The organism is Streptomyces rishiriensis, assembly GCF_030815485.1.
Classification (GTDB): Bacteria; Actinomycetota; Actinomycetes; order Streptomycetales; family Streptomycetaceae; genus Streptomyces; species Streptomyces rishiriensis_A.
This window is the reverse complement of sequence record NZ_JAUSWV010000002.1, coordinates 8,321,717-8,378,875: the sequence shown is the minus strand read 5'-3', so window position 1 is coordinate 8,378,875 and position 57,159 is coordinate 8,321,717. Positions and strand designations below refer to the sequence as shown.

The 57,159-nt window shown below is 69.9% G+C and carries 52 protein-coding genes and 4 pseudogenes (1 of these 56 running past the window's edge); 25 read left to right on the top strand and 31 right to left on the bottom strand.

What is annotated here, in order from left to right; all coding sequences use genetic code 11:
- From QF030_RS39470 to QF030_RS39420, 10 genes and pseudogenes are all read right to left on the bottom strand, one after another.
- A protein-coding gene (locus QF030_RS39470) for an SDR family NAD(P)-dependent oxidoreductase (RefSeq protein WP_307167373.1) crosses the window boundary here: on the bottom strand, positions 1-3,193 show its 5' portion. 2,720 nt of this gene lie to the left of the window's left edge; only the first 3,193 of its 5,913 coding nucleotides appear in the window; the start codon lies at positions 3,191-3,193; its stop codon lies beyond the left edge, outside the window.
- 77 nt (positions 3,194-3,270) lie between these two features.
- Positions 3,271-4,854 carry a PfaD family polyunsaturated fatty acid/polyketide biosynthesis protein gene (locus tag QF030_RS39465; protein ID WP_307167372.1) on the bottom strand — a complete coding sequence of 528 codons (1,584 nt, stop codon included), beginning with the start codon at positions 4,852-4,854 and terminating at the stop codon, positions 3,271-3,273.
- 86 nt (positions 4,855-4,940) lie between these two features.
- Positions 4,941-6,074 (bottom strand): SDR family oxidoreductase, encoded by a 1,134-nt coding sequence (locus QF030_RS39460; protein WP_307167371.1) that lies wholly within the window; start codon positions 6,072-6,074, stop codon positions 4,941-4,943.
- Between the two features lie 336 nt (positions 6,075-6,410).
- Positions 6,411-6,947 carry a YcxB family protein gene (locus tag QF030_RS39455; protein WP_307167370.1) on the bottom strand — a complete coding sequence of 179 codons (537 nt, stop codon included), beginning with the start codon at positions 6,945-6,947 and terminating at the stop codon, positions 6,411-6,413.
- A 289-nt stretch (positions 6,948-7,236) separates the two neighbouring features.
- Positions 7,237-8,412, bottom strand: a complete 1,176-nt coding sequence (locus QF030_RS39445; RefSeq protein ID WP_307167369.1) for a zinc-dependent alcohol dehydrogenase — start codon at positions 8,410-8,412, stop codon at positions 7,237-7,239.
- Complete coding sequence (locus QF030_RS39440) at positions 8,409-8,876, bottom strand: hypothetical protein (RefSeq protein WP_307167368.1); 468 nt, start codon at positions 8,874-8,876, stop codon at positions 8,409-8,411. The genes QF030_RS39445 and QF030_RS39440 overlap by 4 nt, the downstream gene beginning before the upstream one ends.
- A 222-nt stretch (positions 8,877-9,098) precedes the next feature.
- Complete coding sequence (locus QF030_RS39435; RefSeq protein WP_307167866.1) at positions 9,099-9,626, bottom strand: hypothetical protein; 528 nt, start codon at positions 9,624-9,626, stop codon at positions 9,099-9,101.
- A gap of 66 nt (positions 9,627-9,692) precedes the next feature.
- Positions 9,693-9,752, bottom strand: a pseudogene (locus tag QF030_RS39430) (hypothetical protein); the annotation flags it as partial.
- Complete coding sequence (locus QF030_RS39425) at positions 9,749-10,114, bottom strand: phage holin family protein (RefSeq protein WP_307167367.1); 366 nt, start codon at positions 10,112-10,114, stop codon at positions 9,749-9,751. The pseudogene QF030_RS39430 and the gene QF030_RS39425, both read right to left, overlap by 4 nt.
- Positions 10,115-10,168: 54 nt before the next feature.
- Positions 10,169-10,858, bottom strand: coding sequence for a hypothetical protein (locus QF030_RS39420; RefSeq protein WP_307167366.1), 690 nt, complete (start codon positions 10,856-10,858; stop codon positions 10,169-10,171).
- A 604-nt stretch (positions 10,859-11,462) separates the two neighbouring features.
- Between QF030_RS39420 and QF030_RS39415 the strand changes: the two genes are divergently transcribed.
- From QF030_RS39415 to QF030_RS39385, 7 genes are all read left to right on the top strand, one after another.
- Positions 11,463-11,810, top strand: coding sequence for a VOC family protein (locus tag QF030_RS39415; RefSeq protein WP_307167365.1), 348 nt, complete (start codon positions 11,463-11,465; stop codon positions 11,808-11,810).
- 488 nt (positions 11,811-12,298) lie between these two features.
- Positions 12,299-13,204, top strand: coding sequence for an NADP-dependent oxidoreductase (locus tag QF030_RS39410; RefSeq protein WP_307167364.1), 906 nt, complete (start codon positions 12,299-12,301; stop codon positions 13,202-13,204).
- Between the two features lie 83 nt (positions 13,205-13,287).
- Positions 13,288-14,349: an alkene reductase gene (locus QF030_RS39405; RefSeq protein WP_307167363.1), complete on the top strand. Its 1,062-nt coding sequence runs from the start codon at positions 13,288-13,290 to the stop codon at positions 14,347-14,349.
- Positions 14,350-14,359: 10 nt separating this feature from the next.
- Positions 14,360-14,839, top strand: coding sequence for a MarR family winged helix-turn-helix transcriptional regulator (locus QF030_RS39400; RefSeq protein WP_307167362.1), 480 nt, complete (start codon positions 14,360-14,362; stop codon positions 14,837-14,839).
- 256 nt (positions 14,840-15,095) lie between these two features.
- On the top strand, positions 15,096-16,016 hold the full coding sequence (locus QF030_RS39395; protein WP_307167361.1) for an SDR family oxidoreductase: 921 nt from the start codon (positions 15,096-15,098) through the stop codon (positions 16,014-16,016).
- Between the two features lie 468 nt (positions 16,017-16,484).
- The gene (locus QF030_RS39390) at positions 16,485-16,664 is read left to right on the top strand and encodes a hypothetical protein (RefSeq protein ID WP_307167360.1); all 180 of its coding nucleotides are present in this window, start codon (positions 16,485-16,487) and stop codon (positions 16,662-16,664) included.
- Positions 16,665-16,729: 65 nt separating this feature from the next.
- Positions 16,730-17,161: a YybH family protein gene (locus QF030_RS39385; protein ID WP_307167359.1), complete on the top strand. Its 432-nt coding sequence runs from the start codon at positions 16,730-16,732 to the stop codon at positions 17,159-17,161.
- A gap of 144 nt (positions 17,162-17,305) precedes the next feature.
- Here QF030_RS39385 and QF030_RS39380 read toward each other — a convergent pair whose 3' ends face one another.
- Positions 17,306-18,136: a helix-turn-helix domain-containing protein gene (locus QF030_RS39380; RefSeq protein ID WP_307167358.1), complete on the bottom strand. Its 831-nt coding sequence runs from the start codon at positions 18,134-18,136 to the stop codon at positions 17,306-17,308.
- Positions 18,137-18,347: 211 nt separating this feature from the next.
- Between QF030_RS39380 and QF030_RS39375 the strand changes: the two genes are divergently transcribed.
- Positions 18,348-18,743, top strand: a complete 396-nt coding sequence (locus tag QF030_RS39375) for an MmcQ/YjbR family DNA-binding protein (RefSeq protein WP_307167357.1) — start codon at positions 18,348-18,350, stop codon at positions 18,741-18,743.
- Positions 18,740-19,132, top strand: coding sequence for an MmcQ/YjbR family DNA-binding protein (locus QF030_RS39370; RefSeq protein WP_307167356.1), 393 nt, complete (start codon positions 18,740-18,742; stop codon positions 19,130-19,132). The genes QF030_RS39375 and QF030_RS39370 overlap by 4 nt, the downstream gene beginning before the upstream one ends.
- A gap of 355 nt (positions 19,133-19,487) precedes the next feature.
- Here QF030_RS39370 and QF030_RS39365 read toward each other — a convergent pair whose 3' ends face one another.
- Both QF030_RS39365 and QF030_RS39360 read right to left on the bottom strand, forming a co-directional pair.
- Positions 19,488-20,138, bottom strand: coding sequence for a hypothetical protein (locus QF030_RS39365; RefSeq protein ID WP_307167355.1), 651 nt, complete (start codon positions 20,136-20,138; stop codon positions 19,488-19,490).
- 325 nt (positions 20,139-20,463) lie between these two features.
- The gene (locus QF030_RS39360) at positions 20,464-21,447 is read right to left on the bottom strand and encodes a helix-turn-helix domain-containing protein (RefSeq protein ID WP_307167354.1); all 984 of its coding nucleotides are present in this window, start codon (positions 21,445-21,447) and stop codon (positions 20,464-20,466) included.
- Between the two features lie 222 nt (positions 21,448-21,669).
- Between QF030_RS39360 and QF030_RS39355 the strand changes: the two genes are divergently transcribed.
- The 3 genes from QF030_RS39355 (at position 21,670) to QF030_RS39345 (ending at position 24,914) form a co-directional block, all read left to right on the top strand.
- Complete coding sequence (locus QF030_RS39355) at positions 21,670-22,614, top strand: NADP-dependent oxidoreductase (protein ID WP_307167353.1); 945 nt, start codon at positions 21,670-21,672, stop codon at positions 22,612-22,614.
- 36 nt (positions 22,615-22,650) lie between these two features.
- Complete coding sequence (locus tag QF030_RS39350) at positions 22,651-23,151, top strand: cupin domain-containing protein (RefSeq protein WP_307167352.1); 501 nt, start codon at positions 22,651-22,653, stop codon at positions 23,149-23,151.
- Between the two features lie 989 nt (positions 23,152-24,140).
- Complete coding sequence (locus QF030_RS39345; RefSeq protein ID WP_307167351.1) at positions 24,141-24,914, top strand: maleylpyruvate isomerase family mycothiol-dependent enzyme; 774 nt, start codon at positions 24,141-24,143, stop codon at positions 24,912-24,914.
- Between the two features lie 533 nt (positions 24,915-25,447).
- Here QF030_RS39345 and QF030_RS39340 read toward each other — a convergent pair.
- On the bottom strand, positions 25,448-25,639 hold the full coding sequence (locus QF030_RS39340) for a hypothetical protein (RefSeq protein WP_307167350.1): 192 nt from the start codon (positions 25,637-25,639) through the stop codon (positions 25,448-25,450).
- Between the two features lie 1,380 nt (positions 25,640-27,019).
- On the opposite strand from QF030_RS39340, the gene QF030_RS39335 reads away from it, so the two are divergent.
- From QF030_RS39335 to QF030_RS39315, 5 genes and pseudogenes are all read left to right on the top strand, one after another.
- On the top strand, positions 27,020-27,580 hold the full coding sequence (locus QF030_RS39335; RefSeq protein WP_307167349.1) for a TetR/AcrR family transcriptional regulator: 561 nt from the start codon (positions 27,020-27,022) through the stop codon (positions 27,578-27,580).
- Entirely contained in the window at positions 27,577-27,927 is a 351-nt protein-coding gene (locus tag QF030_RS39330; RefSeq protein ID WP_307167348.1) for a nuclear transport factor 2 family protein, read from the top strand. Before QF030_RS39335 ends, QF030_RS39330 begins: the two co-directional genes overlap by 4 nt.
- 103 nt (positions 27,928-28,030) lie before the next feature.
- A pseudogene (locus QF030_RS39325) lies at positions 28,031-28,193 on the top strand (IS5/IS1182 family transposase); the annotation flags it as partial.
- A 38-nt stretch (positions 28,194-28,231) separates the two neighbouring features.
- Positions 28,232-28,417 carry a hypothetical protein gene (locus tag QF030_RS39320; RefSeq protein ID WP_307167347.1) on the top strand — a complete coding sequence of 62 codons (186 nt, stop codon included), beginning with the start codon at positions 28,232-28,234 and terminating at the stop codon, positions 28,415-28,417.
- Positions 28,414-28,725 (top strand): hypothetical protein, encoded by a 312-nt coding sequence (locus QF030_RS39315; RefSeq protein WP_307167346.1) that lies wholly within the window; start codon positions 28,414-28,416, stop codon positions 28,723-28,725. Before QF030_RS39320 ends, QF030_RS39315 begins: the two co-directional genes overlap by 4 nt.
- Positions 28,726-28,788: 63 nt before the next feature.
- Here the strand turns inward: QF030_RS39315 and QF030_RS39310 are convergent, their stop codons facing one another.
- From QF030_RS39310 to QF030_RS39285, 6 genes are all read right to left on the bottom strand, one after another.
- Entirely contained in the window at positions 28,789-28,926 is a 138-nt protein-coding gene (locus QF030_RS39310) for a hypothetical protein (protein ID WP_307167345.1), read from the bottom strand.
- Positions 28,919-29,791: a universal stress protein gene (locus QF030_RS39305; protein WP_307167846.1), complete on the bottom strand. Its 873-nt coding sequence runs from the start codon at positions 29,789-29,791 to the stop codon at positions 28,919-28,921. The genes QF030_RS39310 and QF030_RS39305 overlap by 8 nt, the downstream gene beginning before the upstream one ends.
- A 1,043-nt stretch (positions 29,792-30,834) precedes the next feature.
- A complete protein-coding gene (locus QF030_RS39300) occupies positions 30,835-32,091 on the bottom strand; it encodes an MFS transporter (protein WP_307167344.1) in 1,257 nt (418 codons plus the stop codon).
- 159 nt (positions 32,092-32,250) lie between these two features.
- Positions 32,251-32,610, bottom strand: a complete 360-nt coding sequence (locus QF030_RS39295) for a cyclophilin-like fold protein (RefSeq protein ID WP_307167343.1) — start codon at positions 32,608-32,610, stop codon at positions 32,251-32,253.
- A gap of 201 nt (positions 32,611-32,811) precedes the next feature.
- On the bottom strand, positions 32,812-33,477 hold the full coding sequence (locus QF030_RS39290; protein WP_307167342.1) for an SDR family NAD(P)-dependent oxidoreductase: 666 nt from the start codon (positions 33,475-33,477) through the stop codon (positions 32,812-32,814).
- A gap of 74 nt (positions 33,478-33,551) precedes the next feature.
- The gene (locus QF030_RS39285; protein WP_307167341.1) at positions 33,552-34,568 is read right to left on the bottom strand and encodes a zinc-dependent alcohol dehydrogenase family protein; all 1,017 of its coding nucleotides are present in this window, start codon (positions 34,566-34,568) and stop codon (positions 33,552-33,554) included.
- Positions 34,569-34,738: 170 nt separating this feature from the next.
- On the opposite strand from QF030_RS39285, the gene QF030_RS39280 reads away from it, so the two are divergent.
- On the top strand, positions 34,739-35,626 hold the full coding sequence (locus tag QF030_RS39280) for a helix-turn-helix domain-containing protein (protein WP_307167340.1): 888 nt from the start codon (positions 34,739-34,741) through the stop codon (positions 35,624-35,626).
- Positions 35,623-36,492: a helix-turn-helix domain-containing protein gene (locus QF030_RS39275; RefSeq protein WP_307167339.1), complete on the top strand. Its 870-nt coding sequence runs from the start codon at positions 35,623-35,625 to the stop codon at positions 36,490-36,492. Before QF030_RS39280 ends, QF030_RS39275 begins: the two co-directional genes overlap by 4 nt.
- A 60-nt stretch (positions 36,493-36,552) precedes the next feature.
- Here QF030_RS39275 and QF030_RS40805 read toward each other — a convergent pair.
- Positions 36,553-36,822: pseudogene (locus tag QF030_RS40805) on the bottom strand (XdhC family protein); the annotation flags it as partial.
- A gap of 108 nt (positions 36,823-36,930) precedes the next feature.
- A pseudogene (locus QF030_RS40800) lies at positions 36,931-37,041 on the bottom strand (XdhC family protein); the annotation flags it as partial.
- A gap of 105 nt (positions 37,042-37,146) precedes the next feature.
- Here QF030_RS40800 and QF030_RS39265 point away from each other — a divergent pair.
- Entirely contained in the window at positions 37,147-39,762 is a 2,616-nt protein-coding gene (locus tag QF030_RS39265; protein ID WP_307167338.1) for an NB-ARC domain-containing protein, read from the top strand.
- A 31-nt stretch (positions 39,763-39,793) separates the two neighbouring features.
- On the opposite strand, the gene QF030_RS39260 is transcribed toward QF030_RS39265, so the two are convergent.
- From QF030_RS39260 to QF030_RS39235, 6 genes are all read right to left on the bottom strand, one after another.
- Complete coding sequence (locus tag QF030_RS39260) at positions 39,794-40,513, bottom strand: hypothetical protein (protein WP_307167337.1); 720 nt, start codon at positions 40,511-40,513, stop codon at positions 39,794-39,796.
- Positions 40,510-41,049: a tetratricopeptide repeat protein gene (locus tag QF030_RS39255; RefSeq protein WP_307167336.1), complete on the bottom strand. Its 540-nt coding sequence runs from the start codon at positions 41,047-41,049 to the stop codon at positions 40,510-40,512. Before QF030_RS39255 ends, QF030_RS39260 begins: the two co-directional genes overlap by 4 nt.
- Before the next feature lie 7 nt (positions 41,050-41,056).
- Positions 41,057-44,863, bottom strand: coding sequence for a protein kinase domain-containing protein (locus QF030_RS39250; protein ID WP_307167335.1), 3,807 nt, complete (start codon positions 44,861-44,863; stop codon positions 41,057-41,059).
- A 4-nt stretch (positions 44,864-44,867) separates the two neighbouring features.
- Positions 44,868-45,530, bottom strand: a complete 663-nt coding sequence (locus QF030_RS39245) for a DUF7019 family protein (protein ID WP_307167334.1) — start codon at positions 45,528-45,530, stop codon at positions 44,868-44,870.
- A gap of 383 nt (positions 45,531-45,913) precedes the next feature.
- Positions 45,914-46,723 carry a class I SAM-dependent methyltransferase gene (locus tag QF030_RS39240; protein ID WP_307167333.1) on the bottom strand — a complete coding sequence of 270 codons (810 nt, stop codon included), beginning with the start codon at positions 46,721-46,723 and terminating at the stop codon, positions 45,914-45,916.
- A 56-nt stretch (positions 46,724-46,779) separates the two neighbouring features.
- On the bottom strand, positions 46,780-47,838 hold the full coding sequence (locus QF030_RS39235) for a cytochrome P450 (RefSeq protein ID WP_307167332.1): 1,059 nt from the start codon (positions 47,836-47,838) through the stop codon (positions 46,780-46,782).
- A 470-nt stretch (positions 47,839-48,308) separates the two neighbouring features.
- On the opposite strand from QF030_RS39235, the gene QF030_RS39230 reads away from it, so the two are divergent.
- Entirely contained in the window at positions 48,309-48,884 is a 576-nt protein-coding gene (locus QF030_RS39230; RefSeq protein WP_307167331.1) for a dTDP-4-dehydrorhamnose 3,5-epimerase family protein, read from the top strand.
- Between the two features lie 193 nt (positions 48,885-49,077).
- On the top strand, positions 49,078-49,932 hold the full coding sequence (locus QF030_RS39225; RefSeq protein WP_444875805.1) for an NAD-dependent epimerase/dehydratase family protein: 855 nt from the start codon (positions 49,078-49,080) through the stop codon (positions 49,930-49,932).
- A 53-nt stretch (positions 49,933-49,985) separates the two neighbouring features.
- Here QF030_RS39225 and QF030_RS39220 read toward each other — a convergent pair whose 3' ends face one another.
- A complete protein-coding gene (locus tag QF030_RS39220) occupies positions 49,986-51,128 on the bottom strand; it encodes a nucleotide disphospho-sugar-binding domain-containing protein (RefSeq protein ID WP_373428873.1) in 1,143 nt (380 codons plus the stop codon).
- Positions 51,129-51,583: 455 nt separating this feature from the next.
- Between QF030_RS39220 and QF030_RS39215 the strand changes: the two genes are divergently transcribed.
- Positions 51,584-52,582 (top strand): alpha/beta fold hydrolase, encoded by a 999-nt coding sequence (locus QF030_RS39215; RefSeq protein WP_307167328.1) that lies wholly within the window; start codon positions 51,584-51,586, stop codon positions 52,580-52,582.
- 154 nt (positions 52,583-52,736) lie between these two features.
- On the opposite strand, the gene QF030_RS39210 is transcribed toward QF030_RS39215, so the two are convergent.
- On the bottom strand, positions 52,737-53,711 hold the full coding sequence (locus tag QF030_RS39210; RefSeq protein ID WP_307167845.1) for a Gfo/Idh/MocA family protein: 975 nt from the start codon (positions 53,709-53,711) through the stop codon (positions 52,737-52,739).
- A 299-nt stretch (positions 53,712-54,010) separates the two neighbouring features.
- Here QF030_RS39210 and QF030_RS39205 point away from each other — a divergent pair, with 299 nt between their 5' ends.
- On the top strand, positions 54,011-55,099 hold the full coding sequence (locus QF030_RS39205) for a cytochrome P450 (protein ID WP_307167327.1): 1,089 nt from the start codon (positions 54,011-54,013) through the stop codon (positions 55,097-55,099).
- A 30-nt stretch (positions 55,100-55,129) separates the two neighbouring features.
- Positions 55,130-56,584, top strand: a complete 1,455-nt coding sequence (locus tag QF030_RS39200) for a serine hydrolase domain-containing protein (RefSeq protein WP_307167326.1) — start codon at positions 55,130-55,132, stop codon at positions 56,582-56,584.
- A gap of 65 nt (positions 56,585-56,649) precedes the next feature.
- Here QF030_RS39200 and QF030_RS39195 read toward each other — a convergent pair whose 3' ends face one another.
- A complete protein-coding gene (locus tag QF030_RS39195; RefSeq protein ID WP_307167325.1) occupies positions 56,650-57,048 on the bottom strand; it encodes a hypothetical protein in 399 nt (132 codons plus the stop codon).
- Between the last annotated feature and the right edge of the window lie 111 nt (positions 57,049-57,159).

Below are 57,159 nucleotides of genomic sequence, written 5' to 3'. Positions count from 1 at the left end.
CGGCGCCCGTGCCGGGCGACGCGAACAGCGCCTGTGCATGCCCCCGTTCGCCGCCCGCTGCTCCCAGCATCGCGGTCAGGGTCGTCTCGGTCATCTGCAGGAAGGCCAGGTGACTGTCCATCAGCATGCGCTGGCAGGCTTGATGGACCTCCGCCGTGTGACGCTGCACGTTGTCGAGCACGGCGAACCAGTTGGCATCCGCGTCGGCCGCGGCGGGTACAGCAGAAACGGCAGACAGGGCAGGCACAACAGGCGGCCCAACGGGCGGCTCGACGACGGCGGGAGCGGCAGCCGCCGGGGCCGCAGGCCGCGCGGCGGGTGAGGGTACGTCGAGTCGTCGAGGCGGGTTGGGCGCGGGCAGCGCGGTCGCTCCGCCGACAGGCGGGTAGAGCCGACCGTGGTTCTTGCCGTCGATCTTTACGGTCATCCTGGGCTTGTGCTCCTCGCCTGCTGCTACGGGGGGCGCGTACGGCGCCCACAAGTCGTCGTGGTCGAGTGGGACGCCCCATACGGCGAGCCGGCCGAGCGCGTCCTGCAGCGAGGTGACGCCGCTGCGTCCCCGGCGGTCCAGGCCGACCGCCAGGTGCTCACGGTCCCCGAGGATCTGCCGGACGAGGCCCGTGAGCGTGTCACCGGCGCCCACCTCGACGAACGTCCGCACTCCGGCGGCGTACATCGACTCGATCTCGTCGTTGAACAGCACCGGTGAGGCGAGGTGATCGGCGATCCTGCGCCGGATCTCCTCCGGTGCGGACGGATACACCGCGGCGTCGGCGTTGCCGTAGACCTCGAGCCGGGGCTCGCTGACCGAGAGCGCCCGGAGGTGGTCCAGCAGTGGTCCGCTCGCCTGGGCGACGATCGGGCTGTGGAAAGCCGTCGCGGCGTGAAGCCGGCGTGCGGTGATGCCCTCGGCGGCGAGTTTCCGCTCGATCAGTTCGATCGCTCCGGTCGTGCCGGAGACCACGACCTGGGCCGGAGCGTTGTGGTTGGCCAGCCAGACGTCCGTGGCGCCACTGCCGACGAGGATGTCCTCGACCTGCGCCCGGCCGGCCGCCACGGCCAGCATCGCGCCCGGCGCGGCGGCAGCCTGTCGCATCAGCTCACCGCGCCTGCGAGCGAGGCTCACCAGCGACTCGGCCTTCAGTGCGCCCGCGGCGTGCAGCGCCGCCAGTTCGCCGAAGCTGTGCCCTGCCACGCAGTCCGGTCGCAACCCGAGACCGCTCAGTACCTGGAGCAGGGCGAGACTGTGCACCGCCAGCGCGGGCTGCGCCCATTCCGTCTCGGTCAGCAGAGCCTGCTGAGTGGCCCGCTCCTCGTCGCTGAAGGCCGGCGGCGGGAACACCACGCGGTGCAGCGGGCGACGACCGAACTCCATGGCCCCCAGCCGGTCCCAGACCGCCTGAGCGGCCGGGGACAGCATGGCCACGTCCGCGCCCATGCCGACGTACTGAGCGCCCTGCCCCGGAAAGAGGAACCCGATGCGTCCGACGGCCGCCGCGCCGGTGGCGTAGTGGATTCCGGTCGGTGTGGAGAACGGTGCGTTGGGCTGTCGGCCGATCAGCGCGAGAGCCTGCTCGAGCTTCGCAGACAGGTCGTCGCCGTCTGCCGCGACGATCGCGAGGCGGAACGGGTCACTCACGCGGAAGTCCCGCTGACTCTCCCGTGCCACATCGGCCGGCGGGCGGGAGCTGTCGATCTTCCGTTCCCGCAGGGCCGGCGCGGACGGAGCGCTGAACAGCACCAGTTCGGTGGGAGCGGTGCGGGCGCGCCATGCCGCACGGCCACCGGACTCGGCGGAGGGCTCGTACTCCTCCAGCGCGACGTGGAAGTTACTGCCGCCGAACCCGAAGCTGGACACAGCCGCCCGGCGCGGATGGCCGGCGGGGCGCACCCACGGACGCGACCGGGTGTTCAGGTAGAAGGGGCTGTCGTCGATACTCATCGCGGGATCCGGCCGATCAACCTTGATCATCGGCGGGAGGACCCTGTGGTGCAGGGCCAGAACGCTCTTGAGGAGTCCCACGGCACCGGCGGCACACTTGGTGTGGCCGACCTGCGACTTGACCGAGCCGAGCGCACACCACTGCCGGTCGTCGCGGCCGGACTCCTCGTACACCTGGCGCAGCGCGGCGAACTCCGCGGCGTCTCCCGCACGGGTCCCGGTGCCGTGCGCCTCCACCAGCTCGACGGTCTCCGGCCCGAAGCCGGCCTCCTCGTAGGTGCGCCGCAGGGCCCGGGCCTGTCCCTCGGGCACCGGTGCGTAGATCGCTCCGCTTCTGCCGTCCGACGAGGTGCCGATGCCACGGACGACGGCGTAGATCCGGTCGCCCGCGCGCTCCGCGTCGGACAGCCGCTTCAGCGCGTACATGGCGATGCCCTCACCGAGCATCGTGCCGTCGGCCTGATCGGAGAACGGCCGGCAGTCGCCACTGGGCGACAGGGCGGGTGTCTTGGAGAAGCACATGAACGTGCCTGCGTCGTTCGAGGCGTCGACACCACCGCTGATCACGAGATCGGACCGGCCCAGGGAGAGCTCGCTCATCGCCACCGACAGTGCCGCGAAGGAACTCGCGCACGCGGCGTCGGTGGTGTGATTGGTGCCGTGCAGGTCGAACCGGTTGGCGATCCTGCCCGCGATGACGTTGGCCAGCAGCCCCGGAAAGGTCGACTCGTGCCACGGTGCGTAGTGATCGGTCACGCTGTCGCAGACGGCTTGGGCCTCCTCCTCCGGAATCCCGTTCTCCCGCAGGGCCTTGAGCCACACCGGCCGCTGGATCCGCGCGGTCATGTGCGTCAGCAGTTCCGTCGCGCCCGCGCCAAGGACGACGGACACGCGGTCCCGGTCCATTCCCGGAAGCCCGCCGACATCGGTGAGGACCTGCTCGGCGACCGTGAGCGCGAGCAACTGCACGGTGTCGGTCGTCGCGAGGGTGTTGGGCGGGATACCGAAGGCCATCGGGTCGAACGCGACCTCGGACAGGAAGGCTCCCCTGCGGGCGTACGTCTTGTCCGGTGCCGCGGGATCGGGGTCGTAATAGTCCTCGACGAGCCAGCGCGCGGCAGGGACGTCGGTGATCAGATCGCGGCCGGCTACGACCGTCTGCCAGAACCCGTCGGCGCCGTGCGGGCCGGGCAGCAGAGCGCCGATCCCGACCACGGCGATCGGAACCTGTCGGGGGCGAGGGTCGGGCATACTCTCAACTTCCTTGTGGGTCGGCGCAGTCGGCCGTCGGGCAGTCGGCGCGGAAACCCGCGCCCGGGAAACCGCGGTCAGGCGAAGAGACACGGTGTGAAGACGAACGCCGCCGGAGGCACCGGCACGCCGTACGTGCGGAGCTGGTGCGCGCGGGTGCTCACGGCCGCCCCTTCGAGCAGGTTGAGGGCGATCTGCACTACCGATCGGTTGCCCCGTTCCGCCAGGACACTTCCGGCGGTCCACTGGTTGAACGCCCCCATCGCCGGGCCGCACCAGACCTGGTAGTCGCCGCGCCGGGCTGTCTCCCCGGTGATCGCCCAACGGCTGGAGTTGCCTAGGTACCAGCGGAAGACCAGTGCCATACGGTGCTTGGGATCCCGTTCCGCGCGAGCGATCTCCGCCGGGCCGCGTTGCTCCCAGAATCGCCGCGTCAGGTCCCAGACTTCCTCGATCGGCGCTCGGAGCACTTCCCGTTCGATCTTCGCGCGCACCCCCAGCGGCAGCTCCTCCAGCGACGAGTGAGCCCGGTACGCCTCGTAGAGCTGACCGGCCCTCTGGGCGAACATGCTGCCCCGGCGCAGGACTTGCAGCTTGACGCCCAGTTCGAACATGTCGGCGGCGGGGGCCATGACCACATCGGCGATGTCGGCTTCGGCCAGCATCGCCTTCGCGTCGTCCGAGATGCCGGCTTCCACGGCGACCTGGTTGACGGACCCCGTCACCACATAGGCCGCTCCGAGTGCGAACGCGGCAGCGACCCCGTCCGGTGTGCCCAGTCCGCCGGCTGCGCCGACCCTGACCGCCCGCGTGTACCCGAAACGCCGGACGAGTTCCTCCCGCAGGTTCAGGATTCGTGGCAGCAGGACACCGAGTGGCCGGTTGTCGGTGTGTCCACCGCTGTCGGACTCCACGGTGATGTCCTCCGCCACAGGAACCCGCGCCGCGAGGGCGGCTTCCTCCGCGCTGAGTTCCCCCCGCTCCACGAGTTGTCGCAACAGGTCTGGAGGAGCCGGTGAGAGGAAGCGTTCGGCGACCTCCGGGCGCGACACCTTGGCGAAGAGGCGCGTACGCCGCACGATCTGCCCGTCCGGGCCCCGGCGCAGCCCTGCGGCCGAGCACAGCACCACGGCCGGGGTGAGCGCCATGTACGCCGACGCCGAGACGCAGGGAACACCGTGCCGCAGAAGCAGCTTGGCGACCCGGTACTCCCCTTCGGGTTCGTTCGGGGAATGGATCAGGTTCACGCCCCAGTTCGGCATACCGGCCAGTTCTCCGGCCAGCTCCCGCACTGCTCGCTCGACTTCAGGCAGGCCGAGACCGCCTGCTCCGAAGAAGCCGAGCATCTCGGCGCGGGCCATCGCCATCACCATCCGCGTCGTGGCGATGCCGTTCGCCATCTCCCCCGCCACGTAGGGGAAGCGGACTCCGTGCGCCTCGCAGAAGGTTCGCCCGCCCAGCCACTCCGGATAGAGCGGCGGCAGTGTGCCGACGATGTCGCCCCCGGGCCGGGGCCCCATCACCAGACCCAGCTCCCGACCTGTGGGGCCGGCGACGATGTGCGCGTGTTCCCGAACCCGGCGAACACAGGCCGCGATCTGCTCCGGATCAAACACCGGCGAGGCAGTGACGGCTTCGTCAGAACATGCCAGTACGGACAAGAGTCAACTTCCCATGAGAGCGGGGCATTCGAAGAGCGTGTCGTGATCGGGACCCGGCTCCGCAACAGCGGGAGCAACGGATGCCGTCAACGCACTCCGGCGGCGGACGTGGACTGCGTGGACTGCTTGGTGCTCAGACCGGTGGTCAGGTAGTCCAGATCGACGCGGATCCCGGACGAGACCGGGCCCAGCCGGGTCCGAACCCGGGTGTCGTCGAAACGACGGCGATGGCTGAGGTACGGCGTGAATCCCGGGTACAGATCCGCGGTGGCCTCCAGTGAGGTCGGATCGTCCGGCTTCTTCTCGACGAGCCGCACTCTCACCGGCACCAGCCGCTCCAACAGCGCGACGAGCACTGTCGTGGCGACCTCGTGATCGTGGACGACCTGATAGGTGTCGACCCGCCCGGAGGGCGCCCCGCTCGCCAACCGGACCATGACGGCGGCCGCGTGTTCCACCGGCATCAGGTTCAGGTGCCCGTCGTGGCGTCCTGTCATCCGTACGACCGGCCGGTCCTCCTCGGCAACGCCCCTCCCGGCGAGAGCGAGACCGTCACCGCGCGCAGAAGCCTGCACGATCCGGGAGATGAACTGGAGCGGATGCTGGGGAAGTTCGGCGTCCGGTGAGAGGTCCGTGACCAGGATGCCGGGCCGCATGATCCCAACCGGCCGCCCGTGGGCCCGCGACCATTCGTGCACCAGCACTTCGGCTTCGTACTTGGACCGCTCGTAGCCGTTCTCGAAGCCGTGCGCGCCGTCCAACTCGTCTTCGTAGATGACGCCTTCAGGCCGTGCACCGGCGACAAAGGCGGTGCTCACGTGGAAGACCATCGGCTTTCGCACGCCTACGGCAGCCAGCTCCAGCACGTTACGGGTTCCATCGACGTTGACCCGGCGAAGAGCCTCGAGATCGTCGTCCAGATTGATGTTGCCCGCACTGTGCCAGATCACATCGAGTTCGTCCGCCAGTTGCCGGAAGAGCGCGGTCGACAGTCCCAGCCGCGGCTGTGCCAGATCGGTCTCCACGACACGAAGCCGGTTGGGCAGCTCCGCGATCACCTCGCCGGGCGTGTTCGTCAGTTCCATGAATCGCGTGATCCGCCTGAGCGCGCTTCTCGACCCGGCATGCGTGAGAACCGTCAGCGAGTCGTAGCGCTCGAGCAACTCTCGAACAAGGCGCAGTCCGAGGAACCCGGTAGCGCCGGTAAGAGCGACTCGCACTTTCAGTGACTCCAAAGTCTCGGAGGATGAGGAACCCGCCGCCTTGGGACAGGCCGGTCTTCCGCCCTGGACAACCAACTGGCCGTGGGCATGGAAACGGCAGGGCTGGCGCGAACCCGGAACTTCACTCGAATGGACCCAAGTGGGTGGTTGAGAACGACAGCAGACCATCCGTCGCTGCCTGCAGGGCGGTTCGCGTACTTCCTCGGCCAGGGTGGCGATGCGTACGTATCCGGCGAAGTCCGAGGACGGCGCGGATCTCAGCAACCCGGCTCTGACCCTGGCCCCGGCTCTGGCCCTGGCCCTGGCCCTGGCCCTGGCCCTGGCGAGGAGACGCTAACGGCCTTGTGTTCGTCGGCCGTTGGAGCGGCGGAACGGGGCCTCCCGCAGGACGCCCATCAGCTCGGTCTCGCCGGTCCTGGTGAGCAGCCGCTTGGGCACGATGAACAGGTTGGCCTTCCAGCCGAGGCGGCCGGTCACGACGTAGACCCGCTCCGTCTCGTAGGAGCGGTGCATGGTGCGCCACGGCATCCGCAGAAGTTCCTCGGAGCCACGGGAGACGACGAAGCCGGCCTCGTCGACGACTGCCTGCTTCTCCCCTGTCGCCTGGTCGGCACGGAACATGCGGCCGGCGAGCAGCGGGGGCAGCGACACGCCGAGCGCGCCGTAGACCAGTGCGAGCATCAGCAGACCGACGTTGATCGGACCGCCGTGAACGGAGGGCGTCAGGCTCAGTGCCGCCAGCAGCACCGCGGCCACGACGATGAGCCACCGCAGGCGCCGGAACAACCCGGTCGCTGTCAGGGCTTCGTCGAACTCCTCCCGCGTCAGGAGTCCGCTGAAGCTGATGGTCGTCCGCCGTATGTCGTCCACGGGCGCGGAGCCTACAGGTGCCGGTGTACGGACGCTTCACGCCGGCTGGACCCGCTCGCCCTTCTTCAGGAAGCCGATGTCGTCCACGTTGAGTAGGGCGTCACGGCGTCTGGGTCCCGAGGTGCTCGACGACGTGGTCACGCACGTCGTCGAGCACCTCAACGGCGTCCCGTTCGATCCGGTTCCGCAGCCGATGGACACCGCGGCAGCGGTCGGTCTGTTGCGTGTTGCCGGCGCCGACTCGCGCGGCTCGTTAAGCGATCCACGAACCGCTGTGGGCCGCTCCGGTTCAGCCGTTCGGGCGGATCACGGCGCGCACACAGCCGTCGTCCTTCTTCTTGAACATCTCGTAGGCCCGCGGCGCCTCGTCCAGCGGCACACTGTGGGTCGCCAGATGGGAGGTGCTCAGGTCCCCGGACGCCATCCGGTCGAGCAGCATGGGGATGTAGCGCTGGCCGTGCTGCTGGGCGCCGCGCACGGTCAGGCCTTTGTTGATCACCGCTCCGAGGGGGAACTTGTCGACGGCGCCCGCGAAGACGCCGAGGACGAAGACCGTGCCGCCCTTGCGGCAGGCATGGATGGCCTCCCGCACTGCGGTGGGGCGGTCCGTCTGGAGCCGCAGCTGCTGCTTCACCTGGTCGTAGGCGTGCACCAGGGTGTCGCTGTGCGCCTCCATGCCGACCGCCTCGATACAGACGTCCGGGCCGCGGCCGCCGGTACGCTCGCGCAGCTCCGCCCCGACGTCGGTGGCCGAGTAGTCGATGACCTCGCTGCCGATGTACCGCTCGGTCATCTCCAGCCTCTCGGGGATCCGGTCGATGGAGATCACCCGCTCCGCGCCCAGCAGCATGGCGGCGCGGGCCGCCATCTGACCGACGGCCCCGCAGCCCCACACGGCGACCACGTCACCGGCCTTCACGCCCGCCAGGTCGGCGCCCATCCAACCCGTGGGTACCGAGTCCGACACGAACAGGGCGCTCGTGTCGTCGATGCCCTCGGGGACGGGGAAGGCGCCGTAGTCCGCGAAGGGCACGCGCACGTACTCGGCGTGGCTGCCGCGCAGGCCTCCCATGGCGTGGGAATAGCCGAAGATCCCGCCGGTGTCGGCCCCGAAGAGCGCCTGTCCGATGCCGGGATTGGTGTTGGTGTTGTCGCACAGCGACCACAGGTCGTTGGCGCAGTACCAGCAGCGGCCGCAGCCGACGAAGGAGCAGACCACCACCCGGTCGCCCACCGCGTGCCGGCGCACACCGGCGCCCACCTCCACGACTTCGCCGAGGAACTCGTGTCCGATCACGTCCCCGGAGCGCATGAACGGGATGTAGCCGCCGATGAGATGAAGATCCGAGCCGCAGGTGGTACCCGCGATCAGCCGTACGATCACGTCCTGGTCGTTGTGCAGGACGGGGTCCGGCACGTCCTCGACAGCGAGCTTGTTGACGCCTTCCCAGCACAAAGCCTTCACAGCACGCCCTCCCCACCCGCGCGCCGACTCAGCAGTCCGACGAGCTTCCCGCCGGGGGTGTCATGTGTGGTGGGCGGTGTGTCGGGGCGCATGACTTCTCCCGTCTCGAGCAGTGCCTTCGCCTCACGCAGGGCGCGGCGCAGATCCTGGCGCGGGTCCTGGCCGGCGAGCCGGGCGGGCAGCGAGTGCGCAACGCCCGGCTGCGGTTCCTTCAGGCGTACGCTCAGTTCCGTGCCCCGGTCACCGGGCGCGGGGCGGATGTTCGTGTCGATCCGATCGCCGTACTCCTGGAGCGGGGACGGCAGCTTCTCGGGATGGATGTCGCCCGGTCCGCAGTTGACCGTCACCGACAGCCAACGCTCAGCAGCTGCCGCAGAGGATCGTGTCCGTGCCCGGCGCCGGACGAGGACGGCGCCGGCGGTGACGCCCGCGGCTGCCGTCCAGAGCACTTTTCTCGAACTCATCGTGGGTCACCTCTCGAAGGTGGCGGTGGTGGGCGGAGCCGCCCTTGGGCGGCGGGTACCCCGACTTCACGGCTGAACCGCCCCGCACCGGCACCCGGCGCCCGGTACCCGGCGCCCGCATCGACACGCGTAAGCGAGCAGGTGGGAGCAGGCAGGTGGGCAGGGCCTGCGCGGGCGGGCTCACGCTCACCAGCGCACGGCCCTGCCAGAGGCTTCGGAGGTTCAGCCCGACCCGGGCTGTTGCCGCGCCTCGTCGGCGACCTGCCGGCCTGATTGACGCGCTTGGTCCGTCACCTGCGCAGCCTGTTCGCGGGCCTCGTCCTGAGTGGTGCGGGCCGCTTCGGCTGCGGTGTCCTTCATCTCCTGCGCCGCGTTCTGGGTGGCCTCCTTGGCACCTTCCTTCAGGTTCTGCGCGGAGTCGAGGGCGGCTTCCTTCACCGGTTGCAGCGCCCCGTCGCTCGCCATCAGGTCAGCGGCCTTTTCCTGCTCCACCTCGGATGTCGGCAACAGCGAGGACGCCAGCATGCCCGCGCCGAAAGCGATCAGACCGGCGGCCAGCGGGTTGCCCTGTGTCTGGCGCATCGCCGTGTCAGGTGCTTGCCGTATCGCTTCCTCTGCCTGGCCGGCCGCGTCGCGCACGCTGCCGGTCGCTTGCTGGGTGCCCTCCTGGAGGGATCCAGCCGCGGTCTGGACACCGCTGGTGACCCCCTGGGCGGTGTACGAGACCGTTCCCATGACCCGCTCACGCATCCCTGTGACAGCGCCGCGCATCCTTCGAGTGCGTCGGCGGACCACCCTTCGGGGGCTGGCCCGGTCCGCGAGGCGGTCCACGTCCGCGGACAGCCGGCCCCGAGTGGCGTCGATCTCTGCCCTCATCCGGTCGGGTGACGTGCCCATTGCGCATTCTCCTTCATCGTCTCGACTGTGTGCTCCGGCTTGGGTGCCACCGTGCGCATCTGGGTCTTTCCTCGCTGATACAGGACGGCTGCGACCACAGCCCACACGGCGGCGACGATCAGCGCGGCCCAACCCGCGTCGATCACGTTGGCGAGTCCGAAGACGGCGGCCAGCGACAGGAACAGGAGAACCATGTAGCCGGCGAACCCGGCGCCGCCGTACATGCCGGCAGCCTTGCCCGCCTTGGTCGCCTCCTGTCTGACCTCGACTTTGGCCAGTTCGACCTCCTGACGGAACAGCGTCTGGACGTCCGAGGTGACGACGGACAGCAGCTCGCCCACCGACCTGTCATCGACGTGCGACGCCGCCGAGCGGGACGGAACGAAGGACATGGCTCACACCCCCGGACCCGGCCGGCCCGGTGCGTCACCGGTGGGCATGCCGAGGGGCGGTGGCGGAGAGGGCGGCATCGCCGGCACCGGCTCCTGCGCGGCGCCCACCGAAGGAGTGGGCGGGAGCGCGGCGGAACCCGGCTCGCTCAGCGAGGCCTGGTCCGAGCCGGGGGCCCCCTGCTGGTCCGTTCCCGAAGACGTGTCGGCCTTGGCCGCCACCTTCACCATTCGCCCGACGGCGAACCCCGCCAGCAGGGCACCGCCCAGGAAGGCCGCGGGACGGCGGCGGGCGAAGCTCTGCACGTCGGAGAGGACGCCGTCGACTCCCTGCTTCTCCAGGTAGTCGGCCGTCCGGTGTCCGCCGCCGGAGGCCTGAGCGGCGAGACTGCGGGCGGGCGAGTCGCTCGGCGCGTTCTCGGCCAGTCCCGCCAGGTCGTCCGCCCACTGGCGCAGTACCCCGGCAGCCCGCCGGGTCTGTCCCTCGGCCTCGTCCCTCGCACGGCGGCGCAGGTCGTCGGCGACCTTGCCGGCCTGCTGCCGCGCCTCCCCGGCCACGGCCTTGGCCTGGCCGACGGCTGTACCCGCAACCTGCCCCGCGGCCTGCTGGGCCTGATCGGCGGTGGCCGACGCCTCCGCTCTCGCCGTCTCACCGGCCTGCTGCAACCTCGTGGTGTCCTGCACTGCCTCACTCATCAGCTCACTCCTCCTCGCAGGTCATGCGGTTCTACGCCGGACATATTCACGAGTGACTGATTTGCCCCGCTTTACACACGCCAGAAGGCGAAATTGCCCTTCCCTCCTCGGCACGCGAAGACGAGGCAGCGTGCGGATCCCCTCCGGCACGGGGGGACGTCACCCGCGAATCCACGCGTGGCTTCGTCCACGGAAGCGACAGCAGATGGCGGTCCGAGAGATGCGTGGAGTCTCGGTTCCGGTGACGCCGGGCAGACGCCTGACCCAAGGCGAGTTCGCCTGCCGCTGTACCGCTACCGACGCAGCCGCAGCCGCAGCCGCAGTCCAACTGCCTGAGCCGAACGAGAAAGTCATCGACGACGCGCTGCCGACCCGTCTCGGCGGCGGCAACGTGCGCGAGGCCACGCGGCTGCTCGGGCACAGCCGAGCCGTCAGCGCGAACCGATGGTCGAGCCTCGTCGGCCGATGAGGTGATGCCCGCCAGCGCAGAGGGCTCATCGCGGGACAGCACATCCAGGGCGAGTGCCGAAAGAGCGTGCGGCGGCTGGTGCGGCGTAGTAGTTCTGGAGAGCCACAGGACACCGTCTCTCGCTCGGAGTTGCCGATGGCCGTTCGCCGTGTCGTACCCAATGTCCAGTCGGAGGCGGTGCGGGAGAGCCGGGAGTTCTACGGCCTCCTCGGCTTCGAGGAGGTCATGAATCACGGCTGGATCATGACGCTCGCTTCCCCGTCGAACCCGGCGGCACAGCTCAGCTTCATGTCCAGCGACAAGACCGCGCCGGTCACGCCCGACATGAGTGTCGAGGTGGACGATGTGGACGCCGCCTATGCGCTCATGCGGGAGAGCGGTGCGGAGATCGTGCACCCGTTGCAGGACGAGGAGTGGGGAGTGCGCCGATTCTTCGTCCGTGACCCCAACGGCCGGGTGGTGAACGTGCTGAGCCACCGGTGACGGCCCCCTCCGGGGCGTGGGGGCTGGGGTAGGCCCCGGAGTCCTGGCTCAGACACCAGCCGCAAACCAGCCGTGTAGTCACGTGCCCGCCGCGGTGGCGGCCCTGTACGTCGTGTTCGCGGAGCATCCGCATGACGGTTGCGGGTGAGGGGCGTGTCGGCCCTTCTTCGCGCTGGTCGTGATGCGGATGTGCCGACCGGGGTATCGCCGGGCAACGGAACACAAGTGATCTTGAGCGTGACTGCCCGGCTCCCCCACTCAGCCTCCGTGAGGATCGGTGGACGGTGACACCGAAGGGCCGCTGCCCCTTGTTCACACCCTGGTGGCCGGGACGGTCGGTCGCCAGGTCGGCCGTGCAGGTGGTCGGCGCACCCCCGCAGCGACACGAGGCGGACCGCCTTCGCGAATACTTGGCTAGCCACACGATTACTGTTACCTTGAATATGTGGCCAGCCACTGTTTTGGTGGCCGAAGGGAATGGAGTCCTCATGAAAGCGATCGTTTTCGACCAGTTCGGCGGCCCGGACGTGCTGCACGAGGCGGACATCGAGGTGCCGCAGCCCGGCCCCGGCCAGATCCGGGTCCGCGTCAAGGCCGCCGGGCTGAACGCGCTGGACGGCAAGATCCGCTCCGGGATGCTGGAGGCCGTCCGCCCGACGACCCTTCCCGCCGTCCCCGGTGGCGAGCTCGCCGGCGTGGTCGACGCCCTGGGTGAGGGCGTGAGCGACGTGCAGGTCGGCGATGAGGTGCTGGGCTGGTCGGACAGCGGCTCGTACGCCCAGTACGCGCTGGCCACCACCGTGGCCCACAAGCCCGCCGGCCTCGACTGGCAGCACGCGGTCGCGCTGCCGGTGGCCAGTGAGACGGCCGAGCGGGTTCTGAACCTGCTGGGGGTCGCCGCCGGGGAGACCGTGCTGATGCACGGCGCGTCCGGAGCGGTGGGAACCCTGGCGGTCCAGCTCGCCACGGCCCGCGGAGCACGCGTGATCGCCACCGCGGGCCCCTCCAACCAGGACTACCTCACCTCGCTCGGCGCCACCGCGACCGTGTACGGCGACGGTCTGGTCGAGCGGGTGCGGGCGCTGGCCCCCGACGGCGTGGACGCGGTGTTCGACCTGGCCGGGAAGGGAGCCCTGGAGGACTCCATCACCCTGCGGGGCGGCACCGACCGCATCGTCACCATCGCCGACTTCGGCGCACGGCAACTGGGCATCACCTTCTCCCAGGGGTCCCAGGAGCGCTCGACCGCGCGCCTGGCCGCCCTGGCCCAGGACGCCGCGGCCGGCAAGCTCGTCACCACCGTCACCGCCTACCCGCTCGACCAGGCCGCCACGGCCCAGCAGGTCAGCGACGCCGGGCACGTGCGGGGCAAGCTCGTCCTGACCGTCGACTGAGCACCCCCCGCACACCGCCTTCCCACGACCACCCGCTGTCTTCACGGTGACCGCCGGTCACCGCCCTCGCGAAGGACTCCCTCATGCTGAATGCCCTGTGGACGCCGACCACTCTTGGCGGCATATCCCTGCCGCACCGCCTGGTCATGGCCCCCATGACCCGTGACCGCTCCACGCCCGAAGGCGTACCGACCGAGCTGAACGCCGAGTATTACGCCCAGCGGGCCTCGCACGCGCTCATCATCACCGAGGGAACACAGCCCTCCGCCGACGGCCAGGGCTACCTCCTGACCCCCGGCATCCACAACGACGAGCAGATCGCCGGGTGGCGCAAGGTCACCGACGCCGTGCACGCGGCCGACGGCCGGATCGTCATCCAGCTGATGCACACCGGACGCATCGCCCACCCCGACAACACCCCCCACGGGCGCCGGCCGGTCGCCCCTTCGGCGATCCAGGCGCAGGGCGCGATGTTCACCGCGTCGGGGCCCCAGGAGATGCCGATCCCGCGTGCTCTGTCGACGCAGGAAATCGCGGCGACCGTCGACGACTTCCGCCGCGCAGCAGCGGCCGCCGTCGCGGCCGGCGCCGACGGCGTGGAGATCCACGGCGCCAACGGCTACCTGGTGCACCAGTTCCTGTCCGACAACACCAATCAGCGCACCGATGGCTACGGCGGCTCGATCGAGGGCCGCATCCGCTTCGCCGTCGAGGTCGCCGCCGCGGTGGCCGACGAGATCGGCGCCGAGCGCACCGGCATCCGCATCTCCCCCGGCAACCCCTACAACGACATCGCCGAGTCCGACACCGCCGAGCTGTATCCGGCGCTCCTGGACGCCCTGCGCCCCCTGGGCCTGGCCTACCTCCACGTGATGCACGCGGGCGACGAGGAGCTGCTGGGCACCCTGCGCGCGCTGTGGCCGACCACGCTGATCCTCAACCGGGGCGGCGCCGACCTGCCCGCCCGTGCCAAGGACGTCGACAACGGCACGGCCGACCTCGTCTCCGTCGGCGCCCTCGCGCTCGCCAACCCGGACCTGGTCGAGCGGCTCCGCGCCGGCGCGCCGCTGAACACCCCCGACCCGGCGACCTTCTACGGCGGCGGGGTGGCCGGCTACACCGACTACCCCACCCACACCGTCTGAGGAACCGACCATGAACACCCCCGAACCCCTCATCCCCACGACGGCCGGCGCAGGACCGATGAGCTACGCGATCTTCCAACTCGCCCGCGCCCACCGCGCCTACGCCGCCGCCATGCTCCGCGAGATGGACCTGCATCCCGGACAGGAGCTGCTGCTGATGCACCTTCTCGACCGGGACGGCCAGACCCAGTCCGAGCTGCTCGGCAGCGTCGGCCTGGACCACTCCACCGTCTCCAAGTCCCTTCGCCGCATGCAGGACGCCGGCCTGCTCATCCGCGAGCCGGCCGCCCATGACCGGCGCGTCATGGTGGTCCACCTCACCGACAGGGGCCGGGCGATGCGCGAGCCTCTGGCAGCCCTGTGGAAGTCCCTGGAGGAGACCTCCGCCGGGAATCTGTCGGAGCAGCAGGCGGAGTCCTTCGTCGAGACCGCGTACGCCATCACCGAGGCGATCAGCAGCCGCGCGCTGCCGGGAGAAGAGTCCGCGTGACTCCCCGGTGTGCACCCCGCGCGGGCCGGGGTGCACACCGTCCCGCATGCGGCGCGGCCACCGCCAGGTCGGCCCCGTCACCCATCCGCCCAGTGGCTCCTCGACGCGGCACGTTCCGGCGGCGAGGCGCACTGCGGATCCGCCTCCACGGCCCGCCTTCCTTGACCCGCCCGGCACGCAGGCGCCTTTGTCCGCAGCCGCGCCCGCCCCGCCCACCAAGCCCCTCGCTGATGACCTGACCGAAAGTGAGACCCTCATGCCGGCCACCCATTCAAACACCCTCCCGGTCCTCGTCGTCGGGGCGACCGGCTCCCTGGGGAGCAAGGTCGTCGACGAACTCCTGGGGCGGGGCAAGAACGTCCGCGCCCTGGTGAGGCCGGCCAGCGACGCCGGCCGGCTCGAAAGCCGGGGCGTCCATATCGTCCGCGGTGACATGCTCGACGTCGACTCGCTCGTCGCCGCGATGAACGGCGCCGATGCCGTCATCACCACCGCCGCCGGCTACACCCGCGGCGGAAAGAACGCCCACGACATCGACACCATCGGCAACGCCAACCTCGCCGAGGCCGCCCACCGCACCGGCATCCGGCGGTTCGTCCTGACCAGCATCCTCACCAGCGACCAGACGCCCCAAGTCCCGCACTTCTGGCACAAGAAGCTCGCCGAGGACAAGCTCGAACAGCTCGGCGTCCCGTTCGTCGCACTGCGCCCGGGGGCGTTCCTCGACCAGGTCGCGAGCATGGCGGGCGACCCGGTCGACAAGGGCCGCATGGTGTGGCTCGGCAAGGCCACCGTCCCGCTGACCTTCGTCCACACCTCCGATCTCGCGGCGTACCTGGCAGCCGCGGTCGACGCCGAGGCCGAGGCCGGTGAGCGGATCGACATCGGATGGGACCGCCCGGTCAGCATGCGAGAGGTGGCCGACGTGATGGGCAGCCGGGCCGGAAAGAAGATCAAGGTGTGGGCCGTCCCGTCCTCCGTCACCCGCACCGCAGGAGCCGTCGCCGGCCGCTTCATGCCCCTGATCGCGGACATGGCCGCGATGTTCCGCTGGTTCGAGACCGGACGCTACGTCGCCGACCCCCACCGCCAGGAGCAGCTGTTCGGGCCCATCCCCACGGCCGAGGAGGTCCTCGCCCGGTATACCGACGAGCTGCGTACCGCACGGCACCGGTGACAGGCGCCTCGTCCCCTTCTCGCCGCCCGGCGGACTGACCAGGACACCCCGGGCCCGTCCCTTCTGGCCGAACCACTCCCCCACGGGTGCGGCCGAACCGAACGGGTGACGGGGCGGGCGCTCAGCGCTTCCCCAGCCGGGATGAGGGGCCCAGGGAAGCCCTGCGATCACGGGGCCTTCGCCCGATGTCCCCCATCGACCACCAGCTGTCCGCAACCGACTGAGCGATTCGCCGGATGTCCACAGAAGATCGAGAGGTGCTGCGGCGACCATCCAGCCCCGGGGCCGCAGCAGGCGAACGGCGACGCAGCGGGCCGTACACGACAAGCAAGGAACTGGCATGGACAAGCGCGCGGCCTCCGCCGGCACCGCCCCTGCGACGAGGCGAGCGCTCGTCGTCCCGCAGCCCGACGGCCTCCATGCCCTTCAGGTCACCACGGTGCCGATACCGAGCAGCAGCCTGGAGGGGTGCGCGTCAAGGTGAAGGCTTTCGGCGTCAACGAGCCCGAGGTCACCACCCAAAGGGGCGAGTTGGGCCCAGGCCCCGGTCGCGAAGGTCTGCCGCAGCTGGAGCAGGTTCGCGATGCCCAGACCGACGTCGGGGCCGGCACGACGCCGGGCACGCACATGGTGACGCTCGACGACTGAGAAGCACATCCATTCCACGCCGGTCGGAGCCGACTGGCGGCGGCACGCACGACGAGGAGACTGCGATGGGCGTCAACAAGGAAGAAATCAGCGAGACCGTTCTGGAACTGGAGAAGTCCTTCAACGAGCGGTGGAGCGTCGGCGACAACCGCGGCTACCTCGACAACTACGCCGAGGAGATCAGCTACTTCGACCCCATCGAGAAGGACCTGGTCGTCGGCCGTGACGCGACCGTCGCCCACATCGAGGCGATCTACTCCGACCCGCACATCGTGCGCAACGAGTACCTCAACCCCGTCGTGCACGTCAGCGACGGTGGTGACTTCGCCCTCCTGGCCTACAACCTGAACACCTACGTGCTCGACGACAACGGCAACGAGCGGCAGCTGCGCGCCTGGAACGCCACCGAGGCATACCGGCTGATCGACGACGAGTGGCGCATCGTGCACTCCAACTGGGCGTTCGCCCAGACCGCGACAGGAGCGACCGCGTCCTGACCGGGGATCCGAGGATCCGAGGTGACGCACCCCCGGCCGGTGAGCAAGCTGTCCAAGGAGGCGGCCGGCCCCGGCCCTGCCCCCGCTCCGGACGCGATCAAGGCCGTGGCGGCCGCGGGGATGCGGGATCGCGCCGTGCCCCCCTCACCTGCCGGTCCCGGCTTCGCGGGCCGCGAAGGCGGCCGGGGTGAGACCGGTGTGGCCACGGAAGAAGCGGCCGAAGTTCGCGGGATCGGTGAACCCGAGATGGACGGCCACCGCCCGGGCGTCCCAACCGCCGCCTCCCAGCAGACGCCGGGCTTCGAGCAGCCGCCGCTCGTCGATGACCTCACGCACCCCCTTGCCGGTGGCGTCCCGGGCCGCGCGGCTGAGGGTCCGGACCGAACAGCCCAGCAGCCCGGCATAGTCCGCAGCCCGGTGCAGTTCCCGGAAGTGCAGCTCAAGGGCGTCCGCGAACCGTGCGTACGTGACGCTGCGGCCCGTGCCGCCCGCCGACGCGCCGGTGGAGGTGACATCCGGGGAATTGGCGAGGCGCAGCAGCAGCGATTCGAGCAGACTGCGCCGCAGTGCGTGGTGGACGTCGAGCCGGCGGCGCCCCAGTGCACGGTGCTCGTCCAGGAGTTGGAGCGCCGTCTGCCTCAGCCAGGACGCGTCATCGGGGTGCGGGCTGAGGACGGCAGGGGCCTCGTGCGCGGTGAGCGGGGCCAGCAGGCGGGCGGCGTCGGACGTCAGCACGTCCGGCTCGAACAGGATGAACAAGCCGCGGGCGGCGCCCGGAGGATGCCAGCACTGCGCGTGCCCGGGACGCACCCACAGCCACTGGCCGCAGGCGACGGTCCGCGTGACGTGGTCGACATCGTGGAGCAGCTCGCCCTCGGTGACGAGGATCAGGTAGTGGAAGGTGGCGCGGCCCGGAAGGGGCGGATTCCACGGCCAGTCGTCGTGCTCGGCGAAGAAGTCCTCGAGGGTGCTCACCTCAAGGCCGTACGGAGTGCCGACCGGGGGCTGGAAACCGTACAGCGGAACCGCCGCCTGCCCGCGGTGTCCGGCAGAACGCCCGGGGTGTCGCCTGTCGACCATCACGTGTCCGCACCTTACCGCCGTTTCGCCCGCTTCAGGGAAAAGGATGGTGCGTGCCGTCCGTGGCCGACGCCCGGCCCGCCACCACCTGGGAAAGGAAACACTCATGAACGGATCGACCCTGCAGAAGTTCGCCGCCGAGTGCGCGGAGGAACTGCCCGGAGCGCAGTTGGAGCATCCCTTCGGTCCGGACTGGGAGGTCTTCAAGGTACGAGGCAAGGTGTTCATGCTGATGACCGAGGTCCCCGGGCGCCCCGTCGTGATCCTCAAGGCGGACCCCGGCGAGGCCCACGCTCTCCGGGAGAGCAACAGCCACATCACCCCCGGCTACCACATGAACAAGAAGCACTGGATCACGCTGGAGGGCGGGACAGGCATCGACAAGCAGCTCGCCAGGGAACTCGTCACCGACTCCTACCTGCTCGTCGTCGCCCATCTGCCCAAGGCCGAGCGACCCGTCGACCCGCACACCTACGGCACCAGCACGCAGGCGGCTCGGTGAGCGGGGCCGGTGACCGCCTCCAGGACACCGCCCGTAAGGCGGCCCTCGCCCTCCCCGACGTCAGCCACGGCCGCCCCTTCACCCCCGAACTCGACGTGTACAAGGTCGCGGACAAGGTGTTCCTGATCGTCACCGACGACCCGGACGAACAGATCATCACGGTCAAGTGCGAGCCCGAGCACGCGCGGGCACTGGAGCGCGGCTACGCCTCGATCGCCCCGGGCCGCTATCTCGACAAGAGGCACTGGATCTCGCTGGGGCCCGGGCCGGGCATCACGCAGCGGCTGATCAACGATGCGGTCGAGCACTCCTACGACCTGGTCGTCGACGGTCTGCCACAGAGCGAGCGCCCGCCGCGAACCCCTGGCCCGGACCCGACAGCCGGCTGAACATCGCCCGCGCCCCGCTCGGACACCCACCCACCACTCACCTCAGCTCCCATCCCGTCTGCCGTCCCCGCAGGGCGCGGCCCGGCTGGTGGCGGGCGGCTGGCTGCCGGGTGCGCTGGTGGAGCAACTGGGGCGCAGCGCCGTACAGCTGCTGAACCTGGAGGGGACGGGGGCCGGTGCGGAACCGGTCGCGTCCGGGCCGGTGGGGTTCAGCCCAGCGAGTAGCAGCCGTGGAAGTACCGGGACTCCGTGGTGCGGCACGGTCGAGGAACTGCTGTTCGGCGTCGACCGCTCCACCATCACCCGCGCGGTCGCAGAGACACGGCTCAGTCCTGCCTGCGCCGCAGGCAGGGTCTCAGGCGGTGAACGGGTTGGTGTGGCCGGGCAACTGCTGTCCCGGGCGCAGGAACCGCTGGGCGCCCTGTTCGTCGCGTACCGCGAGGAACCCGGCGTCCGTCAGCCGCTGTGCGATCTTGCCGCGGCGGATCGCGCCCACCTTGAACGCCACGGTGAAGAGCAGCGCGACCGCTCCGCCGGAGGCGACCGCTTCGACCGGCGACCTGTCGATGAGCAGGAGGACGGTCAGGACCGCGCAGGCGAGGTAGCCCAGCACCTTCTGGGTCCGGTCGGCGACGTACTGGGCCATGACGTCGAAGGTGATGAGGTCCTTCAGCACGGCCACGGCACCGACCGCTTCGGAGAGCGGCTTCAGCGAGCCCTGCTCCAGCCCCGGCACTGTCCCGCCGTTGCCCGCCTGCGGGTGGGCGGTGATGGTGGCCGCCTCGCGGACGCGCGCCTCGAGCCGCGGGTCCCGGTACATCCGGACCTGCACGAGCGAGTTCTTGAACCCGGTCCTGTAGGCCAGCCCGTACGTGTAGCCGTACTGCTCCGCCACGTGCGCCAGGGCCGCCGCCTTCAGCGTCGAGCCCTGGGGGGCGATCTCAACGATGTCCTGCTGACGGGCAATCTGCCGGAGCAGCCCCGCTATGTGACGTTCTACGGACATCCAGTTCCCCGCCCCCTGAGACCCTGCGCCTGGGCCCGACCGGCGCATAGCCTAATACTCCAGCAGCGTTTCGCTATCCGGCGTGGTCAAAAGGGTCGTGGGGAGTGTAGTTCCCCGCCAGCGCGGGCGTGCTTCGAAGCCGAAGCGGCGTACCGGCACGGCTCTGCGCCGTGACGGCCACGAGCCGCTCGCGCTCGGTGGGCGATGGGCGATGGGCAGGCACTGGGCCCCGCAGTCTCGGCAGCAGCCGTGGTCACAGCGGAGCACATGGTGGATAGCATCGCGGGCATGTCCAAGGCCGCTCCGCGCGGCGCCGGGTGAGGCGTTACGTCAGGCGGCGTGCGAATTGCGCTGGTGTGGCGTGGTATTGCTTCTTGAAAGCGCGGATGAAGTGGCTGCTGTCAGTGAAATGCCAACGCGCGGCGGCCTCGGAGACGGTGAGCCGTGACCCGGAGGCGGTGAGTGCCTCGGCCGCTTCCTCCAGGCGTCGGCGGCGGATGTAGGCGCTGAACGACTCGTCCAGACTCGCGAAGGCCCGCTGCAGGGTCCGGACGGAGACGTGCAGTTGCGCGGCGACCGTGGCCGGTGACAACTCGGCGTCGGTGAGCCGGGCATCTGCCAGGTCCTTGGCCGCCTGCGCCAGCGCCGGGGTGAAGGCGGGCTCGCGGTCGTCGAAGTGGTCGAGGATCAGCCCTTTGGAGAGTTCGAGCAGGGCGTTTCGGGACGCGTGCGCGCCCGCCGGGCTGAGGTCGATCACCGTCCGCTGCACCATGCTGGTGTGCGCCATGAGGATCTGCGCCGCGGGCGAGGTGGCCTGGCCGGTGCGCGGTTTCCCGGCGACCAGGGGCCGCAGGGCGTCGCCGGGAAAGATGAAGATACGGGTGCCGATGACGGGCGTGGTGTGGAAGTGATTCTCCGTCACGACGTGGTGCATGAAGTAGGTGCCGACCGAGACGTACGCGTCACTGCCCTGATCGTGCGGGTCCTGCAGGGCCACCGCGCCGCGCAACCCGACGTACAACCTGATCTCATCGTGCTCGTACGTCCCGACTGCCCGGGTGCTCACGGGTGAGGATGCCCAGAGCTCGTTGACGGCGGTGTCTTCCAGAGCCACCGAGCGCATCGTTCCCTGAAAGCCGTCGACCGTGGAAGCGCTGAATTCCGGCAGCGGGTACAGGTCTCCCATACGGTCGTTCCAGGTGTCGATGAACGGCTCCCACGTTCCACGACCGGTGCCGGTGGAGTCGGCGTCGACGGTGAACGTGCCCACCTTGCTGGCCGGGCCACGAAAACTCGGCCTGCTCGTCATGTGCCCTCCGCCCTCATGAGGATGTCGCCGGAATCCCATTCCGTGTCGCGAAGGTACACCCGTTCCACGTACGCCTGTTCCTACGCTTGGTGACGCTTCAACCTCCACAACGATCTACCGCCTGCCGGCCGTGCCCGGCGCCGCAGCCACCGTGTCTTGCGTCTTGCACCTCGCGCGCGGCGCAGGGCGACCGCGACCCCGCGGGCGAAAGTGAGAAGAACTATGAAGGCAGTGCGCTTCCACCAGTACGGCAATGCCGACGTCCTGCGCTACGAGGACGTGGAACAGCCGAACCCGGGCGCCGGGCAGGTGCGGGTCCGTGTTGCGGCCACATCGTTCAACCCGGTCGACGCCAACATTCGCGCCGGTTTCATGCAGGGACCGATCCCGGTGACACTGCCGCACACTCCCGGCATCGACGTCGCCGGCACGGTCGACGCGCTCGGCGAGGGCGTGACCGGTATCCAGGCCGGGGACCAGGTCATCGGCTTTCTGCCGATGGCGGCACCCGGCGCCGCCGCGGAGTACGTCCTGGCACCGGCTGAGGCCCTGACGCCAGCGCCCAAGAGCGTCGCGCTGTCCGACGCGGCCGCGCTGCCGCTGGTGGGCCTGACCGCATGGCAGGCGCTGTTCGAGCACGCCAAGCTGACCGCCGGGCAGCGCGTGCTGATCAACGGCGCGGGCGGAGCGGTCGGCGGCTACGCCGTGCAGTTGGCCAAGCAGGCCGGCGCCCGCGTGATCGCCACGGCCGGTCCGCGCAGCAGCCGGCGCGTCACGGACGCGGGCGCGGACGAGGTCATCGACCACACGACCGCCGACGTCGTCGCGACGGTGAGCCAGCCCGTCGACGCAGTACTCAACCTCGCGCCGGTCGAACCCGCACAACTGGCCGCGCTCCTCGGTCTGATCCGCCCCGGCGGTGTCCTGGTGAACACCACCGTGTGGATGCCCGCACCCACCGACGAGGAGCGCGGCGTACGCGCCATCGACGTGTTCGTCCGCAGCGACGCGGAGCAGCTGTCGCACCTGGTGGAGCTGATCGACGGCGGCGAGCTGCGCGTCGAGGTCGCCCGGCGGGTGCCGCTGGCCGAGCTGCCGGCCCTGCACGCCGACGCTGCCGCGAGCGCACTGCCCAGCGGCAAGGTCGTCGTCACGCCCGGCGCCTGACGCCCACCCGACTGACCTGTGAAGGAGGCGACCACGATGATCCCCGACGACGATCCGTCCCGCTCGCTGACCGTGGCGAACCCCGACGATCCCGCCACGACGTACATCTCACTGGTGGGCAACACCTACGGCATGCTGGTCACCGGCGAGCAGACCGACGGCCGATACTGCCTGATCGACATGCACGTCCCCGACGGCGGCGGCCCGCCGCCGCACCGGCACGACTTCGAGGAGATGTTCACGATCCTCGAAGGCGAGATCGAGTTCACCTTCCGCGGCGAAGAGCACACCGTACGGGCCGGGTCCACGATCAACATCCCGGCCAACGCACCGCACAACTTCCGCAACGCATCGGGTGCGCCGGCCCGCATGCTGTGCATGTGCACCCCCGCCGGCCAGGACGAGTACTTCACGCGCATCGGTGACGTCGTCGCCGGCAGGGACGCACGGCCCCCACAGCTGTCGGACGACGAACTCGCCCAACGCCGCCACCGGGCCGTCGAGTTGGCGTCGGCCTACCGGAGCGAGTTCCTTTAGGTCGGCCGGTGCGTTGACCACGAACGTTCGCCGGGTCTGAGCCTCGGGATCTGGACCGACCAGACGCCGACGTGCACCGCCTGGTCGCCCTGACCCGGTTCGCTCGATCCGGCGATGGCACCACACGTGTCGCCTCCGCTGCTGTCGACGACACCAGCGCTGAGCTGCACCAGCCATCGAACTTCACCTCGCACCACACCGTTGCAGCCAGAGAACTCCCGGCCGTCGAGGGGATCACGGTGAACGGTGGCGGCTCCGGCTCGGGTGGCGTCTGCGCCACGGCTACGCCGCCTCCTGACCCTCGCGGTCCTCGCGTGCGAGGGCGTAATCGAGTGGGGAGCGGTCATCGAGCCGTTCGGGTCCGGCGATGACGTTTCAGAAGGCGTGCGGGAGGATCGCGGCGGTTCAGGTCGCGTTCCCTCTCGCGCAGTTCGGCAACTTCCCTCTGCTCCTGTCCGTCCAGCCCGCCGAGTCCGGGTAGGCACGGGAGGTGGTGAGCCAGTAGCCCTAAGGGGCGTCCTGGCTGCCGTCCGGCAGGGTGACGCGGAACACAACGAAGGACGCCATGCCCGGGGAACGCCGGTCGGTTTCCCCCTGCTGAAGCCGGCCGGGCCCCGGACTTCGTCATCGACAACGCCGGGGTCATCGCCCTCCCGGAGACGCGGGTCGGACCCGGCTGGCAGGCAGTCATCAACGAGTGGCTGTGACCAGTACTTTCACAGGACGCCCTCGCCGACACGGGCGGGGGCGGCGGTTCTCGCCCAGCGGCCTGGGCGATCGACTTCCAGTGCACCGGCACGGAACCCCCGCGTGATCGCATCGCCAAGGCACCCTTCGCGCCCAGGGGGTTGCTGACCGAGACGGCCCCTTCGCTGCCAGAACCCGACCATGAACGCCGCACCCCCGATGAGTGCTCCTTCAGGTACAGGTGGGAAGAAGGGCCGACAGGGCACTGGACAGCAAGTCCGAGCGCGGACACGATCGCGTTCATGACACCCGAGGACGCCATTGTCGCCACTGCCGACCGGATCGCGGAGCTGCTCAAGGCAGGGGCCGACCCACACACGCCACTGCCGGGCGCAGAGTGGACGGTGGGAGAGGCGGCGGCGCACCTCGCGCTGGCGGGGAAGCTGATGGCGGACATCGGGGCGGGCGAAGACCGCCCCTACGGCGATGGGACGCCGAGCGGTCTCGCGGCGGCCAACCGTGCGGCTCTGGCCGTCTTCCCTCAGCGGGATCCTGCGGTCCTCGGCACGGAGATCGCGGACAGCGCCCGGGACTTCGTCGCGGCCTCGGCCGGCCGCAGTCCGCGGGAGGCGGTGCTGACGCCGATGGGGCCGATGGACATGCCCACCCTGGGCTCGTACCTGCTCACGCACCTGCTCGGGCACGGATACGACATCGCGGTCGCGCTGCGCGGGCCCCACATGGTCACCCGGGAAGTGGTCGGGTTCACTCTGCCCTTCATGCGACTGGCCATGCCGCGTGCAGTGAACGCCGGCGCGGCCGGCCACCATGCGTGCTATCTGCTGCGGATCGGCCGCGACCGCTTCGCCGTCACCTTCGCGGACGGAGTGCCCACGGTCACCGACACCGCACCGCGGCGTCCCGACTGCACGATAGCCATCGCCCCCGTCGCCTTCCTGCTCCTCGCCCTGGGCCGCTGGACCACCCCCACCACCATGGCCCGCGCCAAGGTCGTCGTCTGGGGCCGCAAACCGTGGCTGGGCCTGCGCTTCCCGATGCTCTTCACCGCGCCGTAGACGAGCGAGCAGACCAGCCCACGACCTGGGCAACGACCAGCTCCACGGCCACATCAGGACCAAGACCGCAGCAGGTTCCCGGAGTTCCGCCGCTCCCTGCGGTCCCTGCATCCGACCGAGAAGCGCATTCTCGATCGTGTGTGGAAATTATTCGCCGCACCTGACCACCGAGCGGTGCCGACGCGTCGTCGGACCGGGCCGAGACGAACAACGTCGAGATCGCCTGCACCCCGACGAACAGCTCCTGGCTGAATCGGACCAGGGCCCAGTTCACGGCCCTTCGCCACTTCGCTCGGGACGCCACCGACCACCCCACCCGTGAGGCCCAACTTGCCGCGGCAGCCGCGCCGTTGACCTGACAACGTGGTGAAGTCCTGGTAGACGGGTTTTCGACCAAGAGAAGCGCGACCACCAGAGGCTGCACGTGCTTGTCTCCCCGTCGGGCGTCGACGTATCCCGTCTGCCCTGCGCTTCCTCAGCCAGCGGCTGTGGCGACACCGTCGCGACATCGGCTCAGGCCGGCGGCGGAAATGTCACTTGTAGGGCGGCATGTTGTTGGTCGGGTCTCCAGGACTCCAGTCCATGTGGGCCACGAGGACGGTCAGGAGGAGTACCACCGCGATCAGGACGAGCATCCCCACCCAGAAGCTGTCCGCAGGTCCCGGACGGTGCGGATCCGGTGAGCTGTCCGGCCGGTCACCGCCACCCTCACCAGCACGGTCCACGGCGTCACTGTACCCATCGGGTGCCACGGCCCCTCCCTCGTTGAGGCCATGGCACCGCACCGCAGGGCAGGCGTCAAGACCGCTTGCAACGTCTGATTCCTTGGGGCCGACAGGGGTGTGACCGCCACCGGGCCCGGCCGGTTCAACCCGGTTGACCACCAGTGCTGGAACCGCTGGTGATCGACCCCGAGCCGATCAGCCATCGGCTGAATCGAATAATCTGCGCGAACTCACCGGCAGCATGAGCACCCCTCAGCGCCGCAAACTCAGGTGACCTGTAAATGCTCCGGGCTTGCTGCGAGATCTACTGCTCAGCCGCAGTGAGACCGAGAACCAGCGGCGCAGGCGCAGGGGCGGGTGCAGGTGCTGCAGGTGCCCCGTGCGGGCGGCGTTCCGAGCGCGGACGTCAGAGGCGTCCTGGGCTCGTCAGCAATGTCGGCGGTCCACATGGCGGCCACGCTGGTTCGGCCGCAGGCCCGGGTTGCGGCGGCGTCACAGGCGTGCTTCCGCCCCTGGCTGACCCCTCGTCACCCGTCATCACCCCTGCTCATCCCTACCGCGCTGGGATCGTGCCGGGATCGGATGGAGACGCCCGTGCTGGATTTCGGACGGTGTGCTGCCGGGTGCGGCGGGTGAACAGGGAGAGGCTCCGTCCACACGACAAAGTCATCGCCTTCGACGGCATCGCCGACTGAAAGGCTTCGGGTGGCTTGTGCGGGCCGGGTGAACCAATCTTTGTCTTCAGCGAGCGCAGGAGAGCTGCAGTGTCCGACGCCAGAGCTACTCACTGATGACTTCCAGGCCGGAGCACTTCCCCGCCGGACAGCGGCCGACCCGTGCCCAGATGCCGAGCGACCCGCGGCCGTCAGGAGCCCGGTGATTCGATGACCGCCACGGGCGCCGCGGCTCCGTCCACGACGGCGAGGAGTTCCTCGCGATGGCGGCCAGGGCCGCGACCAGGCCCAGGACCGCGGCGGAGCGAAGTGAGCGCGCCATGCGCTGTCGAGACATGTCTTCCAGGGGAGTCCCTCCCCCGGCGCCTGTCGCGCCCTGACAGGCCGGTCGGGGAACCAGACATGCGCCGTCACCCCGCCCGAACACACCCACATCCGTCCCTTAGCCGCCAGCCCGGCCGACCCGCACAGCGCTCCCGGACACCACACGCGCCCAACCCCTGCTTCCAGGGCATCGGCAGCAAGACGAATCCTGCTCGTCAGTACGCCCTAACGATCTCTCCCGTGCGCCCGCAGAGCGGCCACCGGCGGCCGGGCGGCCACACAAGCCAGTGGGCCGTGCTATTTTGTGAGCGATCGTTCAACTACGGAGGCCCGGATGGGGCGCAGACAGCTTTGGGATCAAGGTGAGGTGCTGGCCTCGGCCATGCAGCTCTTCCGTCGCCGGGGGTACCTCGGCGCGTCGCTGCGGGACATCGAGGAGGCCACCGGACTGCACCCGGGGAGCCTGTACCGGACCTTCCAGAGCAAGGACGGCCTGTTCCACGCCGCTCTGGAGGCCTACAACGAGCAGGTGGTCCAGGACCGGGTGCGGGTCCATCTGTTGGAGTCGGCGGACCCCCTGGTCGGCATTCGCTCGTTCTTCACCTCGGCGATCGAAACCGGCGCCGAGCCCGACCCTGGCTGCTTGCTCACCAACACCGCCGTCGAGTCCTTCACCCTCCCCAAGACCGCCGCCGGCGTGCACCACGGCCTGGCAGTGATCGAGGGCGGCTTCGCCGACGCGCTGACGCGTGCCCGACGCAGCGGCGACACGCCGCCGGACCTCGACGTCAAGACCACGGCCACCCACCTGCTCGCCCTCTACCAGGGCCTGTTGGTGTTCGTCCGGGCCGGCCTGCCCCGCACCACACTGCACAACGTCACCGACGGCGCAATGGCGTCGATCGGCTCCCTGAGGAACCCCCGAAAGCAGGACCGACCATGAGTGACACCCAGCGTCTCTGGAACGACTACGCCGCCTGCTGGTCGGCCGACCCCGCCGACCGACTCGCCGCCCTGGGCGCGGTCGCGGTGGACGGCGTCGCCTACCGCGACCCCGGAGCCGAGGTCGGCAGCCTGACCGAACTCGCCGCCTACATGACCGGCTTCGCCGCAGCCTTCCCCGGCCACCGGTTCCGCATCGACGAGGTACTGGAGCACCACGACCGCTCCCTCGCCCGCTGGACCCAACTCGGTGAGCAGGGCGAGACCGCGTCCACCGGCATCAGCACCGCCCGCCACCAGGAGGACGGCCGCCTCGCCGACATCACCGGCTTCTTCCTCCCGGCCTAGGGTGGCTGTCCCCTCAGTGACCAACAGGGGTCGGCTCGGTGCGGATTTCCCGTCCGGCCGGCTGGAGGGGGGGGTGGGCGAGCACCACTGGGTGTGGACGTGGGCCGCTGCCAGGGTCGACCGGTCGAGAGCGGTCGTCGACTCCAGCCACGTCAGGGCGCTAAAAGGGGGCTCAGACGGGCCCGGGCCCGTCGCCAGTCGACCTGGGGCGGGCCGGCTCCAAACACCACCTGATCACCGACGGACACGGCGGCATTCTTGTGATCGCTTCCATGGCGGCACAGGTGCCACTACATTTGGTGTCATGACTGCCATCACTCTGCGGATCCCTGATGCCATGGACAAAACACTGCGCGCCGCGGCCGCCGACGCCCCGTCCCTGAACGAATACATCGTGCGCGCCGTGCGTCGGCAGATGACGATCGACGCCGCGCGCAAGCTCGCCTCCATCGCGCCCCTCGACCTCGCGGGCGAGGGCGATGCACTGTGATCATCCGCAAGGGTGACGTCTGGGACGTCGACACGGGCAAGGGCACCCGCACTGTTCTCGTCGTTAGTCTCGACGGCCTCGCCGAGGCCTATAACGCTGTCGTCGCCGTGGTGCTCCACGCTCCGGCCCAGCACCCCGACACGGCGATGAGTGTGCATCTGAGCACTCCGGTCGACGCCTCCCTCGTAGCTATCAACCTCCTCCAGCTCTCCGCCATCCGCTTCGAAACCGGCACTCCCCACGGCAACATCGGCCCCGAGCAGCAGGAGCTCGTCGACAACGCCCTCCGCGCGGTCCTTGACCTGTAGCCGACGCATCCAGGACGAGCCCGCCGGACGTCGTTCAGGACGGCCCCTTCCTGTACGCCGAATTCACCCGGCCCCAGATAGACCGCCCACCGGCTTCTTGACCTTGTAGGCGCGGTCCCCGGCGAAGAACACGATCGCGGTATGGGTCTCGGACACCTCCGCTCGCGAGGGATGCCGCCCCTGGGGGGCGAGCTCAGTCATGGGGGACGACAGCGACGGGGCAGCGTCCGTGATGGAGGGCGGCGTGGGCGACCGCATCCAGCCGGGGTCCCGCACCATGTCGGTGCCCGCGCCGGCCGACGACGAGCAGCGCGGCACCTTCGGCGGCCTGCACGACGGCCTTGGCGGGGCTCGTGAGTCGGATGCTGTCGGCCACGTGCACCTGCGGGTACTTCTCACGCCAGGGACGGAGCACCTTGCTCATCTCCTGCCGCGCGTCCCGTGTCATCTCCTCGGCCGCATCGTGGTCCACCCCCCAAGGCACGCGGGCGTGCAGCGGCACGCTTCGGCCGTGCACGGCCAGCAGCGGAACATCCCTGGCTGCGGCGGTGTGGAACGCAAAGTCGAGCAGATCGTCGCCGGATCCGTTCAGTTTCAGAGCCACCACCACCCGTTCGTCGGGCGCTGAGACCGATCCCTCGTCCGCGCCCGAGGCGGCGCGAACGAGTACCACCGGCCGTTCGGCCCGTGCCACGACCGGCAGGCTGACATCGCCCAGGAAATAGCTCGCGACGAATTCCATCGCCCGTGAGCCGAGCACCGTCATCTCGGATTCCGACGCCGCGTGGAGGAGAGCCTCCTGGGCGTCGTCGGCTACCAGGCTCCCGACCACGGTCAGGCCTGGGTGGCGGGACTGCAGCTCGGCCCTCGCCGTGTGCACGAGACGCTTCGACCAGTAGTTCTGATCGACCTCGGCGGGAGCGTGGGCGGGTTCCGGCGTGAGCAGGGGCCACGCGTGCAGCAGGCGCAGCGTGAGCCTGCGCTTGTCGGCCTCGTCGGCGGCCCAGCGGGCGGCGGCAAGACTCGCGGGTGAGCCGTCGAGGCCCACAGTGACGACCGATTGCATGGCGGTGCCTCCATCTGGTTGCGACGCGGGATACGACGGTCGATGAGGGCGAACGAGCGTCCCGGCTTCGTCGCGCTCCTCGCCAAGTCCGATGGCGGGCGTGTTCCGCAAGCCGCCGATATGCCGAGCGCGATACTTCCCTCCTTCGAGGAGTACCCCAATCCCCTTCCCGGCGCATGTGGAGCCGCGACCGGGCCTGATCGGCCCCGCGCTGCCGCATCGCGCGGACCGGGGCCGAACGCCGGTCCCCGGGGACTTTCCGGCCCATGCGCCAGCAACCCTCGCCGTTCGACCGTAGGGCAAGCTGTGGCGGCAGTCCCCCAGGGCCTTCGCCCAGTCCCGCGAAGGCCGGCACCCACATGCCGGCACGGCGGTCGGCACACAGTCGCGCGAGCGGCTGGGCAGCGGCGGCCGGGGCCGACGGGGCGGGGGCTCATTCGCGGTGCGTGCTCATCCACACTCTGGCAGGTCCTCCGGCCACGGTACGCACGACGGGAGGCCGTGGAAGCGGTGATGTGACCGCGCGCTCTGTGTGGCGGGGCTTGGCCACATACGGCCCTCAGCACCTGCCCAGGCGTCGCCGACAACGCGGTGACGGCGAAAACCGGGAGCCATTTCGGTCACAGCACAGGCAGGATCCCCTCTGTGAACCACGTCCTGTGCGGACTGGCTGCCCATGCCGCCCTGCCGTCCCGAGCGGGTCGACCGGCTGATCGAGGTCGCGGATGCCGACATCGCCGCGGGCCTCGCTCATCGCGCGGATCGCAGGCCTCCCCCGTGGCTGCACCCTTGATCGCCGGCCGTCGACCGTGAAGTCGGTACGCCGGGCCCCTGCGAAGTTCATGCCCGGCGAGACTCTTCCCGTGAACGCCCTCGTCGCCCCGTTCCCTCGAGGGAAGCGAGGGGCCGGGAAAGGACACGCCCGACCTCCCCAGGTCACGGTCCTTCCCCGGCCAACCACACCCGTATACCCGGGCCCCACCCGGTTCATGCTCTGTCGCTGCCCGAGCGACATGGATGTAACCGCGGCGCAGGACCTGCGGTCAGCGAGAGGACGGCGCCTGTGCGGGTACGTCACCAGGCGCGCGGGTGGAGGCAGTGCGCTGGGCCACGATTCGGCTCCCGCCGGAGGTGCCGCGGACTGCGAGGGCGGTCAGCGGGAGCAGGGTGAGTACCGCGATGACCGTGCCGACCAGGGGCGGGCCCGTCAGGCCGAGGGAGGAATCCAGGGCCGTACCCGCGACGAAGGATCCGCCGGCCACGCCGACGTTGAAGGCGGAGGTGGTCAACGCGGACGTGAGGGTGGGGGTGTCTCCGGCGAAGCGCATGGCGAGCGCGGTGACGACGGGGTTCACGGTGAATCCGGTCAGCCCCATGAGGAAGACGAGGATGGTGGCCGTGACGGCGTTGGCGGACAGCGGGATCATCAGGAACAGGACCAGTGCGGTGGCCGCGGCGGCGGTGATGGTCGTGACCATCGGACGCCGCTCACCCAGGCGTCCGCCGGTGGTGGTGCCGCCCAGGGCGCCGATGCCGAAGGCGATGAGGACGAACGGCACGGCGCCTGCCGGGGTCCCCGCGCGGCCGGTCAGCAGCGGGGTGACGTAGGAGTACGTCGCCAGGACGCCGCCCATGATCAGCATGGCAGCGCCCAGCGCCAGCCACAGCCGACCCTGGCGCAGGGCGCCGAACTCGGCGCGCAGCGAGACGGTCGCGCGCTGTTCCTGGGTGGGGATGAAGCGGCCGATGAAGACGGCGGCGAGGGCGGAAAGGGCGGCCAGGGTCCAGAACGGGCCACGCCAGCCCACGAACTGGCCGGCGAGGGAGCCGATGGGCACGCCGACGACGTTCGCCAGGGTCAGGCCGCCGATCATGACACCGGTTGCGCGGGTGGCCTTCTGTGGGCCCGCGGCGGTGGTGGCGACGACGAACCCGACGGACCAGAACGCTCCGGTCGCCAGCGCGGTGACGACCCGGGCCGCGAGGACGACGGTGAAGGAGGTGCTGAGGGCCGCCACCACATGACCGAGGCTGAAGACGGACAAAGCCAGGATGAGCGTCTGGCGCTGGGGCAGGCGCAGGGTGGCCATGGCCATGGTCGGCGCCCCGACGATCATGCCGACGGCGAAGGCGGTGATCAGCAGACCGGCCTGAGAGGTGCTCACACCGAGGCCGGTGGACAGTTCGGGCAGCAGTCCGGCGATGACGAACTCAGTGGTGCCCATCAGGAACGTGCCGGCGGCGAGCACCCAGACGACGAAGGGCAGCTTGCCGAGGGTGGTCCCGGATGCGGAAGGCATACGTGTGGTCACTCCTTGAGCGGAACAGCGGGATGGCGGAACAGGGGGATAGCGGAACAGGGGGATAGCGGGATGCGGCGATGGGGGGCGGGCGATGGGGGGCAGGCGCTGGGGGAAGCCGTCGCGGTGGAAAGGAGCGCCGCCTCACTGCCGGGAAGTTCAGGAGGCGTCTTCGATGGTGACGCTGACCTCGTCGTTCTCGGCGAGCGGCTCGGTGGCGCTCTCGGGCATGTGACCCAGAATGATCAGGTCGGTGCCGGGGCTGGGTGAGCCGTCGCGGTAGTAGAGGGCGAGGTTCCCCCAGGGCACGTAGAACGCGAGGTCACCGGTACGGGGGTGGACTCCGCTGGGGGCGCCCGAGGTGGACAGCCGACGCGGCAGGTCGGCGATCTTCTCGTTCTGGTGGAAGTCGGTCAGTCTGAGAGTGAGAGGGAGGTGCGCGGCGAAGTCCTGGGCGGCGGCGCTGCTGTTCAGGGTGGCGTCGACCGGGGTGCCGTCGATGCTGATCCGGATCTTCATGGCGGTGGACCTGCCGGGGGTTGTGGTGGGCGCGGGACTCGTCGTCCGTTCAGGTGGACTCGGCGACGAGGACCGGGACGAAGACGGCGAGCGTGGTGAGTCTTCGGTGCAGGCGGTGACGGCCATCAGCAGGGCGGCGGCCGTGACGGTACGGGCGAGGGCGGGAACGGCGGCCGGGATCACGGGGTGGTGTCCAGGGGGTCAGTCGGCGAGGGGCTCGGAGTAGTGGCGGAAGCCGTCGCGCTCGCGGTGGATGTCGTAGAGGCGCTGGGCCAGGGCCTCGGGGCTGCTGTGCTCGGCGTCGGGCCGGATGGCTCCGGGGACGATCAGCTGCGCGGCATGGATGTTCTTCGGGGCGAGCGCGTCGTGGAGCATGCGGGCGTACGCGCTTTCGGCGGCGAAGGCGATCGAGGTGCCGGCCACTTTCGGGTTGGGGCGTACGGCGCTGAGGCCGTTCACGAACAGCAGGGTGCCTCGGCCGAGTTCGCGCATGCCGGGCAGGACGGCGTTCACGGCCGTGACGGGACCCCTGACGGAGAAGGCGAGGGGCGCGTCGAGGTCGTCGGCGCCGGTGTCGAGGACCGGCTTCATGAAGTCGGCGCGGGGCACGGGGCTGTACTGGAGGATCTCGATGGGCCCCAGTGAGGTTCCGGCCGCGTTCAGGGCGGCGTCGAGGGATTCGGTGTCGAGGACGTCGGCGGCGAAGCCGCGGGCCTTGATGCCGTCGCGGGCCAGTTCGGCCGTCAGGCTGTCCAGGTGCCGGGGGTCGCGGGCGATGAGCGCGACGGTGTGGCCGGCGGTCGCGAAGCGGCGGGCGGTGGCGAGCCCGAGGCCGGGGCCGGCGCCTATGAGGGCGAAGGTGGTCACGGTGAGTCCTTGGTGGCCGGGGCCGTGCCGGGCCGGGCTGCGAAGGCCCGGCCCGGGGGCGGGACGGTTTGCGGTCAGGGCTTCAGGAGGGTCTTGACGGCGCGGCGCTCGTCCATCGCCCTGTAGCCCTCGGCGACCTGGTCCAGGGGCAGAGTGAGGTCGAAGACCTTGCCCGGCTGGATCCGGCCGGACAGGACCCGGTCGATCAGGTCGGGCAGGAAGCGGCGCACGGGGGCGGGGCCGCCGCGCAGGGCGACCTGCGAGAAGAACAGTTCCTGCCCTTCGATCGACACCTCGTGCGGGACGCCGACGAAGCCGACGTTGCCTCCGGGGCGGGCGCAGTGCAGGGCCTGCCGCATGGACTCGGCCGTGCCGACGCACTCCAGGACCGAGTCGGCGCCGATGCCGCCGGTGAGGTCCTTGATGCGGGCGACGCCCTCCTCCCCGCGTTCGCTGACGATGTCGGTGGCACCGAACTCCACGGCCAGCTTCTGGCGCGACTCGTGACGGCTCATGGCGATGATCCGCTCCGCGCCGAGTTCCTTGGCCGCGATGACCCCGCACAGGCCGACCGCTCCGTCGCCGACGACGACGGCGGTGGAGCCGGGCTCGACCTCGGCGGCGACGGCGGCGTACCAGCCGGTGCCCATCACGTCGGAGACGGCGAGCAGGCTGGGCACGAGATCGCCGGACGGGTGTTCGTCGGTGGCGACCAGGGTGCCGTGGGCGTTGGGGATGCGGATGTAGTCGGCCTGGCAGGTGCTCATGAACTCCCGGTTCAGACAGCTGGACTGCCAGCCGTTACGGCAGTTCGCACATGTGTTGTCCGAGGTGGCGAAGGAGCCGACCACGAACTGGCCGGGCTTGACGTGGGTGACCTCGCTGCCGACCTCCTCGACGATGCCGACGTATTCGTGCCCCATCGGATGGGGCCCGTCCACCGGCTCCGCGCCCCGGTAGGGCCACAGATCCGAACCGCATACGCAGGTGGCGACCGTTCGGATGACGGCGTCCGTCGGCCGGTTGATCCTCGGATCGTCCAGTTCCTCGAAGCGCACGTCGCCGGGGGCGTGAATGACTGCTCCGCGCATGATGGTGCTTCCTTCGGTACGAGGGTGGTGAGCCGCAGCCGGAGTCAGGAACGGCTGCTCACGATCGAGCCTCACACGTGCGGGTGGGCACGAAAAGCGGAGGAATCTATCCGGGGAGAGGCACATCCGGGGAGGAAATCCTCCCCCCTTGTCCAGGTGCGATCGATGTCATGCTGGGAAGCATGACCAGCAGGAATGTCAACCTGAACGAACTGGGAGAATTTCTCAAGAAGCGCCGGGCACAGCTGAGCCCGCGCACGGTCGGGCTTCCGGCGACCGGCCGGCCCCGCCGGGTCGAAGGACTGCGCCGCGAGGAGGTCGCCCAGCTCGCCTCCATCAGCACCGACTACTACACCCGGCTCGAGCAAGGTCGGATGCAGGCGTCCGCTCCCGTGCTGGACACCATCGCCCGCGTACTCCACCTGGACGACGACGAGCGGGGCTATCTGTTCCAGCTGGCGGGAAGAACCACCGGCCGCACGCGACGCCGCGGCGTGCAGAAGGTCCAACCGCCACTGCAGCGGGTGCTGGAGGATCTCACCACCGTCCCGGCCATGATCCAGGGGCGACGCGGGGACATCCTGGCGTGGAATGCGCTGGCTGCGGCGCTGGTCACGGATTTCTCCCGTGTCCCGGAGAAGCACCGCAACTACCCCCGGCTTCTGTTCGTCGACCCTGCGGTGCGCCGGCTGTACGCCGACTGGCAGACGGCCGCGCAGGTGACGGTGGCGCAGCTGCGGATGGAGGCGGCGAAGTACCCCGAGGACCCCCGACTGATCGCGCTCGTGGGTGAACTCTCCATGCGGGACCAGCAGTTCGCCCAGTGGTGGGGCGACCACCGCGTCGCCGCCCGCACCGTGGGCACGAAGACCTTGCTCCATCCGGTCATGGGCGAGGTCACCCTCGACTGCGACACCCTCACCGCCAGCACCGACCCCGACCAGTACATGACGGTCTGGACCGCCGCCCCGGGCTCCCCAGCCCACGATCAGCTGCGCATTCTTGCTTCCTGGGCCGCCGACCAGAACCTGCCGGCCTCGTCAGAATGGGAAGCATGACCAGCAACGTCCCCCTCAGTGAGCTCGGCGAATTCCTGAAGAAGCGCCGCTCCGAGCTCAGCCCGCGCACGGTAGGACTGCCGGAGACCGGCGGGCCCCGCCGGGTGGCCGGACTGCGCCGCGAGGAAGTGGCCCAGCTCGCCTCGATCAGCACCGACTACTACACCCGGCTCGAGCAGGGCCGTATGCAGGCGTCCGCTCCCGTGCTGGACACCATCGCCCGCGTACTCCACCTGGACGACGACGAGCGGGGCTATCTGTTCCAGCTGGCGGGCAAGACCACCGACCGCACCCGGCGTCACGGCAGGCAGAAGGTCCAACCGCAGCTCCAGCGCGTGCTGGACGACCTGACCGCCACCCCGGCCATCGTGCAGGGACGGCGCGGGGACATCCTGGCCTGGAACGCGCTGGCGGCCGCGCTGGTCACGGACTTCTCCCGCATTCCGGAGAAGCACCGCAACTACCCGCGGCTCATCTTCACCGATCCGGCGATGCGCAGCCTGTACGCCGACTGGGAGGGCTCGGCGCGGATCGCGGTGGCGCAGGTGCGGATGGAGACGGCGAAGTATCCCGAGGACCCCCGACTGATCGAGCTGGTCGGTGAACTGTCCACGCGTGACGAGCAGTTCGCCCAATGGTGGAGCGATCACCACGTCGCCGCCCGGACGGTGGGCACGAAGACCCTCAACCATCCGGTCGTCGGAGAACTCGTGCTGGACTGGGACACCCTCACCGCCAACACCGACCCCGACCAGCACCTGACCGTCTGGACCGCCGTCCCCGGTTCTCCCACCCGTGAGCGGCTGCGTATCCTCGCTTCCTGGGCCGCCGACCAGAACATGACACCCTCGTCCTCCCTCCGCTGATCATGGCCCGCGGCAGCCGATGAGCTGCTCACTCCGGATGCGCCGGAACCTCTTTCGCGTCTATGAGACCGCCGCCTGTACAGGCGCTGCGTTCCCGTGGCGCCACGTCGGCGGTCGGCCGGGATCTGCCGCCTCCTCCCTCAGGCGGCCGTGGCCGGAGTCCAGGAGTGGGAGCGGCCGGTGAATCGGTCCCGTGGCCTGTGACAGGGGCAGACCCGTGCCCAGGTGGGCGTGGGCGATGATCTCCGCGGTGATGGACACCGCGGTCTCCTGCGGCGTGCGGGCGCCGAGGCCGAGGCCGATCGGGGAGCGCAGCCGGGCGAGCTGATCGATGCGCTGGACGAGGACGTCGCGTTCGCCACCGCAGGTCAGGCCGACGGCGAAGGCGTCGTCGTCGGAGTCGCCGCACCGGGTGCGTTGCGGCGCGCCACGGTGGCGCAGCACCTGTCGGCACAGGTCGTGGACGGCGCCCTCGACGCAACCGCCGGAGATGCTGCCGCGTTGCCGTCCGCGTCGCCCCCGCGATTGGGCCGGAAGGATCTGGCCCACACCTTGAGTTCAGTAGCTGCGGCATTCGACCAGCCCGGCAAGGGAGGGACCGGTACTGTCTCATGGCTGCGCAGTTGTTCACGGGGAGTGTGAGTGCGGGGACGCATGGGACTGACGGTGCTCGTCTGTGCGAGCGTCGTCCTGCCGGCGCTGTTATCGCTGGCCAGTAACGCGGCAACTGCCGACCAACGGTGGCCCGGCCCGTTGGACAAGCTGCGCCGGGACTCGTGGCAATCGGTCACTGTGCTGCTGCTTCTCTCTGTTGCCGTCGTTGCTGTGACCACGTGGCAGCAGGGCCGCCCATCCGCCGGCCGCGACGATCCCCCGCCCCCACAGGCGGCGGTCGTGCAGGGATGGTTCGTGGCTCGCTCGGAGACCCTCGACGCAGTGGCGGCGGTCTGCCGCGCCGGCCACACGGTGGGAATCACCACGTCCTTATGGGGCGCCGGTGGATTCGGCAAGACGACGCTGGCCACCGCGGTGTGCGCTCACAAGCGAGTTCGGCGGCGCTTTCGTTCCCGCATCTACTTCGTCACCATCGGCCGGGATGTTCGCGGCCGAGCAGCCATCGCGGCGAAGATCGCGGAGGTCACCCGGTACATCACGGGCGACACGACCGAGTTCGACGATCCGGAACTGGCCGGCGCCCATCTGGGCCGCTTGCTCAACCAGCGGCCTCGCATCCTCCTGGTGCTCGATGACGTCTGGGAGGACGAGCAGCTGTCCCCGTTCCTCCACGGCGGTCGTCGTTGCGTTCGCTTGGTCACCACGCGCAACCCCAACCTGCTGCCGCCCGGCGCCCAATCGATCAAAGTCGACGAGATGTCCCCCGACCAGGCCCGTGCGGTGTTGGCTTGGGAACTGCCGTCGCTGCCTGCCGAAATCATCGATCCCCTCTTGGAGATCACCGGCCGGTGGGTACTGCTGCTGCATCTGACCAACCGACTGATCGCTGAGCAGGTGGCAACCGGCGCTGCCCCCGCGGCTGCTGCGCGGAGCATCCTGCAGCAGTTGCGCGTGCTGGGGCCGGCTGCCGTAGACGAGCCGGCAGGAGCCTGGGAACTGGGCGACCCGCAGCGCCGCAGCCAAGCGGTCCAGGCTTCGATCGAAGCAGCCATTACCCTGCTGCCTCCGGACGGCGCCGTCCGCTTCGCCGAACTCGCCGTCTTCGCTGAGGACGAAGCCATCCCTTTGAACCTGGTCGCTCTTCTGTGGCGCGACACGGGCGGACTCACCGAAGGACAGACGCGCGCGCTGTGCCGTGCCATGGAACGCCTGTCGCTCCTGATGCTCAAGGCCCATGATGGCGGCCGCATCCGCCTGCACGACGTCATCCGTGACTACCTGCGTGGCCGACTCGGCGATGCTCGACTCACTGTCCTGCACGGCCGTCTGGTGGGCGCGATCGCTGCCACGCTGCCGGTAGCCGCACCGCTGGCATCGACTGCACCGGACCCTCAATGGGCCTGGTGGCGCCTCCAAGAGGGCTACCTGCTCGACCATCTCATCGAGCATCTTCTCGCCGCCCGCCGCACAACCCGGGCGGAAGCCGTGACCGGTGACCTGCGCTGGGTCGAAACCCGACTGGCTCAGCGCGGCCCCACCGCGCCTTGGAGTGACCTCGCCCGTATCGATACCCCTGGGGCTCGCGCGGCCGCTCTGACACTCGCCCAGGCGGCCCACCTCCTCAGCCCCACGGAGCCCCCGCGTGCGCTTATCGGCACCCTGTACAGCCGCCTCAAACCCCACCCGCACTGGGACGATCAGGTCACCGCGCGTGAACAGGACGCTTCCCAGCATCCCCTTCTGACCAACCGGTGGGTCCCTCCCGACCATCCCGCCTCTGTGGTGCAACGGACCTTCTCCGGCTACTCCAGAGCGGTCTGGCTGCTGTCCGCTCTGCCGAACGGAGCTCGGGTCGCCACGGGCGGCTACGACGGTTCGGTACGGATCTGGGACGCAGCGTCAAGGACCCGGACGGCCACGCTCACGGGGCACACCCGGCAACTGCGATCTGTAGCGGCCACACCTGACGGAGCACGACTCGCCACGGTCGGTGACGACCGCACGGTGAGAATCTGGGATCCACGGTCCGGCACCTGCCTGGCAGTGCTGACCGGCCACGTCAGGGCAGTGTGCTCAGTGATCATCACGCCGGATGCGGCGCGACTGGCTACCGCCGGCCGTGACGGCTCGGTACGGATCTGGGACGTGGGGTCCGCAACCTGCACCGCCGTCCTCACCCGCTACATGGGGCCACTCCAGCTGATAGCCATCGCACCGGACGGTTCCTGGGTGGCGACTGCCAGCGAGGACTGCTCCGTGCAGTTCTGGGACCTGACATCAGGATCACAGCTTGCGAGCCTGCCACGCCGCGCCGAGCACATCACGGCAGCGGCGGTGGCACCCGACGGGGCCTGGCTCGCCACTGCGTCCGCAGACTGCTCTGTGCAGGTATGGGATCTTGTGTCCAAAACGTGCCGTGCCACGCTTCGCGGCCACACCGAGCGTGTGACGGCGGTGGCCGTCACGCCCGACGGGGCGTGGTTGGCGACTGTCGGCCTGGACTGCACCGTGCGAATCTGGGACATCGCCAGGCACCACACCGTGGCGCTGGTGCGCACCGAGGGGCCGCTGCACTCGTGTTCATGGGGCGCGGACGGGCGAAGTCTCGCGGTGTTAGGCCGTTACGGTGTGTATCTCTTCGGGCTGCTTCTTTGACAAGGCCGGAAAGCGTTCACCGTGGCCTTCCTCAGGCCGGCACTTCCAGCTCGATGCCGCCGATCCGGTAGCTCAGTCGCCGGTCGGACCGGGTGCCGATCTTTCGGGCGCCCTTCAGGTTCTTCGCGAAGGCCTTGCGCTGCGCCGGGCTCGCAGAACGCCAGCGCAACTCGAGGACCGGGCGCACCGGCGGGATCAGCTCCCGCACCCGCTCGTCGACCTTGGCGAGGCCGGTTTCGTAGTCGTCGTCCGGCCGATAGACCAGATCGATGTCGACCGACGGCTCGGCGCCGCCGGCCTGGTGGTGACAGGTTGTGAGCCAGCCGGCGATCCAGTCGAGCGCGATCCGCACCGTGGAAGAGATCTGCTCCTGCCACTCGCCGAGGTAGGGCGCGTTCACCGACTCCGCGGTCACCTCCTCCGGCATCACGATCAGTCCGCGGACGGCGGTGCCGAGCAGTTCGACGTGGATGCGAGGCCACCGGCCGCTCGCTTCGATCCGGAAGCGGGGAAAGTGCCCCGCCATGCCCGTCCCCGTCCGCAGTTGAGCCCAGTTCATCGCGTCGACCGGTGGCCGCTCGGGCGTGTAGGGCCCGGTGGTGCGATGCCCGAGCTCACCGGGACGCATCATGAACACGGCCGCGAACTCGTCGCCCCGCACCGTCACGCTCACGGGGAAGAACGCCCCGATCTCCCCCATGAACACCTTGCCGGTGATCAGAGCTTCGACACTGGACCGACCCGGGATCATCTCCGCCTCCTCCATCGCCACCACGCCGGTTTCTCCGGCGCCGGCGACATCGCCCGCACGCTGTCCAGCTCGGTCTGGACGGCGAGCGTGTCCGGGTGGTCGTCGCCCAACCGCAGCCGCCGTTTCCCCAGCACCTCACGCAGGACCCGCTCGGCCTCGCCCGGTCGCCCGAGCCGGTGGTGCACGCGCGCCAGCCCCACCCGGGCGTCGAGCGTCCGGGCGTCGTCGCGGCCGAAGCGCCTCGCGAGCCGGGGCAGCAGGTCGTCGTAGACCCGTTCCGCTTCCGCCTGCTCGCCGCTCGCCGACAGCAGGGACGCGAGCGCCGCGGTCGCCTCCAGGGTGGCCGGGTCGTCCGGCCCCAGGTGCTGTGCACGCTCTCCGGTCACCGCCCGGACCAGCGCCAGGGCCTCCGGCTCCCGGTGCAGGTCGCTGAGGACCGCGGCCCAGCCGAGCATCGCGCCTTGCGTCTCGACGTGCCCCGCGTCCCAGAGGTGGGAGCGGACGTCGACGACGAGTTGCCACGCGTGCTCGGCCACGGCCAGGTCACCCTCGCGGTGCAGCACCCGGGCGGCCTCGGCGAGCGTGACGAGGTCGTCCTGGAGCTGCCCGGCGAAGTGGCCTGCCCAGAACTCCTCGGACCGGTTCAGCTCTTCCTGCGGTCGCAGCAGCAGCGCGAGCCGTTCGGCCGTGCTCGGTGTCCGGGTGGGCTCCCGGGCCGCCGCGTCCTCGGCCGCGAAGCGCACGTACAGCCGGTAGCCGGTATCGGTGCGTGAAAGGATCTTGTCCAGTTCTCCGGCGAGGTCCAGGGTGCGGGTGACGGCGTGCCGCTGCCGGTCGCCGAGGCGGGCGAACGCCTCGACGAGCGCCGGGCGGCTGTCTTCGCGGGAAGGCAGCGGCACGGCGACCTCGGCCCGCAGCTCGCCGAGCGTCGGCTCGGCCTCCGGCCGCAGGGAGCCCGTCGCCGAGCCGAAGTCGTACTCCCAGTCCAGGGCCCAGGTCAGCAGGCGCCCGCTCTCGTCGCCGGCCGGCCAGCAGCAGGGCGCCGTCGGGGGCCAGCGCGACATGGGTGACGGCGTCAGAGAAGCCGGTGAAGGCGCGCAGTTGACGGCCGGTCGTGAGGTCCCACAACCGGGCCTTGCGGTCCTCCCCGCCCGACGCCGCGAGCCGGAAGTCCGGTGTGACGGCCAGACTTCGCACGACGCCGGTGTGCCCGGCCAGGACGTGGACGCAGCGAGCACCCACCACGTCCCACAGCCGGACGGTGCCGTCCACCGAGCAGGACAGCAGCCGCCGGGCGTCCGGGCTCGGCAGGACGTCGACCACGGCGTCCGCGTGCCCGGTCAGCACCACCTCGCACTGTCCGTCGGCGATCCGCCAGACCCGCACCGCGGCGTCGGCGCCACCGGTGACCACGAACCGGCTGTCGTCGCTCAGCCGTGCGGCGCCGATCCACTCGTCGTGCCCGCGCAGCACCCACCGCAGCTCGCCCGCGCGCAGATCCCAGATCTTCACGCTGACGTCCTGGCCGCGAGAGAGCCCGTAGCGGTGATCGGCGCTGACGGCCACGCCCAGCACCGCCCCCGGGTGGGCCTCCCAGCGCCCGATGGTCCGGCCGCTGGCGATGTCCCAGGCCGCGACCACGCCCTCGGCGGTTCCCGAGAGAGCCACTTGGCCGTCCTCGCTGACCGCGACGTAGTACACGTGGTCGCGAGGGCTGGTGAACAGCTGGACCATCCGCCTGTCGCGCGGGTGCCAGACGACGACCCGGCCGTCCTCGCCCCCGGACACCGCGAGCCGGCCGTCGCCGGTCATCGCCGCGGCGCTGATGTGGCCGGTGTGCAGGCTGAGCGTGTGCAGCAGCTGCCCGGTCTCGACGTCGAAGACCCACACTTCGGCGGGGCTCCAGGCGCGGGCGAGCGCGGTGGGGCTGCGGCCGCTGAACTCCAGTGCCCACGACCGGCCGTCCTCCGGTTCGATCCGGCCCGCAGACCAGGCGTCGGTGAGCTCGGTCCGACGGCCGAGGGCGCCGAGACGGCGCCAGAGGCGCACCGGTTCGGCGTGGCGCAGGTGCCCCGGCAGCGCGCGAGCGGTACGGATCCGGCCTGCCGCCTCGTCGAGCCGCCCGGCGCCCGCCAGCGTGGCCGCCTCCGCCAGCAGGGCGGCCGCCCGGGCGGCGGTGGCGGCGACGTCCGGGGCTTCATGGGGGCGGACGTAACTCCAGGGCGCCGGCGGCCCCGCGGGCGGCAGGTGCCACACCCGGACGGACCTCCCTCCGGCGGTCACGGCGACCCGCCCGGCCGCGCTCAGCACGACCTCCTTGGTGTCGGGCGCCTGGTCGAGGGACAACCGGCACCGGCCACTGCTCAGGTCCCAGACCCTCGACGGCTCCACGCGGCCACCGCTGGAGAAGCCGACCGTGCCGTCCAGGTTGACGGCGATCCGGCTGTGCCCGGTCTTCAGGTCCCGCAGGGGTTCGCCGGATTCGAGATCGACCAGCCGGACGTCCGTGCTGCCGAGGCCGACCACGGCGAGGCGGCCGTCGCCGCTGAACCACGCCTCCATCAGGGTGTGCTCGAACCGGTGCACCAGCTCACCCGTGCGGACGTCGTACACGGAATTCGTGTGGCGCCGGTGATCGACGACGGAACACAGGGTGCCCCGGGCGCCGAGGACGTCCGCCTTGTTCTCGAACTGCCGGACGTGCAGGGGTTCGCGCGTCTCGAGGTCCCAGGTGACGGTCTCCCCGTCGAAGCCGCTGGTGACCGCGTGCCGCTGATCCGCCGTCAGCGCGACCAGGCCCACCCAGCTGGGGTGGCCGGGCAGTTCGAACCCGGCCGCGGCTTCGAGGTCGAGCACGAGCGCCCGTCCTATGTCCCCGCCGACGACCACGAGTTGTCCGTCGTCGCGCACCGCCAGGGCCGAAACCCTGTAGTTCTCGAGCTCGAACCGTTGCCGGCACTCCTTCGCCGGAACGTCCCAGACACGGAACCCTCCCGAGCGGTCGGCCGAGACCGCGACCCGGCCGTCCGGTGTCAGCGCCAGGGCGGTGATCCGGTCTTCGTGCTCCTGCGGCAGGACCGACTGCGCGGGGGCGGGTGCGTGCTCGACCGACGCGAGCGCGGCGGCGGCCTGCGGGTCACCGGGCCTCCGCGCGACCACGTCGCGCAGCAGCGCGGCCGCCGCGAGCGGATCACCGCGTTCCCGGTGCACCAGCGCGAGCAGGTATGCGCCAACGCCGTCACCCGGATCGCCGAACCGCACGGATTCCAGCTCGTCGACCAGCTCGGCGTCGGTGATCACCCCGGTCCTCCACCGGTGCAGCCCGCGGTTGTAGCGGGCGTGCGGGTGGTGCGGATCCGCCCGCAGGGCCCGGGTCCACAGCTCATCGGCGCTGTCGCGGCGGCCGAGGTCCAGCATGGACAGTGCGTGGTTGGACAGGCCGTCGGCGAGCAGGGTGGCCGCCGCCGGGGCGCGCCGGGGGTACGGGCCGACTTCCCGCTCGTGCACTCGGATCAGGCGCTCCGCGAGCGGGCCGAGGCGGCCGGGGCGCGCGGCCGGGTCCTCGGTGAAGCACTCGCGCAGCAGGTCCGCCACCTCGCCCGGCACCGGAAGGATCGCGTCCGGGGCCCCGGACCGGGCGAAGCCGTCGAAGACGCCACCCGCCGCGGTCCCGTCCGGGTCCGGTGGCCGGCCGAGGAACATCTCGAGGACGGTGACCGCCCAGGACCAGATGTCCGTGGCCGTCGTGAGCCCGCCCGGCGACCGCGCCTGTTCGGGCGAGCAGTACGCGGGAGTCAGGCCGCCGCGGCTGACGAACGGATCCCCGTCCCCGGCGTCCTCCCCGGTGGCCATGCGGGCCCGGGCCATGCCGAAGTCGGTGACCTTGACCGTGCCGTCCCGGGTGAGCATCACGTTGGCGGGCTTGACGTCCTGGTGCACGACCCCGTTCTCGTGTGCGTGGTCGAGCCCCCATGCGGACTGGATGGCGACGTCCAGCAGCGATGCCAGGGAGTCGTTCCCGTAGAGGCTGCGGCTCCGGACGGCTTCGGCCAGGCTGCCGCCGTCCGCCCACTCCGCGAAGACCCGGGGCACGCCGTCGAGGGTGCGGACGTACACGCAGTTCGCGATGTGCGGGTGCAGGCCCAGCCCGACCCAGACCTCGGCTTCCCGCTCGAAGTCCCGCATCGCCTCGGGCGAGCGGACCAGGGCCCGGCGCGGGGTCTTCACCGCCAGGTCGATGTCCCAGCCGCGGTGCCGGACCCGGTGCACCAGTCCCATGCCGCCGGTGCGGACCACGTCCAGGACCTCGTACAGGTCGAGGATGAGGTCCCCGCGGTGCCACGCCTCCATCGCGTCAGTCGACGATGGCGACGTACACCGGCGTTCCGAGCAGCACCGACTTGGCCGTGCCGTCCGGGCTGTCACCGTGCAGCAGGCGCTTGGCCACGAACTCGACGTTCTGCGCCGGCCACCTCAGGCTCGTCACGGCGCCCTGCACCCGGGCGAGCGCGGCGCGATCGGCCCGGTCGAGGTCGCCGTCCACCGCGTCGGCGACGTACTCGTCCTCCAGGTCCGAGGTGGCTCCCAGCCCGTCGAGCATGGACGACATCATCGAGCGCCCCACCCCGTGCGCCTCCACGTCCGGCACGGAGTCGCACACGTGCCTGTACGAGCCGCCCAGCCCGACGACGGTGTCCCCGCTCCGCCCGCCGAAGAACACCAGCGAGGACGTGGGATCGCCGGGGAACGCCCCCCAGCGCATCGGCAGCGATCCCCAGAAGAACTGGCCCGGCTCGTCCACCGTGCCGAGATCACCGTGATCGCGCAGGTACTCGACGACGGTCTCCAGGCGGCCGATCCGGTCGTCGGACGGGCCCTCGGTCGTTCGCTTCGCCGACAACACCGAGAGATTCACGCCCAGTTCCGTCGTGCGCTTCGCCCCGAACCCGGGGTCGATCTGCGGCAGGAGCATGTTGACCTTGCTGTCGCTGACGTAAACGTAGTAGCTGAACGACATTGCCGGCACCCTCCCAGGCCTTGACCTGCCCCAGCGTAGCGATCAGGGCCCGATGCGAGCCATCGAATGCGCGGGTCGGGCAGCAGGAGGGTACGGCGACCGCGCTGACACCGGGATGACGCGCCCGGTCCGCAGACCACGTCGCGATCACGCAAAAGCCTTGGGAACCGGCTGCCTTCGTCGCGGACCACCGAGTTCGAGGGGAGCGTCGACAAGAGGCGCTCAGCAACATCCGCACAGACAGCAATAGTTGGATGTCCTTGCGTAACCCCAAAGCTCCTGGCGTACGTGCTTGTTTCAGCACGGCGACATGCCGTGGCCTCGGAGTCACGAGGTCACGGCATGTCGTCGGCAGCACTCGCGCGGAGCGCGGCGGTGTGATGTCAGGGCGTCGGCAGCGTCGCGGTCACCGCGACGGCGGTGTACTTCATGTCGAAGCTGCCACCCATGGCGTCAATGGCGGCGCCGACCCCCGCCAGCACCCTGTCCAGCTTCTCGGGCGGGAACTGGCCGTGATCCCCCTGCGTGGGCAGCTGATCCAGCCATTCGTCCTTGCTGTAGGTGTACTGCCACTCGAACTGCCATTGCTCGGGCTCACCGAATCCGTCGACCTGGCGGATGCCCTCGATGGTCTTGGTGAGGAGCGGGGAGGCGCTCGGCGGAGGCGTCGGCATGCTGTAGGCGCGAGTGGCCAGCGCGTCCGGCACCACCTCGACGTAGACCTCCCTGAAGGCGTCGCGCACCTCTTCCGGAGGTTGGGAGACGTTCCAGAAGGCGGCCAGCCGTCCTCCCGGACGCAGCACCGACGCCGCCTTGGCCGCACCCGCCACGGGGTCCACCCAGTGCCAGGCTTGGCCCGAGATGATCCCGTCGAATCGGCGTCCTGCCGGTTCCCATTCCTCGAATCGTGCGACTTCGATTTCAGTGCCCTTGGCCCGCGCGAACTCCGCCATCCGCGTGTCGGGCTCCACGCCGAGAACCGAACATCCGACGGCCTGGAATTGGCGTGCCTCAATACCCGTACCCGCGCCCACATTCAGGAGCTCGAGACCCGGGCATGACCGCGCCATACGGTTCACCAAAGCGTCTGGATAACGAGGTCGAGTTCGGTCGTAGCGTTCTGCGTCGATCCCATAGGATTCGGCCACGCGTCGCTGCTGATGGAGTTCTCCATCGAGCTTCCAATTCGCCATGGATTGACCATAGTGGGCGCGCGCCCACTATGTCAATCCAGAGGTGTTCCGGACACTCACCAGAGGACCGGAAGCGAGCGCAAACCCCTGATGAGCGTGCCCTCGATGTAAACGATCTCGTCGCACGGCACCGCCGGCCGCAATCCAGGGATCGCCGTGAACAGGGTGCCGAACGCGACCTCGAGTTCGATCCGGGCGAGCTGGGCACCCACACAGCGGTGCATCCCGTGCCCGAACGCCAGGTGCTCCGCGGCACGCTCGCGGGTGATGTCGAATCGGTCCGGGTCCAGGAACGTCGCCGGGTCGAAGTTGGCGGCCGCGTTGCACGCGATGACCACGCTGTGGGCGGGAATGGTGGTTCCGCCGAGCTCCACGTCCGTCGTGGTGGCGCGGATCAGTCCGGCGTGCGGGTCGACGCCAGGAGTGACATAGCGCAGCACCTCGGAGACCGCGGCGGGCACCGACCCCGGATCGGCGCGAACCGCCGCCAGCTGGTCCGGATGGTCCAGCAGAGCCAGCAGCCCCTTGCCGAGCATGGTCGCGGTCGTCTCGTAGCCTGCCAGGAGCAGGCCGCAGCCGAGGGTGACCAGCTCCTCGTCGTCGAGACGGCCCTGCTCGTCGCGGGCGGTGACAAGCCCGTGGAGCAGACTGCCATCGGGGTGGGCGCGCTTGTCCTCGACCAGTCCGCCCATGTAGTCGAACAGTGATCGCAGCGCCGACATCGCCTCCTCCGGCTGCGTCCCGGGGGCGCTGACCCGATCGGCCCAGGCGCGGAAGATCTCCCGATCCGCGTAGGGGACGCCGAGAATCTCGCAGATCACGGCGATCGGCAACGGATAGGACAGCCCCTCCGCCAGGTCTGCGGGTGGCCCGGCCTCCTTCATCGTCTCGATCAGTCCGTCGGCGATCTGCTGGATCCGTGGGCGGAGACTGCGGATCCGGCGGGCGCTGAACGCCCCTGCGAGCAAGCGACGCAGCCGGGTGTGCTCCGGCGGGTCCATGTCGAGGATGCCGGGTTTGGTGAAGATGACGGCGGGGCTCACCACGGCGCCGAGTCGCCGTGCCTCGACGCGACCGAACCGCGGATCGGCGAGGACGGCGCGCACCTGCGCCATTCCGGTCACCAGCCAGGCGTCGCGGCCGTCCCTGGTCGCAATTCTGCGTACAGGCGTTTCTCGCCACATCTCGTTAACCTGCGCCGGAACCGTATAACCGGGGGCGACGCCGCTCTCGGAATTCCCTTTTCCAGCGAGGTAGGGCCAGGTCGTTTCCTGGATTTCAGCCATGATCTTGACGCTAACAAGCGTATGCCCGACTGATCAACACACCAACCCGGCTCATCGAGGGACGACAACCGAGCGCGGTTATGCTCACCACGCGTCCGCACCTATCGCCGCAGACGTTTTTCCTGGTCGCGAAGAGGTGCCACATCGCACCGCGACAGGAATCCGCGGACCCGCCCCCAACAAATAAGGGGATGACGTCACGTCCCCCCTCCAACAGAATAATTGAGAACGCGTGACCAGAATTTTACTTTCCTCATACAATGACGTGTGCACGCGTCGCCGACAGGAGGGCTCCACCGTTGGAGATCAAGGAAATGGCGATAGCGGGCGCATTTCGCATCATCCCCGACAAGTACCGTGACCGACGGGGATGTTTCTATGAGGCGTTCCGGATCGACGAGTTGATCCGCGCGACCGGCTTTCCCTTCCAAGTCCGTCAAGGCAACGTCTCGGTCAGCAGGCGCACGACGATCCGCGGCGTCCATGGCACCGGGGCCGATTCCGGCGAGGCCAAGCTGATCAGCTGCACGCGCGGCGCCGTGCTCGATGTCGTGGTGGATCTGCGAGTGGGGTCGCCGGCCTTCGGGACGTTCGACGCCGCACCCCTGACCGAGGAATCCGGCGAGCTGGTGTTCCTCGTCCCCGGTCTCGGGCACGCCTACCAGGCGCTCGCGGACGACACCCGGATCAACTACCTGTGCGCGGAACAGTTCGTCCCGGGCTCCCAGATCGACGTGAACCCGTTGGACCCCGAACTCGCCCTGCCCTGGACGCTGGACGAGGAACCGATCATCTCGGACAAGGACAGGGCCGCACCGGGTCTACGGGAGGCGGCAGCCTCCGGGATACTCCCCCACTGCACCGGCCCTCTCTAGGTCCTTCACCGGCCGACAGCGTGCAGGACGCTCCGCGGCGTGGACAAGGCGCGCCCCTGGGCGGACGCGTGCGGCCGGCGGCTCGACACAGCAGGAGCAGAGAGGGGCAATCGTGTTGTCATCGGCCAAGAACCGGCCGCTCGTAACGGTACTCGGCGCATCCGGGTTTCTCGGCGCCGCGGTCACCGCCGAGCTGATCGACCTCCCGGTACGCCTTCGGCTCGTCTCTCATGAGCGAAGGCTTCCGCTTCCGGCCTCCTCAGCCGAGGTTCACCTCGCGGACCTGACCGATCCGCGTGCGGTGCGTGACGCCGTCGACGGCGCGGACACCATCATCCACCTCGCGGCTCAGCTCCCCGACGAACGCTCCTGGCGCGACCCTGGCAGCGATTCCGCGCGTCTGAGTACAGGCCTGCTCGACACGCTCGTCCGCTCAGTGCGCGGACGACCGCCGATCGTCGTGTTCGCCAGCACCGTTCAGGCGTCGGCCCCTGCCGGACTACCGCTCAACGACTACGTGCGGGAGAAGATCGCGGCCGAGCAGTTGCTCGGAGAGGCGACCCGGAACGGTGCGGTGCGCGGGATCGTGCTCCGTCCGGCCACGGTCTACGGCAGAACCCCCATCACCGGCGCGACGGGCCGCGGCGTGGTCGCCGCGATGGCCCGCAGAGCCTTCGCGGACGAGCCGATCACCATGTGGCACGACGGCACGGTGGAGCGGGACCTGGTGCACGTCACGGACGCCGCACGCGCCTTCGTCGCCGCGACGCGTGCGCCCGAGGCACTCAGCGGCGGCCGCTGGCCGGTGGGAACCGGCCGGCCCGCGCGGCTCGGCGAGGTGTTCCGCACTCTCGCCGAGCTGGTCGCGGCCCGGACCGGACGCCCGGCCGTGCCCGTGGTCACCGTGCCGCCACCGGACTGGGCGGACGCGACCGACTTCGGGAACGTGCACGTCGATCCGTCGTCCTTCGCAGCGGCCGCGGGCTGGCAACCTCTCGTCCGGCTGCACGACGGCCTGGCCGGTGTGGCGGACGCGCTCTCGTCCTGAGCCCGGCTCTTCCCGAGTCGAGGCCTGCCCTTCCAGAGCCCGCTCTTCTCCTGCTATCCGAGGGCGCCGGCGGTGAGTGCGGTCAGGCGTGCGGCCACCTCGGCGGGGCTCGGCTGGGCGAGAACCTCGTCGCGCAGCGCCACAGCGGCACCTCCGATCCGGTCGCCGGTCAGGAGGGTCGCGACGGCGCTCGCCAGTGCGTCCACCGTCGCGTCCTCCCTGTTGACGGCGATTCCGGCCCCGGTGGCGGCCAGCCGGGCGCAGCAGGTCTGCACGTCACGGGTGGCCGGCACGCCGAGCTGCGGGACTCCGTAGTACGCGGCCGTCATGATTGTGCCGGCTCCGCCGTGGTGTACGACCGCGTCGCACGACGGCATGATCGCGTTGAGGGGGACGTTCTCCACCACGGTGACCCCCGGGGGCAGGCTCGGAACCCACCTGCGATCGGCGCCCGTGACCGCGAGAACGACCTCGACGTCGTGCTCGTGGAGCGCCTTGACGACGTCAGCGACCGGGAACGCCTCGATGCCGTCACGGATCACCAGCATCGAGCCCCAGGTGACCAGGACCCGTCGCCGCCGCGGAGCAGCGAGAACCGAGGGCGGCAGGACGCCGGTTCCGTTGTAGGGGACGAACCGGGCGGGAATCCGCGACGGTATCTCGACGATCTGCATGCTCCCCAGCCACGGATCGACCGCCGCGACGGCGTTCTCGGTGCGCGGCGCGCATCCGTGGCGCGCATAGAGTTCACGCAGGGGTTCGGGCCAGGCATCCGGCGACATCCCGCATCCGGGGTAGCCGTACCCGGAGCCGCGCAGCAGATCCGGGCCCCAGAGGTGGTGAACCAGCGGCGCGTTCGCCGCCGCGGCCGCCAGTGGCGCCGCGAGCACGAGCGGATCCGCGACGACCAGGTCGGCGCGCCAGTCACGGGCGAGGGACACCACGTCGCTCGCGGCCTCCATGGCGAATCGGACCTGGGCGTTGACCAGCGTCTGATACAGCGGAGGCGGGGCGCCCGGTTCGCTCTCGACCGGTCCCCTCTGCCGGTGCCGCGCCAGTTCCTCGGTCATGTCGAAGTCCTTGGCGATGGTGACCATCGACACCCCAGAACTCACGACGACTGATTCACCCCAGGGCTGCGCGGCGACACAGACGTCATGACCAGCGGTGCGGCAGGCCCAGATCAGCGGCACCATCGGGAAATAGTGCGACGGCGCGGAAGCCGGAATGAACAGTATGCGCATCCGATACCCGACCATTCTTGTCAGCAGGCGTGACGGTGGGCCCCACGGTGCCGCTTCGGTGCGACCGGGACAAGCCTGGCTGATCGGGGTACCGCCTCGCCGGAATTTCTGGTACGCGGAATGCCCCGCCCGTCATGGCGGCAACCTGCTCGTACGACCCCGGGGAGCCGCGGGCTATTGACAACAAGGTGAACACAGGCCTCATAGTGGGCTGCTGCCCACTATGAGGCCTGTGAGAGAACGGAACCCTTGAGGGTGCACACCTCGAGCGCCGGTCTCCAGGCCCTCCGGCAGCATGCGTCAGATCTGGCAGATCTCCCCGTGGACTACATTCCTTTCGGTCGTGGAGCAGTGATCCTGTGTCAGCTGGACATTCATCATGGAAATACTTACTTCTCGCGGCGCTCATGACGGTCGCCGGGCTGGTGGCCGCTTCCCCGTCCGCCACCGCGGACGAAGCAGGCCAGGGAGTGAGTTGCAAGCCGTACTCGCTGCCGGTCCGCCTCTCCGACTCCGGCCAGGCGACGGAGACCCTGTGGGGTGAGCTCTGCCAACCCCGCAACCGCCGCCCCACCACCGTGCAGTTGCTCGTACACGGCGGGTTCTACAACCACGTGTACTGGGATTTCCCCGTCGGCAACGGCTACTACTCGTACGTGCGCAACGCCGTCGCGGCCGGGTACGCCACCTTCAACGTCGACCCGATCGGATCGGGTAACAGCTCCCATCCCCTGAGCAGCCAGGTCACCGGTGACGCCGGCACCGTGGCGCTGCACGACGCCATCACCGCTCTGCGCAACGGAACCCTCGACGGGCAGGCGTTCAAGAAGGTGATCTGGGTGGGACACGCGCTCGGCTCGTTCTACGCCTGGCGCGAGATCCCACGGTACGGCGATGTGGACGGAGCCATCCTTACCAGCGCGTTGAACGGGCACAACCCGGACCACGCCGCGATCGTAGCCGCCAACATGTACCCGGCCGTACAAGATCCGAAGTTCGCGAACTCCGGCTTCGACGCGGGGTACATGACCACCAAACCGGGGACGCGCGGTTCCATGTTCTACTACCCGGCCACGACCGATCCGGCAGTGGTGGCCATGGACGAGGAGACCAAGGACGTCCAGCCGATCGCGACGACGCAGCCGGCGCAGCCGCCGTACGGGATCCAGGTGCCGGTGCTCGTCGTCGGTGGGGCGCAGGACTGGTTGGAGTGCCAGGGGGTGACCGCCTACGACTGCGACGACACGGACAGCGTGCTGGCCCACGAGTCGCAGTACTACCTGCCCGAGGCGAAGCTCAAGGTCGCCATGGTCCCGGAGACGGGTCACGACATGGCGCTGGCGACGACGGCGCCGGTCACCAGCTCCATCATGCTGACGTGGGCCATGGGCGTCGCGGCACCGTAGGACCCGGCGACGGACGTCCTGATGTACGTCGGGCCCGGGGCGCCCACCCGCCCCCTGCCGGCCGACGCGTTCAACGCGTCGGCCGGACAGTCCTGTCGGTGCTGCGGGGGGCTGCGGGCGTCACAGCGGATGTCGGCCGGGTCCACGCGTGCGCTCAGGACGTGTACGCGTACTCGGCCCTGTCGCGGATGTCGTCGACGAGTTCGGCCTGCCGGAGCGAACCGAGGTTCTGGGCGGCCAGGTCCCGTGCGATCACGCCGTCGTCGGACAGGAGGGCGGCGGCGAAGGAGGCGACGATGTTCGCGAACTGGTCTCCCGCCGGAAGGGTGATCTCCTCACCGCGGTTCCGACGCTCCATCCGCAGGACGGGGCGGTGATCGGGCGGTGGCGTGAATGCACGGTCGAGACCGAGCCGGCCCGAGGCGCCCCGCAGCTCGTAACCGCTGCAGTAGGAATGCTCCATGCCGAAGGAGAGCTGCGCCGTGGCACCGACCGGATCGGACAACAGGGCGCTGCCGCCCACCACGGCACCCCGCGCTCGTTCGACGCGGAGCGTCGCGCCGACCAGACGAAGGCGGGGTCCGAGAAACCGGAGCGCGGCACGGAGGGGATAGACGCCGATGTCCTCCAGAGCGCCACCGCCGACGTCCGGCAGGTAACGGGAGTCCCCCGGCGGCCTCGGCGGAATCGTGAAGGTGCTCATGAACGAGCGGAGCTCGCCGATGGCTCCGCTCGAGACGAGATCGTCGACGTGGCGGTGCTGCGGATGGTGCAGGAACATCATGTTCTCCAGCAGCAGGCGTCCACGTTCGCCGGCCAGGCCAAGGAGGCGTCCGGTCTCCCGGGACCGGGTGGTGAGCGGCTTCTCGGCAAGGACATGCTTGCCGGCCAGCAGCGCACGCTCCACCCACTCGGCATGCAGCGCGGCCGGCAGCGGAATGTAGACGGCGTCCACGTCGTCCCGCTTCAGCAGCTCCGCGTAGCCTTTCACGGCCACTCCGCCGAAGTTGTCGGTGAACCGCTCGGCCCTCGTCAGGTCACGGCTCGCCACGGCCCGTATCTCGATGCTCTGTTCACTGCGCATCGCCGGCAACGTCCGCCGCCACGCGATGTCGGCACAACCGATCACGCCGAATCTCACCGACCCGGCTCGCTCTTTCAAGCCGATCCTCCCATCCGGCGCTCAGAGGCCGTTCGGCAGGTAATGCGGCAGCACAAAAACATGGTGGATGTTATCGCCGGCACCGCGGACGGGGGAACCCCTGCAAAATCGGGGATTGTTCGGCCCGGGCGGCTGTCGGAAAAGTGACTTCCGGTGCTTACAGGAAGAGGTAATCAGGTATGGCCGCCCAGATTCAACTTCCGCTCGACCCACCGCATCCGGCTCGACCGCAGCACAATCTAAGGGCACTCCAGAAGCAGGCGCCGGTGCACCGGGTCAGGACCGCCGTGGGGGACCCCGCCTGGCTCGTGACCGGGTATCAGGAGATCAGACAGCTGCTCGGCGATCCGCGGTTGGGCCGCAGCCACCATGACCCCGACAACGCCGCGCGCAGCGGTGCATCGGAACTGCTCGACGGTCCACGCGGTGACTACGAGACCGAACAGAAGTGGATCGCGACGATGCGCTCGCGTCTGCAACCGTTCTTCTCGGCGCGGCATGTGAAGGCCATGCGCCCTCGGGTCGAGGCGCTGACCGGCGAACTCCTGGACCGGTTGGCCAAGCAGGGCCCGCCGGCCGATCTGGCCGACGCCCTGGCGCTGCTCCTGCCGCGGGAGGTGATCGGCGAGCTCCTGGGGGTGCCGGTGGAGGAACGGGAGCGCCTGGACGAGTGGACGACGGCGGTGGGCGACGCCCGCGACCGGAAGCGTTCGGCGGCCGGGCTGGCCGGCCTGCACCAGTACGGCCGGGAACTGGCGGCGCGCAAGCGCGCGCGGCCGGGCCAGGATGTCGTTTCCGGGCTGTGCGAGGACGGGACCCTCTCCGACGACGAGGTCGCCCAGCTCACCATGGGGGTCCTGTTCGCCGGGTACGAGACCACCGCGACGGCGCTCTGTGTCGGCACGGCGCTCCTGCTGGACTCCCGGGAGCAGTGGGACGCGCTGCGCGACAACCCGGAGTTGGTCCCCTCCGCGGCGGAGGAGAGCGTGCGGGTCGTCAGCCGTCTGCTGCCTCCGGTCATCCGCTACACCCGTGAGGACCTGGAGATCGCCGGGGCCACCGTTCGGCGCGGCGAGCTCGTGATGCTCGACATCTACGCCGCGACCCATGACGAGGACGTCTTTCCCGATCCCGACCGGTTCGACATCACCCGCGAGGACAACCCCCACCTGTGCTTCGGTTTCGGCCTGCGGTACTGCATCGGGGCCCCCCTCGCCCGGCTGGAACTACAGGCCGCCCTCAGCCAGTTGGTCCTTCGCTTTCCGCAGATGCGCCTGACCGTTCCGGTCGAGGACCTGACGGTCAGGCCGGCCTCGTTCGCCGCCCTCCCCACGTCCATTCCCGTCACCTGGTAGGCCGATGCGCAGAGATCGAGAGGAACTCATATGAGCCTGACGCGGGATGCGCTGCGAACAGGCCTCGACCGGGTCGTACCCCCGGTGCTGGAAGTGACCAGCACCCCCGGCGCCCTCATCACCGTCGGCATCGCGGGGAAGACCCCGCTGACCATGCCGTTCGGCCTGGCCGATGTCGAGACCGGCGTTCCGGTGAACGAGTCGCACACCATGCGGGTCGGCAGCCTCGGGAAACTCCTGGTGGCCACCGCGATAGCGGGTCTGGCCGACTCAGGTGAGCTCGACCTGGACGCGCCCATCGACCGGCATCTGTCCTTCCCGGTCGTCAATCCGAAGGGCGGCACGATCACGCTGGCCAAAGCGCTGTCCATGCTCAGCGGCGCCGCTACGGACGGATACGACTGGGTCGAGCGGCCCGAGCCGGCGATGAAGTACATCGAGCGCGGACTGAAGCGCGGAGTCGTCCACGAGTACGGCACGGGCGCGCCCCGCTTCGTGAGCTCGGCGGACACGAGCGAATGGCGATCGTCCTCGTTCATGTACCAGGTGGCCGCGTTGACGGCCGAGGCAGTGACCGGGATGCCGCTGGGCGAGTATGTGAAGGCCGAGATCCTCGACCCGCTCGGCATGCGCGACACCGCCTGGCTCGACAGCCCGAACTGGGACGACGTGCGTGGCCGCTGCACCACGGGTCACATGGTGTTCGGGAACCGCGCCGTCCCGCTGCCGTGGCACGAGTGCGGAACCTACCACTCGGTCGGGGCGGTCATGTCCGCCGCCGACTACACCACGCTGATGCTGGCGCTGACCGGCCGTGAGGGCCTGTTCGGTGGCGACGTCGCCCAGGAGATACTGCGACCCCGGACGACCGCACGGGACGGAAGCCAGGTCGGATTCGGTGTCCACCTCGCGGGAGACCCGGAGGCGGCCGACCACTGCGTACGCTCCGTGGGCCACTACGCGTTCGGCTGGTGGGCCGTTTCGCTCGCCTATCCCAACGTCCCCGAGCCCTTCTGTGTCACCGTGTGCACGAATCTGGCGGACCAGCGGGACGTCTTCAATCCACCCGACCAGTATTCCTTCGGCATCCTCGCCCGGGAGATCGCGGACTGGGTCCTCGGCGGGAGGGTCGACGCGCGCAGCCTGTCCACCCGCACCGAGTGGAGCTCGTACACGATGGGCCTCGTCGCCGCCGACAGGTTCGCCGGCCTCATGGGGGCGGAGCTGGACAAGGGCCAGATTGCTCGGATGGCCAAGGGGTCGCGACCGGTCGGACAGTTCTCCACCACGGCGTTCGACGAGGGCCTCTTCGTCGAGGGGTACCTGGACATGCAGGCCGCCGTGCGCGAACAACGCATCGACGAGTATCTGGACACGGACTGCCCGGTCGGCGGCCTGTTCCGGAAGCTCGCGCGCAGGGAATGGGGAAGCAAGGGCTTCGAAGATCCCTCGCCGGTGCGATTCTGGTCGGACCGGCGATCGTAGGCCGCCCGTCCCACGGCGTGGTGTGTGGCCGAACAGCGGCCACACACCGACCGATCCCGCTCACCTCACGGGCGGTAGTAGTACCTGTAGGCGAGAACCTTCCCGTTGGCGTCGGTCAGGTTGATCCGGACATGGTCGGCTCCGCCGGGGACGTTCGCGGCAAGGGAGATGTTCTGGTCCGTGTAGTTGTTGCAGTGGGTGCTGGTGCTTCGTTCGTCCAGTGGAGTGATGCCTGCCCACGCGATGCCGTACGCACGCTTGCAGCCGTAGGCGTTGAGATCTCCGTCGAGGCTGACCGACCGGTTGTACCAGGTGATCTGGCCGGCGTACCAACTGTCGTCCGATTGGACCGAGAAATATGTGGTCGGGTAGGTGGTCGCGGCGGTGGCGGCCGGCGCTCCTGCGAGAACCGGCACGGCTGCCGCCGCGACGGCGGCGATGATCGCGCTGACTTTCCTTGGCAAGGCTGCTCCCCCGGTTGCCTGGGTATCGTCCAGCCACACGGTAGTCGTCCGTCGGCGCGGCGGCGACGCCCTGCGCGGTCGGTTGACGGCAGATCGTGCGGACCGGCTCCA

Coding starts and splice junctions, on each gene's coding strand:
- QF030_RS39440 (WP_307167368.1), bottom strand. CDS start 8,876: ATGAGTTCGAGAAAAGTGCTCTGGACGGCAGCCGCGGGCGTCACCGCC.
- QF030_RS39435 (WP_307167866.1), bottom strand. CDS start 9,626: ATGCGTGAGCGGGTCATGGGAACGGTCTCGTACACCGCCCAGGGGGTC.
- QF030_RS39420 (WP_307167366.1), bottom strand. CDS start 10,858: ATGAGTGAGGCAGTGCAGGACACCACGAGGTTGCAGCAGGCCGGTGAG.
- QF030_RS39415 (WP_307167365.1), top strand. CDS start 11,463: ATGGCCGTTCGCCGTGTCGTACCCAATGTCCAGTCGGAGGCGGTGCGG.
- QF030_RS39410 (WP_307167364.1), top strand. CDS start 12,299: ATGAAAGCGATCGTTTTCGACCAGTTCGGCGGCCCGGACGTGCTGCAC.
- QF030_RS39405 (WP_307167363.1), top strand. CDS start 13,288: ATGCTGAATGCCCTGTGGACGCCGACCACTCTTGGCGGCATATCCCTG.
- QF030_RS39400 (WP_307167362.1), top strand. CDS start 14,360: ATGAACACCCCCGAACCCCTCATCCCCACGACGGCCGGCGCAGGACCG.
- QF030_RS39395 (WP_307167361.1), top strand. CDS start 15,096: ATGCCGGCCACCCATTCAAACACCCTCCCGGTCCTCGTCGTCGGGGCG.
- QF030_RS39385 (WP_307167359.1), top strand. CDS start 16,730: ATGGGCGTCAACAAGGAAGAAATCAGCGAGACCGTTCTGGAACTGGAG.
- QF030_RS39375 (WP_307167357.1), top strand. CDS start 18,348: ATGAACGGATCGACCCTGCAGAAGTTCGCCGCCGAGTGCGCGGAGGAA.
- QF030_RS39365 (WP_307167355.1), bottom strand. CDS start 20,138: ATGTCCGTAGAACGTCACATAGCGGGGCTGCTCCGGCAGATTGCCCGT.
- QF030_RS39360 (WP_307167354.1), bottom strand. CDS start 21,447: ATGACGAGCAGGCCGAGTTTTCGTGGCCCGGCCAGCAAGGTGGGCACG.
- QF030_RS39355 (WP_307167353.1), top strand. CDS start 21,670: ATGAAGGCAGTGCGCTTCCACCAGTACGGCAATGCCGACGTCCTGCGC.
- QF030_RS39350 (WP_307167352.1), top strand. CDS start 22,651: ATGATCCCCGACGACGATCCGTCCCGCTCGCTGACCGTGGCGAACCCC.
- QF030_RS39345 (WP_307167351.1), top strand. CDS start 24,141: ATGACACCCGAGGACGCCATTGTCGCCACTGCCGACCGGATCGCGGAG.
- QF030_RS39335 (WP_307167349.1), top strand. CDS start 27,020: ATGCAGCTCTTCCGTCGCCGGGGGTACCTCGGCGCGTCGCTGCGGGAC.
- QF030_RS39330 (WP_307167348.1), top strand. CDS start 27,577: ATGAGTGACACCCAGCGTCTCTGGAACGACTACGCCGCCTGCTGGTCG.
- QF030_RS39320 (WP_307167347.1), top strand. CDS start 28,232: ATGACTGCCATCACTCTGCGGATCCCTGATGCCATGGACAAAACACTG.
- QF030_RS39310 (WP_307167345.1), bottom strand. CDS start 28,926: ATGACTGAGCTCGCCCCCCAGGGGCGGCATCCCTCGCGAGCGGAGGTG.
- QF030_RS39305 (WP_307167846.1), bottom strand. CDS start 29,791: ATGCAATCGGTCGTCACTGTGGGCCTCGACGGCTCACCCGCGAGTCTT.
- QF030_RS39300 (WP_307167344.1), bottom strand. CDS start 32,091: ATGCCTTCCGCATCCGGGACCACCCTCGGCAAGCTGCCCTTCGTCGTC.
- QF030_RS39295 (WP_307167343.1), bottom strand. CDS start 32,610: ATGAAGATCCGGATCAGCATCGACGGCACCCCGGTCGACGCCACCCTG.
- QF030_RS39285 (WP_307167341.1), bottom strand. CDS start 34,568: ATGCGCGGAGCAGTCATTCACGCCCCCGGCGACGTGCGCTTCGAGGAA.
- QF030_RS39280 (WP_307167340.1), top strand. CDS start 34,739: ATGCTGGGAAGCATGACCAGCAGGAATGTCAACCTGAACGAACTGGGA.
- QF030_RS39275 (WP_307167339.1), top strand. CDS start 35,623: ATGACCAGCAACGTCCCCCTCAGTGAGCTCGGCGAATTCCTGAAGAAG.
- QF030_RS39265 (WP_307167338.1), top strand. CDS start 37,147: ATGGGACTGACGGTGCTCGTCTGTGCGAGCGTCGTCCTGCCGGCGCTG.
- QF030_RS39260 (WP_307167337.1), bottom strand. CDS start 40,513: ATGATCCCGGGTCGGTCCAGTGTCGAAGCTCTGATCACCGGCAAGGTG.
- QF030_RS39250 (WP_307167335.1), bottom strand. CDS start 44,863: ATGGAGGCGTGGCACCGCGGGGACCTCATCCTCGACCTGTACGAGGTC.
- QF030_RS39245 (WP_307167334.1), bottom strand. CDS start 45,530: ATGTCGTTCAGCTACTACGTTTACGTCAGCGACAGCAAGGTCAACATG.
- QF030_RS39240 (WP_307167333.1), bottom strand. CDS start 46,723: ATGGCGAATTGGAAGCTCGATGGAGAACTCCATCAGCAGCGACGCGTG.
- QF030_RS39235 (WP_307167332.1), bottom strand. CDS start 47,838: ATGGCGCAGGTGCGCGCCGTCCTCGCCGATCCGCGGTTCGGTCGCGTC.
- QF030_RS39220 (WP_373428873.1), bottom strand. CDS start 51,128: ATGGTGCCGCTGATCTGGGCCTGCCGCACCGCTGGTCATGACGTCTGT.
- QF030_RS39215 (WP_307167328.1), top strand. CDS start 51,584: ATGACGGTCGCCGGGCTGGTGGCCGCTTCCCCGTCCGCCACCGCGGAC.
- QF030_RS39200 (WP_307167326.1), top strand. CDS start 55,130: ATGAGCCTGACGCGGGATGCGCTGCGAACAGGCCTCGACCGGGTCGTA.